Raw genomic sequence first — 49,730 nt, forward strand, 5'->3', positions numbered from 1 at the left:
CGTGATCTACTTTGGAGACAATCTTGTCTGCATCAGCGCGACGCGTCAACGCCTTATCAAGACGCTTTGCCAAGAACTCATGCAATTCATCGGCGCTGGCAAAATTAATCGTACGCGCATCCATATCTTCACGCGCCGTGTCATACATAAAGACAGGCTTCAGGCGATGTGCGCCTTGCTCGGTGACATACCAGATGGTGTCTATCTCATCAAACTTCTTTTGGTCATCAAGGGCTGCAATTTGCTCAAACATAGTGCCGTTAAGCAGATGATGGCCATAAATCAGGGTTTGATTGTCTACAAGACCTGGTTTGGTGTTTTCATAATCCATAAAGAGCTGCCCACCAACAGTCCAGGTACCTTCGGCATTATTGTGTAAGTAATATTCGTTATCAGAGTGCTGATAGATGGGATAATTGATAGTAGTACCAGGCACATAAAGCCAGCCGACAACCTCATCGTTAACCTTCTTGAGAGCGGCCCAGTCTACTGTCACGGGACATTTTTCTACCTCGGAACCTTGACGAGGCACATCATCAATCTTGACGTGCGCGGCAAGATCGCTATTCACTTTATCTTGTTGGTAGTAGCCCCATTGCTGCACAGCAAACATGCCAGCCGCTACCAGCAGCAAAACAATACCTATCGCAAGCAACAAGGTTGAAAAAATGCGCCGACCTTTAGATCTGCGGTTTGGCCTTTGCGAATGAACTCTATTTGCACCGCCCGCATGAGAAGGCAGGGGACTTACCGCATGGTTGCTCAATGGCTCTTCTATCGACGCAGCCATACGCATTGTTTTGTTGTTGGCAGAAGAAGAGCTGCCCATATGACGTGCCACGCTATACCTCTGCCATCGTCGTCTTGAATGTCACTATTTTTTCACGCCATTCAGGCATAGCAGCACCTAGGATTTGCGTTGCGTAGATAGCGGCATTTTTGGCACCACCGATTGCCACACAGGCCACAGGTACACCAGTTGGCATCTGTACCATAGATAGCAAGGAGTCCATACCGCCTAAATCAGACGTCTTCATGGGTACGCCAATCACAGGTAGCGGCGTATATGCTGCAACAACACCACCAAGATGAGCAGCTTTACCTGCTGCTGCGATGATGACACGAATGCCGCGATCAGCTGCAGTAGATGCCCATTCATGCACTTTTGCAGGGGTGCGGTGCGCCGAAGCAATAATGAGCTCATAAGGTACCCCGAGCTCCTCAAGCTGCTGGGTGCAGCCCTCCATTACAGCCATATCGGATTTCGAACCCATAATGATGCCCACCAGAGGCTTTTCTGCCTGAGTCATGTGAATTGGTCTCCTTCCATGGTCATTTGCGCCTTACAGTATACTCATGACACATACACGCGCCTCATTCAAATGCAGCTTAAACAAAGAAAGGACCGCGCGAACGTGCCTATTGCTGACACTCATACACATGTACGTTATCCAGCAGCTCAAAAAGCTGTCGAGCAAAACGATATGCCCGAGACCATGATCTTGCGCCGTTATCGCGTGATGGGCAGCTGTGGTACTGGTGGTTTTGGCACGGTGCTTGCCTGTTGGGATACTCGCCTGCAGCGCCGCGTGGCTATCAAGCGAATGCGCTTGGCACCACTCATCAATCAGACTGCTCAAATTCCTGGTGCCACAATTGCGCAGGCTGATGCCACCATAGAAGAAGCGCTTTCTGAAGCGCGTACTGCGAGCCGCCTCGAACATCCTGGCATCGTTGCGGTACATGATTTCGCAGTTGAGAATCAAGTTGCTTATCTCGTTATGGAATACGTTGATGGTATGACTTTATCCGAGCTGCTTTCCCGCGTTGAGGGCGGCACACTCACCCACGATGAGGTGGCTTACCTTGCACGAGAACTTGGTGCAGCGCTGGCGTTTGCGCACCACGCAGGGGTACTCCATCTAGACATAAAGCCATCCAATATCATGCTGACCCACGAGGGCAAAATAAAACTATGTGACTTTGGTATGGCTGCTCTTTCGTCTGCCGCGGGTTTCGCAGATGCGCGCGGTGGAACCGTAGGCTATATGCCACCCGAACAAATCGAGGGCGGTACGGTCGATGAACGAGCTGATATTTTTTCGATGGTAGTTGTCTTGGTGCAGGCGCTTACCGGCGCCAATCCTTTTACCGCAGATACTGCTGAGCAATCTGGTCTTGCCATTCGCCGCGGCATTCGTCCCCGTCTCTCCAAAAAAGACCCTACCCTTGCAGGAATTACTGAGCAGACCATTATGGCCTGCCTTGATGCAGACCCCGCCCTGCGTCCCACTAATGCTGATCAGGTAGCCGATGATATGGCTTTTGGCCTAGGTGATCCTGAGGAAGGTGCTGCATCTATCGCCTCTCTCACCTCTCAGGAAGAGGGATTAGATGATGACGAATGGGAAGGTGAACGCATTCCACTAGCAGTGCGCTTTCCTTGGCTCACATCGGCAGTCGTGCGTGGACTCACAGCAATTGCAGCAGCAATACTTACCGCTGAGCTTCTACCTCATATCCCCTTCACTCAAACTGTTCCTATAGTACCAGGGGCTTTGGCGGTAGCCGCTGCTGTAGCATGCTGGATGCCGCTTGCAGGACTACTGATTCCCCTGCTCTTTGCACTTGCTCTTTTACCTGCGGCCAACGGGCCGTCTATTTTATTAGCAGCTGCAATCATTGCCTGTTTTGGCACGCTGTGGTTCAAGCAGCTCCATACTCAGACAGCATCGCTTGCACTACTCGTCGCTCCTGCTTTAGGCCAAAACGCCGCTTCCGCTGCTGTTGCAGGTTGTAACTCAGATGTCCCTATGGCAGCTATAAGTGCTGGTTTTGCTTGGCTGCTCACTCAGTTCAAACTCCTACTAATACCGGCAAATTTTCAGCTTGCAAAAGCCGCCACAAAGCTACCATTGCTTATTTCTATCCCTTCACTTATTTGTTTTGGTGGCTGCATGCTTGCAGCCTGCCTCGCAAGCATCATCGGACGCCCCGAAGCCTCACGTGCGCGCTTTGTACTTGGCCAGATTAGCTGCTGTGGCATAGTGTGCTCCACCCAACTTGTAGCAGCTCGGATGGAGAATGGCGGCATATGGCCAGTCCCCACGTGGGAAACGGTGGGTGTTGCGGTACTCTTAACTATACTTGTGTCTCTTGTCAGTGCTTTGCAAGAGTCACGACATTTCGAGGACGAGGAGTCCAGATGAACGTCTTCAAGACATTCGAGCAGCGCATGAATACGGTATTTGGTGCTGCTCCTCAGGGCTTTACAGCTCCCATATCTCTTCGCAAGCTCGCCCGCCGCGCTACCCGCGAGATGGAAGCCGAAACTTTTGTGGTTGACGGGGTCAACACTGCTCCTGCTCTCTATACCATCCTTGTATCCTCTGCAGATGATGCAACAATGCGAGCACTGTATCCTCAGTTCACCGCTGAGCTATCTGATTTGGTCGAACAAGAGGGCAAGCGTCACAACTATGTATTTGTTGGCAAGCCACTGGCTCGGTTTATGGTTGATCCCTCACTGCGCAGCGGTAGGTTTGCCGTCTTTGCAGAAAATGTCGATGCACGCACACTCAATCGTTTACGCATTGAGGAAGAGGCTTTTCTTTCTGGTGCTTCTACCTTGGGTGGGGCCGCTTCTGCCGCTGCTTCAGCTGTCGAGATTCCTCGTAGCAAAAAGCGCCGAAAGCGCGCTGTCCTCAAGCAGCCCGTAGAGGCTCCGATGACTGTTCCTGAGCCTCGAAAGCAAGGGGATGATGTCATTACGCCAGCTCCTGCAGTTAAACCTGCTCCGACAGTAATACCCACTCCCGTTGCCGCTCCTGTACCTGTTGCGCTCTCTGAGCCTGAGCCTACAGCAGAACCTGCTTCTCCGCTCGTCTCTCGTGTACCTGGCATTGCCTCCGAGCATATGCGCGCTATTCCTGTGCCCGATCCTGTGGCGATCCCCATATCAGGCTCTCCTTTGACTGATGACTCTATTGGCTTAGGTGTTATCCCTACAGACTATGTCGATAGTCAGTACGCAGATGCGCTCGCTCCCAGCCCTGCACCTACAGCCCAGCCTCTGTCTATACCGGTGACCCAAAGGCGTCCTCAGGCACAACCTGCTCCCGCGGCAACACCCGCAGCTGCACCCGTTTCTCAACCTGAGCGTAACTACACCTGCACTCTGATTGATCATCAATCGGGACGTAGCTATATCGCCTCTGCTCCCAGCGCCATCATTGGCCGTGAGCGTAGTGAAGGTGCCGTGGTTTTGCGTGACCCCAATGTGTCTCGCCGCCATGCTCAGATTTCTTGGGATGGTCGCGGCTGGCGTATTAAAGATTTACACTCTACCAACGGCACGCTGGTAAATGATGTTGACATAACAGAATGTGCTCTACACGACGGTGACCTTATTACCGTCGGCTTGATGAATCTCGAGTTCCGGGAGAACTAAAGATGATTGATCTTGTCCTTTTCGTTGGTAGGCTTTTGCTTGTTGCCTTCCTTTATCTGTTCCTCTTTACCACGATGAAGACGGGTATTGGTCTTGTGCGCGGACAACGCAAGGATGCTGCGATTTGGACCGTAAGTGTTGAGAAGGGGCCTTCCAATCTACGTGGTCTTCGTGTGGATATCTTGGGACCAGTTGTAATGGGACGCTCCCCTTCATCCGATATCGTCATTGATGAGCCTTTTGTTTCAGCTACACATGCACGCTATACCCTTCAGGGTCCTGCCTTGGTGCTTGAGGATTTGCAATCAACCAATGGCACCCTTGTAAATGGACACCCCATCGACCAGCCCGTTACGCTAAGGGATGAAGATGAGGTACAGGTAGGCGATGCCATCATGCGTATTAGCCGACGCTAGTGAGATGTCCTTATGAATCTATCCATGCTAAAAAATTCGGTAAAGCGACCCTCACTCCACCGGAGAGCCCAAGAGAAAAAAGCTCCTGTGACGAGTCCAGGACACGATACGCTTTGCTTGGATTCGCGGGAAGATTCACAAACCGCCACTGGCTCGACCACGCGCCTGTCTTGGGGTGTCCGATCTGACGTGGGTTTGGTACGTGACCATAACGAGGATTCTTTTCTTATTCGTGCACCATTGTTTGCCGTTTGTGATGGTATGGGCGGACATGCTGCAGGTGAGGTGGCCAGTTCTATTGCCGCTCAGACCCTTGCCGAACAAGCTCCTCATGAAGCGGACGATGTGTACTTAGGTGCTACTGTTGAAGCGGCAAATCTTGCTATTATCAATGCTACCAAAGAGGGTAAGGGTAAACCTGGCATGGGTTCTACCTGCACTTCCGTCATTATTATTGGTGACAAAATGGCAATCGCGCATGTGGGAGACTCGCGCCTCTATCTTTTGCATGCAGGTACACTCGTACGTCTCACACACGATCACTCCTATGTAGAGGAGTTAGTTGATGCGGGTGAGATTACCGCTGATGAGGCGCGAGTTCACCCCTCGCGCTCGGTTATCACGCGTGCGTTGGGTTCTGATCCTGAGATGTATGCCGACCACTTCACCATCAATGTTTCTACGGGAGACCGCCTGATTTTGTGCTCTGATGGTCTTTCATCCATGATCGAAGATGCAAAGATTGAATCGGTGGCCGTATCCTGTGCTACCCCTCAGTCTGCTGCAGATAGCTTGGTTGCCGAAGCACTTTCTGCGGGCGGCCATGACAACGTTACTGTTTTGGTAGTAGATATCGAAGATGATGGTTTGGAAGAGGCGCGGTGGACAAAAAAGAAACGCCATGCCTTACGCGTAACTGCTTGTATTCTTGGCTTTGTACTGTTGATGCTGGCGTCAATGACTCTGATAATTCGTTCGTCTTACTTCCTCAAAGATCATAACGGGCGCATTGCAATTTATCGAGGTTGGAATGACTACGCTTTTGGCCTCCCCCTTAATGAATGGGTGGAAACATCAGATGTGCAAACCTCCGAAATTGCTGATGAGGCAACGCGCACTCGCTTAGAACATGAAGGCGTTGCAGCAGAAAGTTACAAAGATGCCTATGCCAAGATAAATGCTTATATGGAAAGCACTACAAAGACTCTCGACCAAACAGCGGAAACCAAGGAGAAAGTCGAACAAGAAGGTATTTCTCCCGACAATCCCGCAGTACCTCTGGGTGAGGACAGTAAGACAAGCAGCGCAAATACTTCTGAGGCAGGTGAATAAGGATGCGGGAACAAAAAATCAACAGCAGACGCAATACAGAATTGCTATTACTGCTCCTTGCTGCCGTACCGGTAGGCCTGCTTTATGCCATGTATTTGGTCTCTAACAAGGTCACTTTGAGTGTCTCAGCGTTTGCTGTACCCCTCGGTCTTCTTATTGCTTTTACCGGCGCGCATCTTGCTGTGCGCAGGCTTGCCCCTGCAGCAGACCCTGTGATTTTACCTTTGGTATTTGTGCTCTCCGGCATTGGTATCACCTTTGTATCACGTCTCACGGGAGGCCAAACAAACAGCCAAGTCATATGGCTCTTTGTCTCAGTTGCAGCAATGGTAGCCACACTCTATTTCGTACCCAGCCTCGACCAGCTGGCGGAATACAAATTTACCCTAGGTATTGCAGGTATTGTGCTGCTCCTTATCCCAATGATCTTTGGTACTGAAATCAACGGCTCACGCCTCTGGCTACGCTTGGGACCTTTCTCTTTCCAGCCCGGTGAGCTTGCAAAAATTCTTATCATCTTGTTCCTTGCAGCTTATCTCGCAGAAAATCGAGAGATGCTCTCTGCTTCCATGCGCCATATCGGACCACTTGCGCTCCCCCGCCCACGCATGCTGGCACCTATGTTGGTCATGTGGGGCATCTCGCTTTTGGTCGTGGTCTTTGAACGCGATCTAGGCAGCGCCTTGCTGTTCTTTAGTTTCTTTGTGCTCATGCTTTTTGTTTGCACCGGGCGTCCAAGCTATGTCATTTTCTTCTTTTTGTTGCTCGCTATTGGCGGCGTTTTTTGCTTTAGGTTTTTTGGACACGTACAAACTCGTGTATATATGTGGCTTGACCCTACCCAAGATCGCTGGGGTAGCGGCATGCAAATTTTGCAATCGCTCTACTCGTTGGCAGACGGTGGCATGACAGGCACAGGCATCGGTAAGGGTCTGGCGGCCCAGACTGTTACTTTTGTTCAATCTGACTTTATTTTTGCTGCTATCGGAGAAGAGATGGGGTTGCTGGGTGCCTCCGCTGTACTGATTTGTTATTTGCTGCTGGCGGTGCGTGGCCTTGCTACTGCGGCGCGCGCACGTTCTGATGTCTCCGCATTTACTGCGGCAGGACTTACCGCAGCTATTGCCGTTCAGGCTTTTGTTATTGTGGGTGGCGTCACCAAAATGTTGCCACTTACCGGCGTTACGCTGCCTTTTATGAGTCAGGGTGGCAGTTCTTTACTGGCTAGCTTTATCATCATTGGTCTTTTGCTACGCGCAGGAGATGAAGGTACCGGGCACGGCGTCCAGGTAGAAACTTCTGACTCAATTAAATTTAATACCAGCACAAATCCTGCTCTCAACGGTGCCCGCACCGCTTCTTCAGTAGTGCATGGCGCACATGCCCGTGGACGCTATGACATGCTCACACCCGAATCTGGCGTGCTTGGTCGTGTTGCTTTGGGCAAACGACTCACCGTGATTGTCTCCGTGTTTTCCCTCATGTTTGCTGCACTCATTGCCAACCTCACCTATGTGCAAGTCATTCATGCTGAAACCCTACAGCACGATCAATACAACACCCATACGGCACTCAAAGCTCGTCGTGTCCAACGTGGTTCTATTGTGACTTCCGATGAGGTTACACTTGCAGAATCGGTCTTGCAGGCTGATGGTAGCTATCAACGCAACCATCCCCAGGGTTCTCTTGCGGTACACACCGTTGGCTTTGTTTCCACCGGAGAGATTACTGGTGTCGAACTTGCGGCAAATGATGCGCTCAAGGGTGATGCGGACTTTTCCAACCTGCACAACGCTCTGCTTTCGCTGGCAGGAGTGCCCAATGCGGGCTCGTCTGTTGTGCTTACCCTTAATTCGCAAATGCAACGCGCTGCTGAACGTGCGCTCGAAGGATACGTGGGGGCTATTACTGTTCTCGACCCCTCAACGGGTGCTGTATTGGCCAAGGCCTCTTCGCCCACCTACTCTTTTGATCAAAGCGGTTATATCGTAGCTGACGATAAGAACTCACCTCTTGTCGACAGGACCACTTGTGCACTCTATGCACCAGGATCCACTTTCAAAACGCTCACCCTAGGAGCCGCTCTTGACCTTAAGCGCACTACACTTGAAACCTCCTACCCCGCCCCCGCCTCAATGGATTTTGGCGGAGCTGCGGTCACTAACTTTGCAAACGATTCATGGGAATCTCTCAGTGCTAAGGCTGCCTTTGCAAACTCTGCCAATACCGTCTTTGCACAGATAGGTAGCCAAATTGGGGCTCAAAATCTTATCTCTTATGCTCAGGCAGCTGGCTATGGCAGCTCTATTGGTCAGGACTTCTCAACTCTGCCCTCTACAATGCCCGCAGCTGACGATATGTCCGAATGGGAAACCGCTTGGGCGGCAGCAGGCCAGCCTGTGGGACAGCACAAGGGCAACAATGGCCCCTACACCACGGTGATGCAAAATGCAGTGCTCGCAGCAGCGGTTGCAAATGGTGGCGAAGCCATGAAACCCTATGTTATTGATCACATTGTTTCTAACGAGGGTACAACTACCTCTGAGACTCAGCCAGTTTCTCTAGGCAAGGTCTTTTCTGCTTCCACAGCAGACCAGCTCAAAGAAGCAATGCTAAGCGTAGTTGAGTCAGGTACGGGCGGCGGCGCTGCTATCCGTGGAGTCCAAGTGACCGGCAAAACAGGTACCGCTGAAACTAACAATGGAAAATGGTCTAACTCGCTGTTTATCGGTTTTGCTCCTTATAAAAATCCCACTGTTGCTATTTCGGTGGTCATTGAGCAGGTCGATGATAATTCTGTTCACGGCATTGCCACTACTGTGGCAGGAGAAGTGCTTGCTGCTTGTCTCAATGTACAGGCGGCGGGCGCCAGTTGATCTGTGTGAGTAGCGTAGCTTCGTGCTCAAAGAGCGAAGCTTGTGAGATTATGTAAGAACGCAGTAAGCGTACTGCGAGCAAGTTAGGAGCTGCAAATGCCAGGTAGGACACTCGGCGGACGATATGAAGTTCAAGACAAGGTTGGGGCAGGTGGGATGGCGGTCGTCTACCGCGGTCTCGACCGTGTGCTGGGCCGTACAGTCGCTATCAAGACAATGCTTCCGCAGTATGCCAACGACCCGTCTTTTGCTGCTCGCTTTAAGCAGGAAGCTCAAGCGGCGGCGGCTTTGCAGAGTCCCTACATCGTCTCGGTTTACGACTGGGGTAAAGATAACGATACCTATTACATTGTGATGGAGTATTTACGCGGCACTGACCTCAAAAGCGGCATCCGTAGACACGGCGCTCTTGATGGCAAGAAGGTTGCTCAGATTGGCTCACAGATTGCACAGGCTCTCTCTGTAGCCCATCGTCACGACATCATTCACCGCGATATCAAGCCGCAAAATATCATGGTGCAGCCTGACGGCAATATCAAGGTCATGGACTTTGGCATTGCACGTGCAAAAAACAGCCATCTTACAACCGATAATTCTGTTCTTGGTACAGCTCACTACGTATCACCCGAACAAACTCAGGGCAAGCCTTTGGGTCCCACCACAGATATCTACTCACTTGGCGTCGTTATGTACGAAGCTGCAACAGGTAGCGTGCCTTTTGATGGAGACGATGCAATTTCTGTTGCGCTCAAGCAGGTCAACGAAACTCCGCAACCGCCAAGCCAACGCAATCCTGCGATTGATCCTTCTCTTGAAGGCATTATTCTCAAGTGTATGCAAAAAAACCCTGATGCGCGTTTCCAGAGCGCAGACGAGTTAGTGCGTGTGTTGCACGACTATCTTGCAGGTAGGCTTCAGGAAGTCAACAATGCAACTGCCGTATTACCACTTGCTACAGCTACTGCACAGATTGGCGCTCCTTCGACTACGGCCACCCAACGTGTAACTCCTGTACGCACCACATCTGCGCGTGCACGCCAGACTTCGGCCACCGAGCTCGCACGCGAACGACAAGAAGCCGAAGAGCGCCGAAAGAATCGTCGCACTATCTTTGGTGTACTGGGTGCTATTGCACTTGTTATTGCCGTTATCGCGATTCTTTGGACCACCATCTTTGCTGGCGGTGGCACCAAGGCGGTACCCAATCTCTCAAACCTTTCACGCAAAGATGCCATTGAGACCATTGAGTCCACAAATTGGTTTAAAGTGGGTGAGGTTCGTGAGGGCTACAGCGACACGGTAGAGTCTGGTTGTGTCATGAGCCAAGATCCTGCCGCAAACAAACAGTTTGCCAAAAATACAGAAATTAATATCACTATCTCTAAGGGCGAAAAGCCAGCTGAAGATGTATCTGTTCCCGATCTTACCAATATGACTGCCAAAGAAGCTGAAGACGCACTGCTGAGTAGAGGTCTCGTTTCAAAGGCTGGAGACGGTGTCTACTCCCCCGATGTAGAAGCAGGCAAAGTTGTCTCTCAAGATCCCAAACCGGGCGCTGCGGCAAAAGCCGGCGATAGTGTTACCTACCAGCTTTCTTTGGGTGTTGAATCGGTCAAAGTGCCTGACGTAACTGGTATGGGTCAAGACGATGCAACTGCGACTTTAAGCAACGCTGGCTTTAAGGTGGATGTGCGCGAGGAAGCTTCTGATGAGGTTGCTAAAGGTGTGGTGTTCCGTCAGTCTGCCACGGGAAAGGCCGATAAAGGCTCTACGATTGTCATCACTGTTTCCTCTGGTCCTTCTTCTATTGATGTTCCGTCTGTCGTAGGCTTTACCCAAGAAGAAGCTCAGAGTGCTCTGGGCGATGTGGGTTTTGAGGTCAGTGTAGAGACCGCATCGAGCTCAACTGTAGAGAAGGGTAAGGTTATCTCCCAGAGTCCAGGAGGTGGTCGTAGCGCCTCTGTGGGCTCCACCATCACCATTACCGTCTCTACCGGACCAGCTCAAGGTGATGATCCTTCACACTAAATAAAAGACTCACAAACTCTGCGCTCATTTCTCGTATAATCAGCGCGTTTGTACGATATGCGGTACGTAAATGACGATGATTACGCTTGAGTATTAAGGAGATCTTCACATGGAATCGATGGATATGCGCCCTGACTCCCAAGGTAAAGTGCGCGACATCTATGATTGCGGTGATACGTTACTTATGGTCGCAAGCGACCGCATCAGCGCTTATGACTTTATCTTGCCTGACGAGATTCCCTACAAAGGTGAAATTCTTACCCGCATTTCGGCATTTTGGTTTAAGCGCTTCCAGGATTTGATTCCCAATCACATGGTTTCAATTGATCCTGCTGCCCTACCCGATGAATATGCAGGATATACGGATTATCTCGCTGGACGCTCTATGCTTGTTCGTAAAGCGCAGCCTTTGCCTATTGAGTGCATTGTGCGCGGCTATCTCACCGGTTCTGGTAAAAAGACCTACGATCAGGACTGCACGGTTTGCGGTATCAAGTTACCCGAAGGTCTTGTCGAAGCTTCTCAGCTACCCGAGCCCATCTTTACACCCTCGACCAAGGCAGCTATCGGCGACCATGATGAAAATATCTCATTTGAGCGCTGTGCAGAAATTGTCGGCGAAAAAATGGCTGCTCAGCTTCGCGATGCTTCGTTGGCGCTATATCGTGCTGCTGCCGAATATGCTTTAACGCGTGGCATTATTATTGCTGATACCAAGTTTGAGTTTGGTTTGGTTGATGGCGAGCTGACATTAATTGATGAGTGCCTTACCCCTGACTCCAGTCGCTTCTGGCCTGCTGAGGGTTATGCTGCTGGTAGTGTTCAGCCAAGTTATGACAAGCAGTACGTCCGTGATTGGCTGCGTGCCAACTGGGATATGACTGGTGAGCCTCCTCACCTCCCCGCCAAGGTGATTGAGGGTACCTCCAAGCGTTATCAAGAGGCATACCAGATTATTACTGGCGAAGGTTTTACCCCTATGAAGGAGACTCATGTCACTGCGTGATACGTTAGCCGGCGCGCGCGAAGAAGCCGCACTCAATGGCAATCCCTTCTCTAAGAGCGCAACCGACACAAAGACAGATCAACAAGAAGACAATCTTGCGGCAAAAAAAAGTAGCTTTGGTCAATACAAGAGTTCAGCTGCTCGTGCAAAGCCCAGTCGCGAGGCTGCTGCTGCCGTCCGCGTTGTATCTTCTGAGGATTACAAGCTCGGCAAGACGGGGAAAGCTCAGTCTGAGATGACCAAAGAAGAGCAAAAGGCTGAACGTCGCCGCCAGCGCAATATCGCTGATGCGCGCACGCGCGTTGCTCGATCCATCTTGAATGGTCACGCTTCTTATAAACGCAGCCAGCATATTTGGTGGGCCCTGCTTGGTGGCGGCATGGGCATGACAGTATTGTCTTTGGTCCTGAGCCGCTATTTCCCTGCTGAAAAAAGTAGCTTTGGTGCCACGCTAAGCGTGATTACGCTGGTATCTGCTTACGCACTGATTATTGCCGGTTTTATCTATGACTGGCGCTCTGTGCGCCCCATGCGCAATGCCGCTGATGCGGAAGTCGCACGTATGTCAGACAGGCGCATTTTACAGTATGCTGCGACATATCTTGATGAGGACGCTCCCGAGAAGTCTACGCGCAACAAGAAGGATAAAGACGCAAAGTAGTTCCCATTTGGGTCAAAGCCGCGACGGCATTGCGTGCCAACAGGTGATAAAATGACCCTTACGCACGGCCCCGTAGCTCAGGGGATAGAGCACAGGTTTCCTAAACCTGGTGTCGACGGTTCGAATCCGCCCGGGGTCACCAGCATATACGGCAGGTCAGGCAATACGTCTGACCTGCTTTTTTGTAATGCATCCTTGTTCTGCAAACAGCTCGCTGCGCAGCCTTTTTGCAGCCAGCGCAGCCCTTTTGCAGCTTTTCTATTTCTTAGTGGAACATTCCTATTCCTCGGTAGAATCCTGCTTGCGACCATGACGAGACTGATCGGTAGGAATACGCATGGTAAAGGTGGTGCCATGCCCCAATTCGGATTTTACAGAAATGGTGCCATTATGTAGGTCAATAATCCCTTTGGTAATAGCAAGTCCTACGCCGAGACCTCCCGAGGCGCGCTCGCGTCCTGCAGCTGAACGCCAAAAACGTGAGAAGATCTTGGGGATTTCTTCTTTTGCAATACCAATACCTGTATCACGCACAGAAATCAGCACGTCATCGCGGTCAGACTCCACCGTCACCAACACCCAACCACCCTCAGACGTATAGCGCATAGCGTTGGACATAAGGTTGGTGATCGCCTCACGAATACCATCAGGATCCACATCGGCATAAAGCTCGTGGTGTGGCGTCTTATCGTCAAAAGCAAGACGTAGGCCCTTACCAGCAAAGAGACGCTCCTGCATTGATATCAAACTGCGTACCAGATAAACAATGTCGGTATGTTCGGGATGGAATCGCGTTTTGCCGTTTTCAAGACGCGAAAGATGCAGCATTGCATCAACGAGACGAGACAGCCGGCATACCTCATCATCCACTGTCTGTAAATGTTCTTCATCGGCAGGCAGGACGCCATCTTGCATTGCCTCCACCGTAGCCTGAATTGCCATCAGGGGCGTACGCAGCTCGTGGGCAACATCTCCCGTAAGACGACGCTCGTGCTTGATGTCACGCTCGAGACCTGTTGCCATCTCGTCAAACGTTTCACCGAGACGACCAATCTCGTCATCCCCTGAAAGTCTCGTGCGCGCCGTAAGATCACCGTTGCGAATTTGGCGTGCCGTTGAGGTAATGCGGTTAATCGGTCGCACGAGCGAACGTGAGAAAAACACACCCATAACCAGGGCAATTGCCACAGCAATCAGCGCTGCCCATACAATTGCGTTATAGGAATCCGTACGAAATCGTGCATCTGTCTCGGTAAGCAAAGAGCTTGAGTCTCTTGCCCACATACGTACCGTACCCACCTCGCGACCGCTGCTAGCTTTCACTTTTGCGGTCACCGCACTCAAAGACTTGGTGACTTTTTCATGCTCTGCTTTGCTATTGCTTTTGTCAGCATTGTCATAAATTTTGCGGCCCGTAGAGTCTTGTACCAAAATACCAATTTGCCCATATTCACCAACGATGGTTTTGATGAAAGTCTCTGAATCGGCACTCCAACCGCCCACTTGATCGTAGTGGGCGCCAAGCGTATCTGCTGTAGAGCGTACAATGCGCTCCATATTACTACGTGCGTAGCCTTGGAACTGATCCTCCCATACATAGGCGAGTACCATCGAGAGCACAACTGCCGTCATGATGGCAGTGACAGCAAAAAGGACTGCGGTACGTAATTGAAATGAACCTGATGGACGCGATTGCGGTTCGGGACGCATAGTATTGTAGGTCCCACGACGTGAATCTTCGTGGGACCTGCTTTCATTACCTCTGCCTACGTCAAAGAGGTCTGACAAGACTTAGTTCGCCGCCTCGTCATCAGACTTGCTTGGCGCCTCAAACCTATAGCCAACACCATGAACGGTATAGAGCCAACGGGGATGACGGGGGTCGTCACCCAGCTTGGCACGAAGGTTCTTGACGTGAGAGTCGATGGTGCGCTCATAACCCTCAAAATCGTAGCCAAGGACTTTCTCAACGAGTTCCATGCGCGTATATACACGACCAGGGAAGCGGGCAAGCGTCGTGAGCAGCTTAAACTCAGAGGCCGTCAGATCCACCTCTTGGTTGTCGATAAGCACCTTGTGGCCCGTGATATCAATAACCAAATCTCCAAAGTCAAGCACCTCAAGTGCGGGTTCATTTTCGGTGTGCGCACGACGCAACAAGGCGCGCACGCGGGCAACGAGCTCGCGTGGTGAGAAGGGTTTGATCAGATAGTCATCCGCACCAAGCTCAAGGCCAATGATACGATCCTCTACCTCACCTTTTGCTGTCAGCATAATGATGGGCACGTTGGAGGTTTCACGGACGGTACGGCAAACACGCTCGCCTGAAAGTTTGGGCAACATCAAGTCAAGCACAATCAAATCAAACGAATGCTTCTCAAATTCTTCAAGAGCACTTTGACCATCGCCAACACCACGTACAGCATAGCCTTCGCGCTCAAGGTACGCCGCAACAGCATCGCGAATGGTCTTCTCGTCCTCAACGAGTAGAATCCTCTTTTCATCAGCTGCCATGTCGCTCCCCTCAGTTTCAATTTGTTAAGCCTCGGTTGATATAGACACGTCCGAGGCTCCAATCTTCGCAAAACACCCACAGAATTACCACATATCTTAGCACGCCTGCGCGTTCTTGGAAAGATATGCCTTGGTAATAATCCTACGAATTTTTCTAAGCGATAGCTTAAGCTAGCTGTATTTAAAGCTGAAAAGTACGTACTGCAACCGACGCGGGGTAGCCTGTTGTGGCATCTTTGACCGTCGCAAAGCTGACGAAGGTCTTGCACTCTCCATCGCGGGCGGGAAAATCACCATAGTCTACCGTACGATCTGCAGCCGATAGGACTGAGTAGCGCTCTTTCTCCGTATCAATAACAAAGTAAGACGAGCGACTCTTCACAATATAGAGGCCATCTTTTCCCGCAACCTCAGCAGCGGGCTCGCGCGGCAATACAACAAAAGATCCATCACTTGAACCAATATAAGTGCCCATTGATGCAAGAAGACCACCCGCAGCATAGCTGGCCTCAATAGAGAAAACAAATTTCTCGCCTATACGTACAGCAAACATAGGGCTTACGCTTTGGGGAAGCACTAGCTGGTCTACGATAGTTTTGAGATTATCGTCGAGGGAATATGCCGTAATGCCATAAAAGACTCCTTTGGATGCATGCACGCGCGGTGACATGGTAACAGTATTGCCCGAAACCTCAGGGCCTGTTGCAAAACGACCAGGAGACTCAACCACCACGCGAGCTTCAGATGAGCCGAGCTTCCATAGGTAGCAGCGAGAATTCTCCGTGGTTTTAGTGCTTGTCTTGGACGGCATAACTTGCCAAATAACCTTATCTCCAACGACCGCCATGCGCGGGGGATCCCAGTTTGAGTTGACCTTCCATAGGGTTGTGCTTGTACCAGTAAGCTCACCGTTAGAAAAAGGTGCAGCATAGAGCGCCCAAGACTTGGTAAGCAGATCCATCTCGACCCAAGCATATGTCGAATCAGAACAACGCACATCAAAAATTGCAATACTTGGCGTATCGTCTGTGACGGTAGAGGTAACCACGTTGGACACGGTACCCGCAGATACGCTGAGGGCTGCGCCTAAAATTGCAGGCTTTGAAGTGGTTCCCACTGAGGTCATTGCAAGCCAATCACCATCACCCGGACGCAGCACGCTACCGAGAGGAAGGTTATAGGTTTTGTCCTCGCTAATGGGCAGGTCAGTAACAGAGTAGACACTTTCGTTGGTTTCAGGATTGATGACATAGTGAGCCTTGTTTTTATCTACGATGACAGGGGCTTTAACATCCTCATCGCCGGAATGAGAGCAGCCAGCAAGAATGCTTATGGCTCCTGCAGTCACGCCTGTGGTTGCAGTTGCTTTGAACAGGCCGCGGCGTGTAATGCCAGGCCGTTTTTTGAAAGGCATGTCTCTCCCCTTTTACCAGCAAAAACTAAAAGCTCAAATCTTCCAGACGGTCAAATAGAATGTCTGAGCGCTTGAGAAATGCTCGTGGATCAAAGATCGCGTCAAGCTGCTCCGCGTTCAGCGTGCACTCGGGATCAGCTGCAAGACGTTCGCGGAAACTGGGACCTTGGCGCACTTGCTGCACATCATGCCAGGTATCCATAGCATTGCGCTGAACAATGGCATAGGCAGCTTCACGCGTGATGCCCGTCTCCACCAAAGCAAGTAGAACTTTGGAAGAATAGATGAGGCCGCGTGTTTTGTTGAGATTTGCCTTCATTTGCTCTGGATACAAAATCAAGCCATCGATGATGCGAATGAGGCATTGGAACATATGGTCAAGCGCAATAAAAGAGTCAGCCATTGCGACACGTTCGGCAGAACTATGCGAGATATCGCGCTCGTGCCAAAGCGCAACATTATCAAAAGCGACCTGGGCGTTTGCTTTGACCACGCGGCTAAGACCACACACCTTCTCAACCGTAATAGGATTGCGCTTGTGAGGCATAGCTGAACTGCCTTTTTGTCCCTTGCGGAAAGGCTCTTCTGCTTCAAGCGTATCGGTTTTTTGAAGATTTCGGACCTCAGTAGCAATACGCTCACAAGTAGCTGCGGTGGTTGCAAGAACACCCGCAAGATAGGCATGGTGATCGCGACTAACCACCTGGGTAGATAGAGGGTCTACGGTAAGACCAAGATGCTCACAGACATACTGCTCTACGAAAGGATCAATGGAAGAATACGTACCCACAGCCCCGCTAATTGCACCAAAGGCAACGTTGGCACGCGCATCTTGCAAGCGCTGTAAATCGCGATAAAGTTCCCACGCCCAGCTACCAAACTTCATACCAAACGTCATCGGTTCAGCATGGATACCGTGAGTACGCCCAGCGCAAAGAGTGTGTCGCTCTTCAAAAGCGCGGCGGCGACAAATCTCGCCCAGCTGACGCACATCTTCAATGAGCAGCTCAGTAGCTTGGGTTAGCTGATAACAAAGCGCAGTATCACCAAGATCGGAGCTTGTCATTCCAAAGTGAACCCAACGACTCGGCTTTGGCTCGCCGTTGGGAACATCTCTATCAATATAGGAGCCCATGTTAGTTAAAAACGCAATGACATCGTGGTTGGTAACTGCCTCAATTGCGTCTACTTCTTCGCGATTAAATTTTGCATGAGCACGAATATAGGCAGCTTCTTCGGATGTAATACCCGTCTCGCCCAGCTCTGCCTGAGCTTCGCAGGCTAACACTTCGATTTCTTGCCAGATGGCATACTTGTTCTCAAGCTCAAAGATGTCTCCCATCTCAGGGCGGGTATAGCGACCGATCATCTGCATCCTTTCACCGAGGTATCCTGCGTATCAATTCTAGCGCAGCAAATGAAAAGTCTAGACAGTGCAGCATATCCTATATGCAAAGCTCAGTTTGACTATGAGGGCAACACATATCTCGCGTATGCGGCGATGTTCCTGCTAAAAACCAAGCGCTCAGAGCGCGTTTAAGAGGCGCAAAGCTGCTTCTGCGACATTTAGTACCTATATACAGAAATACAAAAAATGCCCTGTCTCCACGGTAGGGAAATCTGATTCAAAAACACCCCTTTTTACCTGCAGGTTTATGAGTGTCTCTACTCATAAGGATAAAAACTCCTTTAATTCTTAGCGCTTTGACCTGCAAAAAGAGCGGCCTTGAAGAATTTGATTTTTGTTTTTTGGCCGCAAAAACATACACACTATTCGGTATATAGTTTACTGATTTATTTTATTAACTGGTAAAATGCTATTTATTGCAATAATAGTGTGTATGTTTACTCGACATTTTCTGGAGCAAAGGGTGGTGAGTTCAGATTTTTAGGAGAGGATGATAAACAGTGAACCTTTTGCGGACAGAAATGCAAAAAAGGACCGAAATCACTCTTGAGGAGTTGTCGCTCGCTCATCGTTGGCTAAACGCATGTATGTGCGTTGGACCACACATTTTCCCTCTCTACCGCTATGTGTCACTTTTTTGTCACCATATGTCACTTTGACAAGAGAAAAGGTCAGAGCCGAAGCCCTGACCTCGTGTTTTCTGGTGGGTCGTGTGGGAATCGAACCCACGACCTTGGGATTAAAAGTCCCCTGCTCTACCAACTGAGCTAACGACCCTTGCGTTTTGTTACGCGTGGCGATTTTACCACGCCTAAGGCTTTTATGATACGAACAACTAGCTTGATATGAATTTTTTTCGTGTAAACCTACTACAAGGTCTTGGGTTCCTTGGCAATTGCTTGAACCAAACGGACGAGTAGCTCGACAACAGAGTCCATCGATTGAACAACCGCAAACTCTTTGCGCCCATGGAAGTTGTGACCACCAACACCGAGATTGGGGCAAGGCAAGCCCTTAAAGGAGAGCGTTGCGCCATCAGTGCCGCCACGAATAGGGCTGGTATCTGCCTCAACACCCATATCCTTCAAAATCTGAATAGGCAGCTCTAAGAGACGGGAATGCTTGTTGATAATCTCAATCATATTTCTGTAGGATTCTTCAATATCGACCTCAACGGTGCCTTCACCATACTTGCTATTGAGGAACTCAGCGATTCTGTGCATGTGCTCAGCGCGTCTGTGTGCTAAAGCCAAGTCATGGTCACGGATGATGTAGTCCAAATCCATCCGCTCAACATCGCCCTTCATTTCGATCAGGTGATAGAAGCCTTCGTAGCCCTCGGTGTGCTCAGGAGTTTCACTATCAGGAATCAAACCATCAAACTCGCAGGCAATACGACAGGCATTCTTCATCATGTTTTTTGCTGAACCAGGATGGATGCTAAAGCCGTTGATGCGCACCGTCGCACTCAATGCGTTGAAGGTCTCACCCTGCACCTCACCAAACGCTTCACCATCAACGGTATAGGCCACATCAGCATTAAATCCCGCAACATCAAAGAAATCACTACCTCGACCAATTTCTTCATCGGGAGTAAAGCAGACTTCAATAGTGCCGTGCTTAAGGGTAGGATCAGCCTGTAAGCGTTCGGCTAGGGTCATAATCTCCGACACGCCTGCTTTATCATCGGCGCCGAGTAAGGTGGTGCCGTCAGAGGTTACAATATCCATCCCTTCATAGCGAGTCAAAAAGGGGTAGTCATCGCGACGCACCACATAAGCTTTCTGTGCATCTTGTACGAGGTCACCGCCTGTATAGTGAATCACCTGAGGCTTAATATCGGTATAAGCAGCTGCGTTCGATACATCGATATGAGCAATAAGACCAAGGACAGGACCATCGTAATTCTCAATATTTGCAGGGATAGTGCCACGTACATAACAGTGCTCATCGACATGAACATCCACAAAACCCAAGGTTTCCATCTCTGCAGCTAAATCGCGAGCAAAAATAAACTCATCCGGGTTACTTGGTACTTCATTCGCTTCGGGATTAGATCCAGTTGAGTAGCTTACGTATTTTAATAGCCTTTCATAGGCTCGCATGACATACCTCCGTGGTGTTGTGGTAACTCTAGCTTTCCCAAGACCATTGACCATAAACAAAGATAGGGGTTTCAGAGCCATCTTTACTCACGCCCCAAATATCCATGTCGTCAGAGCCAATCATAAAGTCTACGTGAGTGGCACTTTGATTGACACCTGCGGCAACAAGTTGATCTTTGTCCATTTCAAGGCCACCTTCGATACATTCGGGGAAGCCCATACCCAGCGCAAGGTGACAGCTAGCATTCTCATCGTAGAGCGTATCGTAGAAAAGTAAGCCTGACTGCCTAATGGGCGTGCTCTTAGAAATTAATGCGCACTCACCTAGGCGGCATGAATTTTCATCCGTTTTGATGATGTGCTCAAGCACCTCTCTACCTTCAGCGGCGTCAAACTCAACAACACGACCAGCCTCAAAACGCAACCAGAAATCACGCACGATTTGGCCAGCATGGACCAGTGGCAAGGCAGAGTACACGATACCATCAACACGCATACGGTCAGGTGTCGTAAAGACTTCCTCGGTGGGAATATTGGGGAAGAAAACTGTACCGTCCTTGGTACGACCTGCACCGCCCTCCCAAATCCCCTTTGGATTCAGACCTACAATTAAATTGGTTCCGTTAGAAGAACGATAGCGCAGCCGGTCGTATTTTGCGGCATTAAGCAGGCGCTTGTTCTTTTCAAAGGTAGCGTTATGTGTTTCCCAAGCACCCTGAGGGTCACTGCCATCTGAGCGAGCAACGGACAGAATTGCCACCCACAGATGATAGACCGCCTCCTCCGCAGAAACCTCGGGAAAGACCTTCTTTGCCCATGCCTCAACCGGTACGCCCGCGATACACCACACATTGCGACCAAAGTCCATACCATCGCGAAACGATTTACATTCAAGGTTGCGTGAACGGTGTGCAGCAGCTGGTTTTGCAGGATCTATACCTGCTAATATTGCAGGATCAGTGCCCTCAAGAAAAAGAAATGCTGCACCCGCTTCAGCAAGACTGTTAAGCTGCTCACGTTTCCAGCTGGGTGTGTGTTCAAACCAAGAGATATCGACGTTTTCATACTCCATGCGTGTAATCGCATCATCGGCCCAAATCACCGTAACGTGACCAGCGCCCGCCTCATAGCCCGCTTTAACTACACGGCGAGCAAAGTCAGCACACTCAACAGGAGTAGAAACCACAAACTCTTGACCTGGCTTAATCGAACAGCCCACATGAACCAACAGCTTTGCATAGTTTTCAATTTGCTGCGAAAGACCCTCGATTGCTCGCCTGCACTCTTGCGAGGTCATAGGGATTTCAGGCATCTCCTTCTCCCCTCTTGTACTATCTTTCCGATACTTCTTTTCCGTTACTAGTGTGCCCCAAAAATCTAGCTATCTTACCTAGGTACCGTAGACACAAAACAAGCCCCGAAGGGCCCGATAACATGTATGGAGCGGGCAACGGGATTCGAACCCGCGGATGATGGCTTGGGAAGCCATTGCCTTACCACTTGGCGATGCCCGCATTGCGTGGAAATTTTATCACAAGGAGAGAAACTCGCGCGAGCTTTCGGTCAAACGCACGTGATTGCCACGTCAGTTGCAGGGGCTAGATGCGGGATATTTGCAGACTGCCATCAGCAACCATCCAGTGTTTGTGCAGTTACGGGCAGCTATCATCCAAGCTAAATCCAAGTTGACAGGTGTAGAGTCATCTTTCCAACAAAAAGGAGAAGGCTATGTTTCTTGCTGTCGAGTGCGGAAGAAGAAAACTAAACCAACAAAAAACTAGGCGTAGTATGCCTTGCCTACCTTTTTGTAAATCAGGCCTGCGCGGTGGAGACCTGTGTAGGTCTGCCATACATCTAGGGGTGGGACACGCTGGTCGAGCTCGCAATTTATTGTTTAGCAGCAACAATAAACCTCCAAGCTCTCAAACAAAGGGCTTGGAGGTCAAAACGTGCTCACAGCTTAGGAACTAAACACTCATAGCTGCAAAGCCTTATGATCTACGGATAACTTCCGCGACAAGCTCGGCAACCAAATTGACTTGTGCAGGATCCACCTCATCAGGATCATCGTCGGGTACCTGAGAAAGTGCCAAAGTACCATCAGGAGTAAGACCACAAATTGTTGCGGCACGCATTCTCGCACGCATAGCAGGTGTGGCGTCAGTATCCTCCCAGTCGTGCTTGCTGCGACCAAGCTCAATGTGAAGATCATCGGCGATCTGACCTATGAGGCGAGAAAGACGGCGGTCGGCTTTACGAGAATTTGCCTGGCCCTCTTCAGTCAACAGCGTCAACTCTCCATCACCAACACAGGAGAGATTTATCACAAAGGACCCGCGCGCATTACGACGATTTTCTGCAAGGAAAGCTTTCATACCCGCATGGTCTGCATACGAGCCGCCTAGTGCTACAAACCAGATGTCATGGGCAAGCAGTTCGTCATCACCCATAGCCAAAATGCTATCGCGGAGCTCTTCTTGTACCCGCACATCATCTTCGTTGGCACGCTTGCCCTCGCGCCTTGTAGCGCCGCCCTTCCAACTATTGTTGGGGCGAGGCTTGCCACCTTCGTCATCATCAAAATGTTCCCAGCTACCAATGGCGCGGCCATCTTTTTTAGCATCGTAATCATCACCAACGCCTAGCCAGTCACCCAAAGATTCGGGCTCTTCTTCGACTTTGTTGGCACGGCGGAACAAGCCACGCCGACGCTTGTTTTTAGGCTTCTCCTCCTGAGAGGCTGGGGCGTGCAAAGTTGTTAATGATTGAGGCACGATATCCTGCTCCTGCGCATCTACTTGCGCGTTGTTTGTACGTTGAGCAGCAGCATCAATCGCTGCGCGAGCCTGCTGACCAGCCTCACTCATACGACGGCGAGATGTCTTTGCTGTTGACTCGAGCTCATCAGCTAAAGGATCAACTTCGTCCTCATCACCTAAAGGATCGGGCAAGTCAAAAAGCACAGCACGTCGAGCCACGTTGCTTACAGTTGGTCTGAAATTAGACTTACCCCAGTTGGGATCATCAAGGGCGGCTGGCTCGGATTGCGCATCAGACAGCCTGGAAGAAACAACTGTCTCGTCTGTGGCTAAGGTATCCAAACCTGACGGGTCTTTGGTATCAGCGTGCTCGTCAACTTCTTGGCCATCTGCCAGCTTACCTAAGGGAACAAACGGCAGAGTGCCATCGGCATCTTCTTGGATGCGTGGCGTCACGCGGGTCTCCATAGAAGCCTCTACAGCCTCTTCCCCATCATCAGCTTCATTGCCTGCCTCTTCAGCGGCTGCGTCACTGCCCTCGTCTGTGGCACCATCGGCTGACTCGTCTGTCACTTCATCACTTGCCTCATCTGTGGCTGCATCACTTGCCTCATCTGTGGTTGCATCACTGACCTCGTCAGTAGCTTCGTCATCTATTTCGTCGCTTGCGTCAACAAGATCATCGGAAGCCTCGTCAGCTTGTTCAGGTGCTGCTTCTTCAATAACATCTTCATCTTCAGGAATTTCTTCCTCGATAATGGCATCGAGATACTGGTACTCGTCGTATTCGTCCTCATCACGCTGGCTTGTCACAGGTTCGGAATTTTCGTCATCGGAGTATTCGCTGTCGCGAGAATCAAAATCTTCCTCTGATCCAAGGTCTTCATCAGGATGGCCATCTTCGGCGTACCCATCTTCAGCAGGCTCATTGTTGTCCTGAATATAGCCTTGCTCGTCTATAGAGGCGTCCTCATAGCCCAACTCCTCTTCATATTGCTCGGACTTAAGAGGTCTGTGAGCAGAAATACTATCTTTTATATGCGTAAAGAATCCCTGAATGCGAGCGCCCATACCTTGCGGCTGGACCTCATCGGGCATTAGATAACCATCGTCTTCTTCGTCGTAATACTCTTCGTCATATTCCTCAGCATCAAATTCTGGTTCTTCGTAGGACTCCTCTGCATCTTGATAGGACTGTGCGTCAGAAGTAATATCTTTCTCCTGCGTGTCCTCATCGTTGTTATTCTCAACTGTCTCGGAGAGCTTATAAATAATCTCGCAACTCGCCGGAAGAATGTGCAGCGCTTCAAGAGTCTCTTGCCCGTGCCGGACTCCAAGAATTTCCTCGGTCTTTGCCTCGCGTGTCACCACTCGAGCAGCCGAAATTGGTTCTTCATAGAGATGCTCAATGGGAGTCGCAGGTTTTACAGGTGCCGGCTCCTCTGAAGTCTTAATGGATGACTCTTCATCATCTTCAGCATTTTCCCTCTCAACATCCACAGGCTCTTCTTCAGATTCCTGCTCTTCAAGCTCATCGATATATGCTGGTTCGTCCTCGCGTTCCTCATCCTCTGCGGGTTCGGCATCAAGATACTCGTCTTCTTCGTAGTCGCCATCGTATTCAGCGTCTTCGTCGTAGTCGTCATATTCAGCGTCTTCGTCAGCGACACCAGCAGCGTCTGGGGCTGCTTCTTCTTGAGCAGCAGTTGCCTGTTCTTCATCGGCAGTCATAGCGTCAGCATCTGCAAGCTCAACCTCTGCTTGCAAGCGCTGCGCTTCTTCCTCGGCTGCCTTGCGGGCAGCTTCTTCTGCGGCAGCAGCCTCCTTCTCTGCAATTCGTGCACGCTCAGCAGCCGCGCGATCGCGCCGCTCGCGCTGCTCACCATAACCTGTTGCCTCATCATCTCCAGGGTGCACCATGGACATCACGCCAAGAAGGGCAGCTACACCGGATTTGTTATCATTGCTGCCTTCTGTACAAGGAGCAAAGCGCTGCTGCAAATCGGCAACGCCAATCATCAACAGGGGCAGCGCACAAATAATTGCAATGACCCACATAAGGTGACGCGCAGCAGAAGGAATAAAACCAAAGGACTGCACAATGCTAAAAAACACCGCAAGACAACTTGCTTGAGGAGCATACTTGCGCAGCAAAGGCTGCCAACGTGCAAAAGGCTCATTGCACAGCAGGTTCTCGCGAGGCGTATCGTAGTGGGCAACAATCACAATGGGACGATTGCCTTTGACCACCAGCGGACCTGTAGCACGGTGGATACCAATGACGTTCTGACTTTGAATCTTGCCGCCCAGGCCACCCAGCAAATCAACTATACCTGCATGATGTAAGGCAAGCAGAGCGAACGTAGCGAGTGTTAAAAGGATACCCACAACCATTGCTGGCGTACCCAACAAGCCTGATAAGAAGACACCAACAAACAGCAAAATACCCACGATGCGGTATGGCAGTTGTCCGAGACGGGGCGCCACAAAATCCTGCATACGTGTCTCAAGGCCGTGACTTTGCATCAAAGACTCAATGGTTCTCGCAGCCTGATATTCTTCTTCACTGTTTACTGGGGCGATATCGACCTTTTGGTTTAGATACTCCAGATAATCGCGCGAAGTTGACATACTGCTCATCCTTTTTGGGTGACGAATACACATTGATGCCTAAATTATACGTCTTACACAGGAAAAAACCTCCCCTTGCGTTTGACAAATGTGAACCACAGGAATAAATACCCTAAAGAAACAGCAAAAGAGCTTTTCTGTGGCTCTACCACATTTATTTTTTGGCTCATGGTAGGGTGCTTATATGAGCGGAGGTGCGCCTATGAAAAACGTTATGAACGAAGTTGATGACAGTCAGAAGCAGGACGAGCAAAACGCCTCGTATGAACTCAATGCAGATGAGGAGCTTGCACGGCGTCTACTCTCGCTTGTTCTTGCTTTTTCCAATGCAACTGCTCCCCTCAGCTCTGCTTATGTGCAAAAAGAGTATTACCCGACACTTTCTCCTGAAAGTTTTAGACGGCAGTTTCATAGAGATCGCGAGCGTCTGCTTGCGTGTGGGCTACTGCTCCACGAGGCTAAAAAGGGTTGGTGGGTTGCAGATGAAGCTTCATTTGCAACAGAAGTCAGCTTGTATCCCGATGAACTCTTGGCGCTTGATTTGACTTTGTCACAACTCGCTGATGATTCAGAGTTTCCTCAAAGTAATGATCTCCGATATGCCTTAGCAAAGATAGATGCGGATTATTCGAAAGTTTCTGCAGCTCGTTTTTCTCTTACTACTACCAAGCAAAACAGGCAGCTCAATATACTTTTGCATGCTGCAACTCAACACCATCCAGTTCAGGTGAGCTATGTATCAGCCCTGGGTGAAAGAACTGAACGACTTCTTGCTATTTATGGCGAATTTGGCTTACGGGGCCATATCTATTTTGTAGCCGCTGACCTCGATGAAGACCTAGCGCCAACAGCTGCAGAGCCACATATCTTCCGAGATGATCGATTTTTAAAGGTTCATGAGTTACGTAATAAAACGTATGATATCCCTCATAACTTTAATGTAGCTAAGTGGCGTAAACTCCCCTTCCAAATTGGCAACAAGAGTTTTGAGATCCAGTTGCTCTTTGGGTCTGCTGCAGGAGAAGAGGCACTACGTACTGCTCAAAACTATGGAACCTACACCTCAACTGAACGGGGTCTTGTGTGGACGGTAGAAGCAGCTGATCTTGAGGCTGCAGCGCGCTGGAGTATAGCCGAAGGTCTTATTCCTCAGCAGCCCTCCGAACTTGTGTCCTGCTGGAAAACACTGCTTAAGGAGGCGCTCGCATAATGGCTGCTGTGCAACACCAAGCTGCTTTGGAACAAGCTCGCTCGCTGGTAGCGCTTGCGGGAGCACTCACAAAACATGGTGATTGTCTCAATGTCCAGGTAGTCGCTTCACGCTTAGGGCTATCAATTGCGCAAACCCAAACGCTCCTTAAACTGCTCATGTTAGCTGGCGGAGAGAACTCTCAAACAATACTTCCCCTTCTCAGCACTAAAACAGGAGAGATTGAGCTTTTTAGTCCCCTTTCTGGCGCGGTCCATGGCCGTCCCTTACGTCTCACCCATCAAGAAGCTCAGGCATTAGATGCTGCTTTTGAACTTATTGGGCTTAGTGGCCAAGATTTTATACGCAAGGAAATTACCAAGGCGTACTACCCTAAAGGGAGTGCCCAAACAAGCAGCGCTCCTACAACAGTCCCTCTGAAAGAAGATTTTTCCGAGCGTCTTGACGCTATCTCTGAAGCCATTGTTGCCCAGGTCGCCCTGGAATTTGACTACCAAGCAATAAGTGGCTCTGCTGCCACGCATAGTACTCGCCACGTTGGTCCGCTTGCTTTACGTTATAAGCAACAACGTTGGTACCTTGATGCTTTTGACTTAGATAAAGCGGCTGAACGCTCGTTTAGAGTTGACCGAATGAGCATGCCGGTCACTACTGAAGGAAGCTGGGACAAAAATATTATTCCGAAGACTGCACCACAACAGGTTGAACTGGTTTTTAACGACCAAAACTGTCTTGATCTGTTCAGTTGGCCAGGGCTCAAGATTAAGTCTCGTCGCGGATCGCGAATAAGAGCGAGTATTCCTTGGTATAAAAATTCAAACTGGCTTCCTCGAAGGCTTCTTGCCTGCAAAAATCAGGTTAAGACAGATAATGCCCAGCTCAGTGCTGCTATGAGGCGCTGTGCTAAAGAACTGCTTTCGCAAGCAAAATCTCAGTAGTCCTCATGAGTTTTACGCCATGTTTCAATAAAGCGTCCCACATTGTCAGTCGAAAGGTGTTGCACATTATGGGAAGGCAGGGAGTTTATAAACTGCTTGCCATAACGCTTACTCACAAGACGCGAATCCGCTAATACCACTACCCCTGTATCGCTCTTTGTACGTATAAGTCGCCCCGCTGCTTGTTTAACGGTTAACACGGCTTCGGGTAGAGAATATCGCCACCAGCTACGCTCTTCTCGAAGATCGCGCTCTTGCACTAAGGGGTCTCGAGGATTAGCAAAAGGTAGTTTAGGAATAACAACACAGCGCAAGGTGTCTCCAGCCGCATCAAAACCCTCCCAAAATGACCTGAGGGCAAGCAATGATTGCTGCTTATTGCTAAGGAAATTATCTCGTAAATACTTGGTTGAGCTTCCTCGTTCTTGGCAACGCAAATCCAAACCTTCAGTCGCCAAACGGGGTTTGAGCTTATCAAAAACCGCTTCCATATCACGACGATTGGTAAAAAGGGTAAGTGTCGAACCACGCATAGCTAGATGAACATCAAAAAGCAAATCACAGAGTTGCTCAATATAGCCCAGCTCGTTTGGTGCAGGCAAATCTTGCGCTACCACAACAGCCATATTGCAATCAAAATCAAAGCTTGAGTGCATTTGAACATCGCGATGGGCAGCGTTGGGAATACGATTGAACCCTACTGAACGATTAAAATGCTCAAAAGAAGAACCCACGGTCATTGTTGCAGAAGTAAAGCTCACTGAGTTCATCTCGGGAAGCCATCTTGTTGCTAAATCTGCACCAATATCAAGTTTTTCTGCACGTAGACGCTCGGTTCCTGCATCGCGCCTGCGACTGGGTAGATCGACTGAATAGACATAGTTGGTGTCTGCTCCTGCCAAAATAAGCTTGAGCGTTTCAAACAACTCGGGAATAAAACGCACTGCTTCTGCAAGCTCAGCTCCCGCCTTGGCATCGGATGCTGTGAGCACATCTACAGCTGCTTTTGCTGCTCGTGCACATTCATCAAGCGCGTCGATGGCTATGGTGCCTGTCGCATCAATCTCTTTCCAAAGCTTAGCTGCACGTAGTTTTTCATCAATCCAAATGTTCGTACGCTCATACATACTTTCAGTAGAATTTCCCGAACGACTCAGCGTAGCAAGCGCCTCAAAAAGTGCAGATATCGTTACTGCAGAACGAGCTGCGATGGCTGACAGTTTTGTAAGCAGACGAATAGACAAAGCAGGGTCTTCGCATTGTCCTGCCTTAGCTAATAAAGCTTTGATAACTCCTGTACGTGAGTTGCCTAACAATTCAAACGACGTACGTATTTCCTCATAAGAAGCCTCTTTTGCCCACTGCTTACGAGCTTCCTCTTCAAAACCATGTGCCTCATCAATAACCCAATGGCGAATAGGCGGCAAAATATGCCCTTCTGCCTCTACGTCACGCAGCAACAGTGAATGATTGGTTACTACAATATCTGCCGCTGCAGCACGACGGCGAGCACCAAAAACAAAGCACTCATGAGGATAGTAGGGACAGCGATTACGTAAACAACGCGATGAGCTCGTTGTGAGCATTTGTCTTGGGACAAAACGCCAACGTATACCGAGAGAGTCCAAATCCCCTTCAGGAGATTGACAAGAGTAGCTATAGGTCACTGCAAGCGCTGTCAGCATCTCTGAAGCGCTTGTCTGCGTAGATTTGTTAGCTTGAGTCATGGCGTCTACAGGCAAATTACCCCTTGTGGCTCGATCAAGGCATAACAAACAGGGATAGTGTTCATAGCCTTTGAGACTTGTATAGCTCAAGCCGTTGGGAAGAGCCTTTGCAAGCGCTGGTAGTTCGTGAGAAATCAGCTGGTCAGTAAGAGCATTTGTTTTGGTAGCAACACCCATGCTGATATTGTTACGCTGTGCAAAAAGCGCTTCGGGCAAGAGATAGGCAATGGACTTACCCACTCCTGTGCCAGCTTCAATAGCACGATGAGTAGAGTTTGACAGGGCTTCTGCCAGCTCTTTTGCCATAACTATTTGCTCGGGCCGCTGCTCATAACTGTCATACATCCGTGGCACAATTCCACCTTTGGCAAAGACAGCCTCTATCTCTTTCCCCTCAAGTGAGTGCAGCTCAAGCAGCTTTGCAGCATCTTCATGTGGCTGCACATACTCGCTATCAAGCAAATCCATACGTGCAGCTTTAAGATGAAAAAAGGATTGCTCCTGCTCAAGAGATAGGTGTTTTATTATTGGTCTGTATTGCCAATCAACCTCTTCATGCATGTCTGCCAAAAAAGCTAAGAGACCTTTTGGTAAATCACAAAGTGCCAAAAGTAAAATACGCCAAAGCCCGCAGAGGGCATCAACGTCATCAGTTGCCCTATGCGTCACTGCATCACAACCAAACGCTTTTGCCATTTCTTGTAAACGATGCGACTTGAGACGTGGTAGTGCAATTCTTGATAATGCAAGCGTATCAATCCAGTTATTACTTACCTGATAGCCGCCTTGAACCTTCTCGATAAAGGTTCGGTCAAACACGGCATTGTGTGCTAAAACAGGCTGTCCTGCAACAAAGCGCGCGAGCTCGGCGACTGCTTGTTTTGCCTGAGGTGCGTCAGCGACATCAGCAGCTGTGATATGCGTAAGTTTTACAATCTCAGGTGGAATAGGTTTTTTGGGATGCACAAAGGTATCAAAACGCTCTACTATCTCACGCCCCGAGATACGTGCCGCAGAAATCTGGATCAGCTCGCAATCGCGAAAAGAAAGCCCTGTTGTCTCGGTATCAAGTACAACCATATCCTCTTCGAGCAGACCAAAGCTTGCCTTTTTGGCACGCGTTTCAAGGCTAAGGTATTTCTGTGCGATACGCTCGGGGGTACCTGAGATTAACAGGTTTCGCACAAGCTCTTCGTGGGATTGTGACACACTAGGCTCCAGCTCTATTACAAGTTTTTATATCTTGCTTACGCTTGCTTACTGCTTGTCATATCAGCATGTGCCTCAAAGGCTAACTCAACAAAATAGCGGCACAAATCAGGGAATTCAATTCCGCCATGACGCGCAGAATCAGGCAGCAGGCTCGTCTGTGTCATACCAGGAATAGTATTGGTCTCAAGGATGATGGGGGTACCGTCTGCACGCACAATAAAGTCACTGCGCGACGCACCTAGACAACCAAGTGCTTTATGAGCAGCAACAGCCAACTCTTGAGCACGTGCATAGACGGCCGCCTCAAGACGAGCAGGAATCACATGGTGCATTGAGGATGGCTCATATTTGACTTTGAGATCGTAAAATTCAGCACCAGTGACAATTTCGACTACGGGCAGTGCGCGAGCTTGTGCATTGCCAATGACCGGTACGGTAATCTCTATACCCTCAATGCATTGCTCGACCAATACACGATCGCCTTGTTTGCCGGCAAGCTCAATAGCTGCAGCAAGCTGATTTGCGGCCATGACGCGAGTTATGCCGTAGCTTGAACCATTTGCGGCTGGTTTGACAAAAAGTGGCAAGCCTAGTTTTTCTACCAGCTGATTCAGTTGTTCTTCTGTAGGAATGAGCTTATGTGCAAGAGCGACACCTTCAGGACAAGGAATATGGGCCGAACGATATACGTCTTTTGCCATGTCTTTCTCGGTACCTACTGCAGATGCAAGAACAGCTGAGAAGGTATACGGCATATGAAGAATCTCTAGCAATCCCTGAATACATCCATCCTCACCAAAACGACCATGCATAGCAATGAACGCAACGTCAAAACCGCCACGTGATAGGCGCTCTACAAATCCATCTTCGGCGACATCCAACAATTCAACCCGGGCAAAGCCTGCTTGTTGTAAAGCGTGTGCACAGGCACGACCCGAATCCAGAGAAATCTCTCGTTCGTCTGACCAGCCACCAGCAAGAACTGCTACTCGACTATCCAAAACATCTCTCTTATCCATGAAGATAGCTCCTCATATACCCTCACGCTGCCCCGCTTGCATTAGACTGCCATCGTACGCAAGCGCTGCGGACAGGCAGTTTGTCTAAGAGCATACTCCTGTTAAGCCAGCGACCGGCGCCAAGCGAAGCTGTGAGGCAAGAAAACATGCAAGACCCCATAACCAAAACGAATATTCGTTCCCTAAGCCATAGTGAGTTACAGGAATTGCTTACAAACCTAGGCCAAGCTTCTTTTCGAGTAAAACAAATTGAGGAGTGGCTTTGGGAGAAAAACGCCCATGATTTTGATGAAATGACCAATTTACCAAAGACTTTACGTGAGGCACTGAAAGAGCGTTGCACTCTTGGTGGTGTTTCTGTAATAGCGCGCCAACTTTCGAGTGATGGGAGCCGTAAGTATCTACTGCGTTTTTCTGACGGGGTCTCCGTCGAGTGTGTGGGTATGCCTTCTCGCGGCCGTCTTACTGTTTGTGTTTCTACACAGGCAGACTGTGGCATGGGCTGTGCTTTTTGTGCAACAGGAGCAGCAGGCCTTACACGCTCCTTACACTCAGCTGAGATTTATGAACAGGTTATGCATGTTCGCGACGATTTTGGTAGCCGCGTCACCAGTGTAGTCATGATGGGTCAAGGTGAACCCTTTGCAAACTACGATGCAACCCTCGCTGCTTTGCGCAAGCTTAACTCCCCTGATGGTGCTGGTATAGGAGCACGTCATTTAACGGTATCTACCTGCGGAATTATCCCTAATATTATCAGGTTCTCAAAAGAACCCGAACAGTTTACCTTGGCTGTTTCTCTACACTCTGCAGTCCAAAGTACTCGCAATATGTTGATGCCTCAGGTAAAACGTTACTCACTTTTGCGTCTTTATGATGCTATGGGTGAATATGTTGATCGCACTGGTCGCCGTCCTAGCTATGAGTACGCTCTTATTAAGGGCATTAACGATAGTGATGCTGAATTGGGAGCACTTTGCGATTTTTGTCGTGACAACCTAGCACATGTCAATATTATTCAGCTCAACGCAGTTAAGGGCTCTCGTTTTTCTCCTGTGTCTGAAGCTCGTGCTCAAGAGTTTGTTCGTGCTCTCAACAAAGTTGGCGTTGAAGCAACTATCCGTAATTCTCGGGGTGCCGATATTGATGCGGCGTGTGGACAGCTACGCCAAAAATACGATAAATAACGGCCTATAGAGAACGCTCCATAGGCCGATTATACAAACATATGTTCTGTTATTTAGAACCCAAGCTTTTCCCATTGAGCTTGGGTTCTTTTTATATTTTCAGGACACGACTCCTCGACGACAATTCCTTGTCGCGCTTCTATCAAATTTTTTATTTGCACAAAACTCTCAGCTATTGTTTTCACCGTTTTCTTTGCTTGTTCTTTTGCTTCAGCTGTTAATAGCAATTGATAAGCGGCAAAGCCAGAGATGCTAAAAATACCTAAGGTCAAGATTCTTAGTTTAACTTTCTTCATGATTTTCACCCGCCATAGCACTGTGACTCAGCTGCTCAACGATACGCGCTAGATCATCCTCGGAAGCAAACTCTATCTCAATTTTATTTTTATTTCGGACACGCTTTACTTTAACGTTCGTATCAAGTGCCAATCGTAGCTGCCGTGCAGCACGTTTAAAAGATTGAGGTGTCGGTTGGCGATGCACAACATTTATCTCTGTAGTGCCAGAAAAGAGCGGGGCAAGTCTTTCTGTCTGACGGACCGTCAAATTATCTTTTACGACTTTTTCAGCAAGTCTAATCCTGCCGTCTTCATTAGGTACCGCAAGGATCGCACGCGCATGACCTGCGGTTAACGATCCTTCTGCCATCATATCCTGTACTTCTTTTGGTAAATCAAGAAGCCGTAAAGTATTCGCAATGGCAGAACGTGACTTAGACAGGATGTTTCCTAATTCCTCTTGTGTTAATCCATCTCTATCTATAAGTTTCCGATATCCCTGCGCTTCCTCCATAGGATTTAAATCAGAACGTTGCAAATTCTCAATGAGGGCTAGCTTAAAAACTTCATCATCACTAATCTCACGGATAACTACAGGTAGATTTTTAAGACCTATGCGTTTTGCAGCCTGATAGCGACGTTCACCAGCAACAATCTCATAGTAAGTTCCCTTTTTACGTACAAGAAGTGGCTGCAAAATGCCATTTTGTTTAATTGAATCTGCAAGTTCCTGTAATGCAGACTCATCGAAATTCTTTCTTGGTTGATTCTTATTAGGTTTTATATCCTTCAAGGGAAGTTCCGTTGTTGGAATAGTACCAACCTCTGCATTTGCTTCTCCCATAAGAGATTCTAAACCTCTACCGAGTCCTGACTTTCTAGCCACGGCGCACCACCTCTCGTGCCAATTTTGAATATGCAAGGGATCCAGTGCTCAGGTGAGCATACATGGATACAGGAAGTCCATGACTAGGGGCTTCGGAAAGTTTAACATTTCGTGGAATAATCGTTTTAAATACTTTATTCCCAAAATATTTCCGTACTTCATCAACTACCTGGTTTGAAAGAGTTGTTCGACGGTCATACATAGTCATTACAACACCAAAAACATCGAGATTTGGATTAAGCCGACTTTTTACCATCTTCATAGACTCAAGAAGCTTCGTAACACCCTCAAGTGCGTAAAACTCACACTGAATAGGTATGAGTAATGAATCACATGCAACTAGTGCATTAATGGTTAACAAGCCAAGCGAAGGAGGACAATCAATAAACACGTAATCAAAGTCATCTTTTATCTCTGAAAGAATCATTTTAAGAATAGATTCACGTGCAATAGCTGAAACTAGTTCGATTTCAGCGCCAGCGAGTTGAATTGTTGAGGGAATGAGAAATACTTTTGGTTCAACGGTGTCATGTACAAGCTTTTCAATAGGAAAATCTTGTAGAAGTGCATCATAGATATCTTCTGTAAGGTCATCTTTTTCAATACCGTAGCCGCTCGTGGTATTTCCTTGAGGATCTAAGTCAACAAGTAATACCTTTTTTCCTTGTTCCCCAAGAGATGCTGCTAAATTAACAGCAGTGGTAGATTTTCCCACACCACCTTTTTGGTTGATGATTGCTAGAACCTTGGCGGCTCTATCAGGAAAAGCTCTTTTTACATCTTTAAAAGGCACTATTCCTCCTTTAATCTGTATTTAGCGCTCGTTTAAAGTGCTACTGTTTCATGTGAAACATATTTTTCACTCACTATAGTAATGGATATCTGAGCTTTTTTGTTTAATTGTTTCACGTGAAACGCTTACTTTTTATTCTTTTGGACATAAAGGATGATGTTGAGCAATTCCCACATTTCTTGGTAGTTTTAGTTTTGCTTTTCCTGTTTTTTGATAGATAAAAACATTACGAGTTCCTGCACTATGAGGCAATGCAAATGTTTCACGTGAAACATACGTCATTCCACATATATCTGCTGCATAGAATGACGCTTTACATTCCTTGTCAGAGGGTACCGCTTTCATAACAACAAGATAACTGGATTCAGAAAGTAGAGGTGATGCATACTCTATAAGGGTACTTAGCTGAGACACTGCGCGAGCTAAAATAAAATCAAAGTTGACTGACTGATTCTTAACCAGTTCTTCAGCTCGTACTGCCTGAGCAGAACAATTATCAAGTTCAAGTTTGTTAATAAAGTATTGTACTTCTTTGATTTTCTTTGTAGTGGAATCAATAAGAGTAAATTGAGCTTCAGAACAGATTGAGAGCGGGATACCAGGAAAACCAGCTCCCGTACCAATATCTAAACAGTGAGACTTCTTTGTTAGGCCAAGCTTTTGGAGAACAGTAAGAGAAGTTAAAGAATCCAGGATGTGCTTATCAATACCCTCCTGCCAATCCACAATACGGGTGAGATTTACAAACTCATTTCTCTCAATAACAAATTCAAGATGCTTTAGGAGCTTTTTAGCTTCTTCATCACTCAGCTGCACATTATATTGTCGTGCCTCTCGTATAAGCATTTGAATATCTTGTTCTGTCATCTCAAGCCTCATATCTTATGACAAAAATCTCTGCAACAAGGATTATTGTCACAACCTCAAGTTTCATCGTAATCAAAAACATTGTGCCATAAAAAAAGACCCTTCCTGAAGAAGGGTCTTACTAGCTTTATATACGTAGTGATTTTATTTTCCGTTCTTTACATAGGTAACAACTACATGGCGATCAAAGTCATCACCCTCAGAGTGAGTAGCAACCTCAGGATCTGCAACAAGTGCGAGATGTATGATACGACGCTCATACGCAGACATAGGGGGTAGAGAAGCTCGTCCATGCTGACGCTTAGCACGAGCCGCAGCATTATGAGCAAGAGATTGTAGCTTTGCACGACGGCGAGACTTATAACCCTCAATATCAACAACTACAGGGTAATGAAAGTGCAAAACATTACTGAGATACGCGGTAAGCAAAGACTGTAAAGCCTCGAGTGTCCTACCGTGACGTCCAATCAATACTGCCAAGTCTCCACCACTGACATCTAAGATCAGTTCGCCTTCATTACCTTCATATTCGTCAATAGTGACATGGTCTTCACCAAAGAAAGAAAGAAGACTGCGTACATAGGCAACTGCAATGTCAGCGATAGTATCTAGCTCGGACTCAGTGAGAGCACTACCACTCTCATAATGCTCTTTGATACTTGCATACTGATCCATAGTATCTAAGCTCTGCACAAGTTCTTCTTCCATTGAATCCTCCTGCAATTATCCAGAATAAAATACCTGGATTAACAGCAATCTATACCTAGAAACAAAACGGCTATACCGCAAACTACTTAGATTTTTTATGTTGACGTGGTTTATATTCACGCCTCACAACCGAAATATTATTTTGAATGCCTTGAGCTTCAAGTTTAGCTTGGGTATCTGCTTTGACCTGATCCATTACTCGCTGCATCACGAGTTTCTGCTGGACAACTTGCCAAATAGCAGAGGTGTCATAGTACAAAATAACTGCTGCAGGCAGACCCCAACCAACCCAAACCATCATGAGCGCCATACCAACTCCCATGATGATCATCTGGTTGCGTTGTTCTTCGGGAGTATTACCCGCATTCATCAACATGGGTACAAGCGTTAGTACACCAAAGAGAATCACAAGGAAAATATAGATAGCTGCAGCTGAAGAACCATCCGATGCCAAGGTAGATGCTGCAGACGCAGAAAGCGACGGCAAAATACTTAAGAAGTGAGCTGTCTTAGGTACCTGTTTTGCCACAGTAAATAAAGCAAAAAATACGGGCATCTGCAGAAGAATAGGTAGACAACCTCCAAGCGGATTAAACTTGTTGTCGGCATAAAACTTCTGCATTTCCTTTGCCTGACGCTCAGGGTCATCCGCATAACGCTCCTGAATGTCCTTCATGAGCGGCTGGAGAGCTTGCATTTTTGCAGAAGATGCCGTCGATTTGGTCATCAATGGTACCAAAATAATACGGATGATGACCGTTAATATGATTACTGCAATACCCCAGTCACCAGTAAGTCCGGCAAGTGAGTCCAAGATTTGGTACAAAAATCTAACGAACCAATCCCACATATTTCCTCCGAGCATCGCTTAGGGCACAGGATCAAATCCACCTTTATAAAAGGGGTTACAACGAAGAATACGCCGCAGTGCAAGCCATCCACCTTTGAGAACTCCATAACGCTCGATAGCAACCATCGCATACTCAGAACAGGTTGGTCTATATATGCATGCGTCTGGGAGAAGGGGAGAGATAAAACGCCTATAAAAACCAATGATAAAAAGAACTGCTCTTTTCATTATGGATATCCCTTATATTCCAGACTTGCGAAGTAGACCTGAAAGCTCGTGAGATATATCTGCAGGATGAGAATCTGCAGTAGCGTCAGTAGCAAATAAAATTACTTTAGCTCCTGCTCGAGGCAAACCACAAAGCCTTGCTGCTTCTCGTAATACACGTTTGCATCTATTGCGATGAACAGCATTTCCTAGTCGTTTTGCTGCAACAAAGGCGACCTTAGATGGGTCGCCTTCATCTCCCTTTAGGACGGTAATTCTTACAAGTCTGCCCTTATAACGACGACCTGAAGAAAACACCGTACTAAATTCCTGCTTGGATTTGATGGTATCCATCAGTAATTAGACAGTGAGCTTCTTGCGTCCCTTGAGACGACGACGAGCGAGTACGGCACGACCACCCTTGGTAGCCATACGAGCACGAAAACCATGAGTCTTGGCGCGCTTGCGCTTGTTGGGCTGATACGTACGCTTCATGATGTTCCTTCCAAGGCCAGGCGGCCAAATCGACAAAACTAAATGAGCTTTCAAATTGTAGGGTCTACCTGCACCTGTGTCAAACAAACCACAAGTATTCCTTGCATTGCGCACTTCTTTTCAGGAAAAATTTTTTTAAATATTGAAAGAAAAATTCCAAAAACGTGCTAAAAGGTGAAAAACTATCTGCAAAATGCTATGATTTTTCAGCAATTATTTCTTTTATTACAAGAGGTTATCAACAGTGTTTCTTAATTGATGAAAACTTTCTTTCATATCTTTTTCTTGAATGAAAATTTTCAACCATGGAAGAAAGAATGTTGATTGTTGCCCTATAAGGATTGGAGAGCATATGTCACACGCGTTCTACCCATTCGTGGAGAACGTGGAGTCTTCTGCGAATCCATCCCAACAAAACCCTAAAGAAAAAGGGTTTTTTTCTGTCTCTGAAGTGCATTTTCCTGCACGGATAGCAGTATATGACGATGCGGCCGCGGCCCCACGCGTAGTGATTGTTGATCCCGCAGATGTACGTGCTTATCTTGAAGAAATAACAAAAGAGGTAACACAACTTTCCCATCAACAGGGTGGCAGTATTCCGTTTATGGTTATTCGCGAGGTTGTTGAAAACCTTATTCATGCCTACTTCATTGAACCTGCAATCTCTATTTTGCCTGGTGGTAATACTATTCGCTTTTCTGATCAGGGGCCTGGCATTAAAGAAAAAGAGCGGGCTATGGAGTACGGCACAACATCGGCTACTGATGAGATGAAAAAATATATTCGTGGCGTTGGTTCTGGCTTGCCTTATGTTCAACAATATCTCTTGGATAAGGGTGGATCTCTTCTTATAGAAGATAATATGGCGCGTGGCACTATAATTACTATTTCTATGGGTACCGCTATCAGTAAAGAAGATCTTTCTCGCCCTAAAATTCGTCAAGCACCGATAAATCCTGGTTATACACAAGCATATGTCCAGGATGGCAGGCCAGACATTACATCCCCTCATCCCCGTATCTCGGATAGAAGACAACTCATCTTGGCATATCTAAAAACTCATGAAAGCGTAGGCCCTACCGATTTGGTAAATGCCTATGGTCGCTCAGTCTCTACCTGGTCACGTGAATTACAAACCCTTGACGAAAGTGGTCTGACTTATAAACAGCGAGGTGGCCAAAAACGGCTCTTAACTGAAGCAGCTCACCGACTTCTCAACAATTTTGAGGGTTAATCGTCTTTTTTAGCCTATACTAGCGGTACTTTTCAACAATTTTTTTAGACAGGGGACTCATGACTGAGGAAAAAATGACTGATGCTGAGGCATTATGGGCTGATGTCATTACGCTCCTTAAAGAGCGTGATATGAATGCAGCCACTCTTGCTATGTTACGCAGTTGCATCCCAGCAGATCTCACTGAAGACTCTCTTATCATCGAAACTGAGCTTTCTTTTGCCCGCCGTAAAATCGAGCGCGAACAAGCTTTGATTGAAGAATGTTTAAGTGCTGCTGCTTTTCAACCCATGACGCTCGACGTACATTTAGGTCGTAATAACTCACGCCAAAATTCAGCTCTTAATCTTTCCCAAGCTCAGCCAGAACCTACTTTGATTCCTATCACCCCAAGTCAGTCAGAATATGTTTCGGATGTGACAAAGAAAAAATCGCGTCCAAGTAATTTTTTGGCGGAGGATATCCCTGAAACCGATTCAAAACTCACCTTTGATCGCTTTGTCGCTGGTGAAGAAAATATTTTGGCCTTTGAAGCGGCAAAGCAGGTCGCAAATGGCATTAATAAGAGCTACAACCCGCTTTTTATTTATGGAAAAAGTGGCTTAGGAAAAACTCACTTACTCCGCGCAATCCAAAATTATATTGCTGCTAACGATTCCACGCGACTTTGTGTTTATCGCTCAGCATCGCAGTTTGTTGAAGATTACCGCACCTCAATGAACGATCCTTCTGCACCTCCTCGCTCTGCTTTGGCCCGTAGTTATCAGGATGTCGATGTACTTATCATTGACGATATTCAAAATATGCAAACCGCTGCAGGTACTATCAGATTCTTCTTTGAAACCTTTAATGCGTTAGTAAGTCACGGTAAGCAAATTGTATTAGCAGCTGATCGCAGTCCCTCACAACTTGGTATGGGTGAAAGTAAGTTTGATGAGCGTGATACGAGCCGTATGGATTCAGGTGTCACCGTATCTATCCAGGTACCTGACTATGAGCTCAAACTCAACCTCGTTAACGCCTTTTATGAGAGTATGCGCTCTGATGCGTCGGAAGAACATATTCAGGGTATGGATGGAACAATTTCTGAAGACCTCCGTCGTTTAATGGCTGACCGTGCCGGCACTTCTATTCGACTGATCAAAGGTTTCGTACAGTCACTTCTCATGCTTGCTCATCAAAAAGAGAGTCGCGGGGGAGCACTCAGCCGTGAAGATGTTATTCGTGCTTCTCAACAAAAATGGCCTACAGGGCAAAAGATTGTCACGGTGAGTCACATTCAAAAAGCTGTGGAAAACTATTACGATATTTCTCATGAGGATTTAGTTGGTTCAAAGCGAAATAAAGAATTGATGGAACCACGTCACGTAGCTATTTGGCTCACAAGGGAGATGACAGACAACACGCTTGCAGATATTGGCAAAAAATTCGGAAATCGTACTCATGCAACGGTCAAACACTCCATAGCGTGGGTTGAAGATATAAAAACAAAAGATCGCCTTTTTCATGACCGCGTTGACTCGCTCCAAAATGATATTAGTGACAAAGCATAAAAAAAGGTTGTAAAAAACTACGTTAAAGAAAGGTTTGAAGAAGTCAAAAAAATGCCTCATGTTGGTTTCAAAGTATTTTTCTGTTGATGATGTTGAAAAATTGTTATGATCCACAACTAGAAAAAATGAGCTTTATGCTGCCAACTTATGAGGTTTTCGACTTTTCTACAAGCATTACTAATGCTATTAGTTTTTATTTTATATAGATATATAAGTACTCAGCTGTGGGAGGTTTGAGATGAGGTTTTCGGTTAGTCAGTCTGCATTAGATACAGCTCTCTCAGTAGTCTCAAAAGGTTTAGCGACAAATTCAACTCTCCCTGTGCTTGTGGGAATATATCTCAAAGCTGAAGAAGGTACCTTAACTCTTCAGGCAACGGATCTCACGATTTCAATTCGTCATAAGATTCCAGCTAATGTTGAGGAGCCAGGAGAAACAGTTGTTTCAGGTAAGATGCTCACAAACATTGTGAAGAATCTTCCAGATGCCGCAGTTAATTTTGATGCAGCCCCGCATGGTTTGACTATCAGCTGTAACCGCTCGAATTTTAATCTTCATGCGCTTGAACCTGCCGATTTTCCTGAATTTCCCGAATTTGAGTTACAAAAATCTCTTGAGTTACCCAGTGATACCTTAGGTCAGATGGTCAACAAGGTATATCGCGTGGCGTCAAGAGATACGTCCCGTGCAATCTTGCAAGGCATTCAATTAACAGTTGATAACAACACTATTCGTTTGGTAGCTACTGACTCATATCGTTTAGCGGTTTGTGATACTCACATCAAAACAGAAGAGGAAAAATTTTCAGTTATCGTTCCTGGAGCTACCTTTCATGAGGTATTAAGTTTACCCACAATGACTGACAAGTTGATGATTGGTACTACTGAAAATCAAGTAGTTTTTGTCTTTGGTACCACTACCTTTATTTCCCGCAGAATTGAAGGGAATTTCCCCAACTATAAACAGCTGCTCTCATCGTCTTGTACCACCAAACTTAAACTTTCAACCCAGAGCCTCAACGCAGCCCTTCGAAGGGTATCAGTGGTGGCGACTACTAATCCTTCTGTTCGCTTTGATGTAGATGTTGCCGCTGGTATACTGCAGCTGACTGCATCTGCACCTGATCAAGGTGAGGCTCACGAGACGCTCAGTGTTGAAGCAGAAGGCGAAAATGTTGCTATCGCCTTGAATCATCGCTTTATTTCTGATTGTGTGAGTGCTGTAGGCGATGATGATGCATTGTCTTTAGAACTTGAAGGTTCTATGCGTCCGGGTGTCTTTAAGAGTTATGGCACTATTAATTATCTCTATCTCTTGATGCCTGTCAGACTTTAAGGGATATACGTGGGACTCAAAGTACATAGGTTAAAACTGCAAGATTGGCGTAGTTTTAAAGAAAAAGAACTTATTTTTTCTCCTGGGGTAACGGTTCTTGTGGGACCGAATGCTGTAGGAAAGACCAATACTATTGAGGCCTTACAGTTGCTTACAGCGGGTTGTTCTTTTCGTAAACCTATGCCTGTACAATTAATTAAACAAGATATGGATAGTGCACAGATTGCTGCAGAGCTTACAGGTGATGGACGTCTTATCGATGTAATGTGTCAGGTCAAAAGAAATAGGCGAAGTTTTTTTACGAACAATAAAGCATGTAAAGCGGGGGATATGCCTCGCTCTCTTATGTCTATTCTTTTTAATCCTGATGATTTGTCTTTGATAAAAGGCTCTGCTCGCCTACGCCGCGATGAATTGGATGATTTTGGTAAGCAAGCAGCAGTAGGATATGCCAATTTATTAAGTGCCTACCAACGTACAGTTGAGCAGAGAAATAGTCTCCTCAAAGATATACATCCTAATGTTTCGCTCTTAGATGCTTGGGACGCTTCACTTGCTCTTGGTGGAGCATCTCTTCTTGATGCACGGCTCCGTATGTTTCAACGTCTTAGCAATAAAATGATTCCCATCTATAAAAAAATCTCTGATGGGGAAAAACTGTCTTGTCACTATATTTCTTCACTTTTTCAAAAAGAAGATAATGATTTAAAAGTGGAAAGACTGACAAGAAATGAATTAGTGGAGAAACTCACGCTTGCGCTTCAACAATCACGAGCAGATGATCTCCGGCGTCAACAGACTCTTATTGGTCCTCATCGTGATGATGTGTTGTTTGAGATAAATGGACGTTCCGCACGTAGCTTTGGATCACAAGGTCAACAACGTTCGGTCGTGCTTGCTTGGAAAATGGCTGAAGTAGAAGTGGCAAAGGAGATTGTAGGATCGACCCCTCTTTTACTTCTTGATGATGTGATGAGTGAACTTGATGAAAAGCGCCGTCTAGCGGTAGTGAACTTTGTCCAAAATGATATTCAAACGGTCGTTACGACGACAAATCTGGGATATTTTAGCGATGAATTACTCGAGCGAGCGGAGGTTATTCATTTTGAATCCTAACTATGAAGAATATGCTCGTCTTGAAGATCCACGGTTTCAGCCTACTGAGGTTAGTCATCTGCTTGAGCAAGTATTGGGAGCGAATGTATTTTCTCGTGCAAGTCAGTTGAAGAGAGCAATCCAGGCTTGGAATGAAGCAAACGGTGACCGTGAACGTGCTCACACAAAAGCAGTATTTTTAGCCCCACCCCGCACTCATGGGTGTGCACCACGACTCGTTGTGTATGTCGACTCAAATGTTTTGCTCGTAGATTTTAAGACTAATACTGAACTCTATCTTGCACGTCTTGCCAATTGGGGTTTTGAGGTCTCTCAGATAGATTTTCGTCTTTCAAGAGTGGCAGGAACAAGCTCGACAGAAACTCATTTCTCTCGAGAAAATAAAAGTGTATATAGTGCTAAATCAGCTCTTCAACCGAGTCCATCTGAACTTGCATATGTAGATGAAGTGACAGCTGAAGTTTCTCTAGAATTAAAAGAAAAAGTACAGCAAGCAATGCTTGCATTTCTGATAAAAAATAGGGCATGAGGATATAGCTGCTGAACAGATTTAGGGCAGATACTGCCCCTTTATGACCTTTTACCCTTACAAGATAATAACAAGGCAGCACTGAGCATCTGAGTGCCTAAAAGAACTATGTAAAAGTAGAAATAAGTAGATTTTCTTTCCAGCCTGAGAGAAACCATACATAAATGGAGTAATATAAAAGGGATGTCTCGACCCTGGAAGGGGGACTTGTGCCCACGAACAAAAAAAACGATACCACCAACAACTACGAAGCAACAGACATAAAAATTCTTGAAGGTCTTGAAGCTGTTCGTAAGCGTCCTGGTATGTATATTGGTACGACAAGTACAGCTGGTCTTCATCATCTTGTTTGGGAGATTGTTGATAACGCTGTAGACGAGGCGATGGCTGGTTTTTGTAACAAAATTAAAGTTACCATTCATCCCGACAACTCTATTTCGGTTGAGGATAATGGTCGTGGTATTCCTGTTGCCAATCATCCCAAAAAACGAATGCCAACCCTTGAGGTTGTTCTAACTATTTTGCATGCAGGCGGCAAATTTGATAACAATGCCTATAAAGTTTCTGGTGGCTTGCATGGTGTAGGTATTTCTGTGGTAAATGCCCTTTCCAAGCGCCTTGTTGCACAGGTTAAGCGCGATGGTGGCATCTTTGAGATGGAATTTTCTCGTGGTAAGACTACCAAAAAGATGGAAAAAATAGCTAAGTCCAAAGCCACAGGTACCATTATTACCTTTTGGCCTGATGACATGATTTTTGAGACCACAACATTTAACTTTGATACTCTGCGTGATCGTCTCCAAGAAACGGCATTTTTAAATAAAAATCTCAAGATTGTTTTGATAGATGAGCGTGAATTAATGCCGCGTACTGTGGAATTCTGCTATGCCGGCGGTATTGTAGACTTTGTTAAGTATCTCAACAACGAGCAAAAAGTGCTTGAGAGATGTTCAACTCCCATATATATCGAGGGTCAATCTGACCCAGATGCTCCTTTTAGTCAAAAAGGTGAGGTAGAAGTTGCAATTCAGTGGAATCAAGGCTATTCCGAGCACGTGATGAGTTTTGCAAATGATATTTTTACTGAAGAGGGCGGTATGCACCTTGAAGGCTTTAGAACTGCTCTCACAAAGGTAGTAAATGACTATGCACGCTCTCATAAATTACTCAAAGACAAAGAACCCAATCTCCAAGGTAATGACCTTCGTGAAGGTTTAACGGCTATTATTTCGGTCAAGCTTCCCGACCCACAGTTTGAAGGTCAAACCAAGTCAAAGCTTGGCAGTTCTTACATGCGTACTTTGACTAATAGGGTAGTTTCTCAAGGTATGGCCGACTATCTTGAAGAACACCCAAACCAAGCAAAAGAGATCTTTAAAAAAGCCAATTCAGCTGCTAAAGGTCGTATGGCTGCTCAGAAAGCACGTCAAGCAACACGACGTAAGGGTCTGCTGGAAAGTGCAAGTCTGCCTGGTAAACTTGCCGATTGTTCTGTGCGCGATGCTGAGATGACAGAACTTTTTATTGTTGAGGGCGATTCTGCAGGAGGATCTGCCAAATCGGCTCGTGATCGCTCCATTCAAGCAGTTCTTCCTTTACGCGGAAAAATTTTGAATGTTGAACGTGTACAAGAGCATCGTGCACTGAGTTCCGAGACAATTCAGTCTTTGATTACTGCAATTGGTACAGGCGTACCCCCTGAGTTTGACATTTCAAAGGCACGCTATCACAAGATTGTCATCATGACCGATGCTGATGTTGACGGTGCACATATTCGTATTTTGTTGCTTACCTTCTTCTACCGCTTTATGCGACCTATGATTGATGCAGGTTATATCTATGTTGCTCAACCGCCGCTCTACCAGCTGAAGCCCAAGGGCAAAAAGCGCGGAAAGTATATTTATACTGATGAAGAATTAGCACTTGAAGCAAGTAATTTTGAGGATGCCAGCAGATATACCGTTCAGCGTTACAAGGGCTTAGGTGAGATGGATCCCGAGCAGCTCTGGACAACCACTATGGATCCCAAAAATCGCATTTTACTTAAGGTAACTATCGAAGATGGTATGGCAGCTGAGCGTGCAGTTGCCGATCTGATGGGTACTCAAGTAGAAAAGCGTAAGGATTTTATCCAGACGCATGCAAAGGATGTAAGGTTCCTCGACATCTAATACACGACTCGTTGAGAGAACCACACCCAAACACGCCTGATAGAAAGGCCTAGGTTTTATGGCAGATAATCACAACACTCCTCCTGAGGACGACTTTGTTGATTTGACCAACGATGATTCTTATGAGGATGAAAATATTGAAGAAATAGAAGACAACGATGAGGACGTTGATCTCGTAGAAGATTATGACGAAGACAATCCATCGGTCACCCCAACGCTTGGTGGAGGAGCAGGTCTTGATCCCACCATCTCTGATGAGGCGGGTACACGCCTTTCTTTGGTAGATATTCATGGTGGCACACTCAAACCCGCTGATATGGCCACCGAGATGAAAACATCGTTTCTCGAGTATTCGATGTCAGTTATCGTTGCCCGTGCTCTTCCTGATGTTCGAGACGGCCTTAAGCCCGTTCAGCGTCGTATTCTTTATGCTATGAACGAGGCACATATTGTGCCTTCCCGTCCTCACAAAAAGTCCGCCTGGACTGTTGGTGAAGTTATGGGTAAATACCATCCTCATGGAGACTCTTCAATTTATGACGCGATGGTGCGTCTTGCCCAGGACTTCTCTATGCGTCTGCAGCTGGTAGATGGTCACGGTAACTTTGGTTCTATCGACGGTGATCCTCCCGCAGCAATGCGTTATACCGAGAGCCGCCTTACCTATGCCGCGATGGAAATGCTGCGCGACATGGATAAAGAAACAGTTAACTCTCAGCCGAACTATGATGAGTCACTGCAAGAGCCTGCAGTTTTGCCTGCTCGTTTTCCTAACCTTTTGGTAAACGGTAGTCAAGGTATCGCTGTTGGTATGGCGACCAACATTCCTCCTCATAATCTTGCAGAGGTTACCAATGCTGTCTGCATGATGATTGACAATCCTGACGTAAGTATTGACGAACTTATGACGGTACTGCCAGGTCCTGACTTTCCTACAGGTGGCACCATCATGGGTACTGATGGTATTCATGATGCGTATGAAACTGGCCGAGGAACAATTACGGTGCGCGCAAAGGTTCATGTTGAGCAACGTAAAAACGGCCGACAGCGCCTTGTAGTAACTGAGATTCCCTATCAGGTAAACAAAGGTACACTTCAAGAACGTATTGCCCAGCAGGTTAACGAAAAGCGTATTGAGGGTATTTCCGATATGCGCGATGAGTCCAACCGCAAGGGTATGCGTATCGTTCTTGATCTCAAAAACGGCGCGGTGCCTCAGGTTGTTCTCAATAACCTTTACAAACGTACCCAGCTGCAATCAAACTTTAATGTCATCAATATTGCGCTGGTAGATGGTGTACCTCGTACTCTGACCCTGCGCCAGATTATCGGACACTATATTAACCATCAAGTTGATGTAGTGACGCGCAGAACTGAGTATGACCTTGCAAAAGCGCGCAAAGATTTGCACATTCGTGAGGGTCTGCTTATTGCGGTCGATAATATTGATGAGATTGTCCATATTATCCGCAGCTCTCATGACGATGCTGAAGCAAAGTCTCGCATGCACGAGCGTTTTGGCATTGATGAGATCCAAGCAGAAGCAATTCTTCAAATGCGTCTACGCCGCTTGACCGGTCTTGCACGCGAGGAACTTGTGGCCCAGATTGAGGAACTTCGTGGTCGTATTGCTTACTTTGAAGATTTGCTTGCTCACCATGACAAGATTTTGAGCGTTATCAAAGACGAACTACGTCAGATTTCCGATCGTTTCTCTGATAAGCGGCGTACTCAGATTTCTCAGATAGGCGCTCAAGATCTTGACGTTGAGGACCTTATTGCCGAAGAAGATATGGTTGTTACCGTTACTCACGGTAGCTACATCAAGCGTTTGCCTGTAGCAACCTATCGTAGTCAAAAGCGTGGCGGTAAGGGTATTCAGGGTTTGTCGCTTAAAGAAAGTGACTTCGTTGAGGATTTGTTTGTTGCCTCAACCCACGATTATGTGATGTTCTTTACCAACAAAGGTAAGGTGTATCGCTTTAAGGTGCATGAACTTCCTCTTGGCTCGCGTCAGTCGCGCGGTTCTGCTTTGGCAAATGTTATTAAGACGTTGTCTGAGGGTGAACGCCTGTCAGCTGTTATGGTCTGTCGTGCATTTCCCTCTGATGAGTATCTGATGTTTGCAACGCAGTCAGGCATGGTTAAAAAGACTGCTATGAGTGCTTACGACAACAGTCGACGTGACGGGCTGATTGCTATTAACCTAAAGAATGGCGACGAACTTGTGAGTGTTCGTCGTGTTCGTAAGGGTGAGTTGGTCATTCTTACCTCTGACCTTGGTAAAACTATTGTCTTTGATGAGAATGTTGTTCGTCCTACTGGTCGTGCGAGCGCTGGCGTAAAAGGTATTACTCTGCGTGGAGAAGCCAAGGTATTGGGTATGGAAATCTCCAACGGCCAAGGAGATCTCTTTGTTATCACCGAGAAGGGGTATGGTAAACGCACGCCAATCAAGGAATACCCGCTGCACAATCGCGGTGGCCAAGGCGTCTTTACCATCTCAATGAATGCGAAAAAGGGTGCCCTGGTGGGTTGCCGTGTAGTAGGTCCTCAACACGAACTCATGATTGTGACAGAGGCTGGCGTGATGATTCGCGTCAAGGTAACCGATGTTTCGCGACTGGGCCGTGCAACTACTGGTGTTAAGGTGATGAACCTTGCTGAAGGTGATCGTATTTCTGCGGTAGCCCGTATGGTTGCTCATAAGAAAAAAGCAGCTCGCGCGGCGGTAGCAGGGCAGGCAACACTCGATTTAGCGGCGGCTGGTGCACGTGATGCTGACGATGAAGAACCAGTTGACATTGGTGGCGAAGAGCAGCTGAACGAAGATCTTCTTGACGACGAAGAATAAGCTTTAAGGGTGTCTATTTGGCACCCTTTTTTATTGTGCTTATAGTTTGTACTATATAGGGTAGAACCCGCCTTTCGGGCACGAGCGACGTCAGGCGGGTTCTTTGAAAAATTGAAGCTTAAGATATCCAACGTATAAATGCGCAGCCACAAAGGGATAAAAGTGCCTTTTGCTCCTTTTTTACTCAGCAAAGAAGCTTTTACTCGTTGAAATCGTCAGCGGAGAGACTTTCAACAAAGTCATGGAATTCCTCAAGCTCACGAGTTTTTTCTTCTTTTTCTACGGCGTCAAAATCAGGCATTGTTGCTGTAGCAAGTACCGAATCATCCGCATAGATAGGTACCCCAGCGCGCACAGCCAAAGCGATTGCATCAGAAGGCCGACTGTCCACATCAAAAGTTTGGCCGTTATGGTCACGCAACATGAGGTTTGCAAAAAAAGTAGTTCCATGCACAGCAACGATAGCGACCCCTACCAGTTCTGCTTCTAGGCGATCAAGTACCGAAAGCATAAGATCGTGGGTCTTAGGGCGTATTTCGTGAGCTGCAATACCCATAGAAATAGAGGTAGCTTCAACTACACCAATACGTATTGGCAGCTCGGTAGCAAGACCCTCAGAGGGTTTGCGTGGTGCGAGAGTTACCAACGAAGCGATGGGGCCACCGCCGACAACAATTGCCTTTATGTCCATACGAATCAACACGCGAATTCCCTTCTATTGACCGGTTATAGTACCCCATGAGACGAAGTTCAAAAATAGTTCATATTCAAAATTAATCTAAGGTGAAATGTAATTTCTTGTTGACAGGGGCTTGTGGCTGTAATAGGATACATTCTTGCGTTGGGCCCGTAGCTCAGTTGGTCAGAGCGTCCGGCTGATAACCGGGAGGTCACAAGTTCGAACCTTGTCGGGCCCACCACTCTTTCGTCAATAATCGCCCCAATGATAGCCGAGTCGGC

At 47.5% G+C, this 49,730-nt stretch carries 39 protein-coding genes and 4 tRNA genes; 20 read left to right on the top strand and 23 right to left on the bottom strand.

The annotated features are described in order from the left end of the window. On the bottom strand, positions 1-841 hold an 841-nt coding region (locus Q0X25_RS01145; protein WP_298578531.1), incomplete at its 3' end, for a class B sortase. A gap of 1 nt (position 842) precedes the next feature. Then, positions 843-1,310, bottom strand: coding sequence for a 5-(carboxyamino)imidazole ribonucleotide mutase (gene purE / locus Q0X25_RS01150; RefSeq protein WP_298578532.1), 468 nt, complete (start codon positions 1,308-1,310; stop codon positions 843-845). Positions 1,311-1,415: 105 nt separating this feature from the next. Between purE and Q0X25_RS01155 the strand changes: the two genes are divergently transcribed. From Q0X25_RS01155 to Q0X25_RS01195, 9 genes are all read left to right on the top strand, one after another. Continuing rightward, the gene (locus tag Q0X25_RS01155) at positions 1,416-3,209 is read left to right on the top strand and encodes a serine/threonine-protein kinase (RefSeq protein ID WP_298578533.1); all 1,794 of its coding nucleotides are present in this window, start codon (positions 1,416-1,418) and stop codon (positions 3,207-3,209) included. Next, positions 3,206-4,450 carry an FhaA domain-containing protein gene (locus tag Q0X25_RS01160; protein WP_298578535.1) on the top strand — a complete coding sequence of 415 codons (1,245 nt, stop codon included), beginning with the start codon at positions 3,206-3,208 and terminating at the stop codon, positions 4,448-4,450. The genes Q0X25_RS01155 and Q0X25_RS01160 overlap by 4 nt, the downstream gene beginning before the upstream one ends. A 2-nt stretch (positions 4,451-4,452) precedes the next feature. Further along, positions 4,453-4,866, top strand: a complete 414-nt coding sequence (locus tag Q0X25_RS01165) for an FHA domain-containing protein (RefSeq protein WP_021734568.1) — start codon at positions 4,453-4,455, stop codon at positions 4,864-4,866. 87 nt (positions 4,867-4,953) lie between these two features. Next, the gene (locus Q0X25_RS01170) at positions 4,954-6,198 is read left to right on the top strand and encodes a Stp1/IreP family PP2C-type Ser/Thr phosphatase (RefSeq protein WP_298578536.1); all 1,245 of its coding nucleotides are present in this window, start codon (positions 4,954-4,956) and stop codon (positions 6,196-6,198) included. Positions 6,199-6,200: 2 nt separating this feature from the next. Next, positions 6,201-9,074: an FtsW/RodA/SpoVE family cell cycle protein gene (locus tag Q0X25_RS01175; protein ID WP_298578537.1), complete on the top strand. Its 2,874-nt coding sequence runs from the start codon at positions 6,201-6,203 to the stop codon at positions 9,072-9,074. A 96-nt stretch (positions 9,075-9,170) separates the two neighbouring features. Beyond that, complete coding sequence (gene pknB / locus Q0X25_RS01180; protein WP_298578538.1) at positions 9,171-11,102, top strand: Stk1 family PASTA domain-containing Ser/Thr kinase; 1,932 nt, start codon at positions 9,171-9,173, stop codon at positions 11,100-11,102. A 109-nt stretch (positions 11,103-11,211) separates the two neighbouring features. After that, positions 11,212-12,108, top strand: coding sequence for a phosphoribosylaminoimidazolesuccinocarboxamide synthase (locus Q0X25_RS01185; RefSeq protein WP_298578540.1), 897 nt, complete (start codon positions 11,212-11,214; stop codon positions 12,106-12,108). Next, positions 12,095-12,769: a hypothetical protein gene (locus Q0X25_RS01190; RefSeq protein ID WP_298578542.1), complete on the top strand. Its 675-nt coding sequence runs from the start codon at positions 12,095-12,097 to the stop codon at positions 12,767-12,769. The genes Q0X25_RS01185 and Q0X25_RS01190 overlap by 14 nt, the downstream gene beginning before the upstream one ends. A 66-nt stretch (positions 12,770-12,835) precedes the next feature. Next, positions 12,836-12,911 (top strand) — tRNA-Arg (locus Q0X25_RS01195). 137 nt (positions 12,912-13,048) lie between these two features. Here the strand turns inward: Q0X25_RS01195 and Q0X25_RS01200 are convergent. From Q0X25_RS01200 to Q0X25_RS01240, 9 genes are all read right to left on the bottom strand, one after another. Beyond that, the gene (locus Q0X25_RS01200; RefSeq protein WP_298578543.1) at positions 13,049-14,557 is read right to left on the bottom strand and encodes a HAMP domain-containing sensor histidine kinase; all 1,509 of its coding nucleotides are present in this window, start codon (positions 14,555-14,557) and stop codon (positions 13,049-13,051) included. A gap of 3 nt (positions 14,558-14,560) precedes the next feature. Beyond that, on the bottom strand, positions 14,561-15,283 hold the full coding sequence (locus Q0X25_RS01205; protein WP_298578544.1) for a response regulator transcription factor: 723 nt from the start codon (positions 15,281-15,283) through the stop codon (positions 14,561-14,563). 181 nt (positions 15,284-15,464) lie between these two features. Next, a complete protein-coding gene (locus Q0X25_RS01210) occupies positions 15,465-16,697 on the bottom strand; it encodes a Tat pathway signal protein (protein WP_298578545.1) in 1,233 nt (410 codons plus the stop codon). A 25-nt stretch (positions 16,698-16,722) separates the two neighbouring features. Further along, the gene (gene purB / locus Q0X25_RS01215; RefSeq protein WP_298578547.1) at positions 16,723-18,066 is read right to left on the bottom strand and encodes an adenylosuccinate lyase; all 1,344 of its coding nucleotides are present in this window, start codon (positions 18,064-18,066) and stop codon (positions 16,723-16,725) included. Positions 18,067-18,806: 740 nt separating this feature from the next. Further along, a tRNA-Lys gene (locus Q0X25_RS01220) sits at positions 18,807-18,882 on the bottom strand. Positions 18,883-18,974: 92 nt separating this feature from the next. Continuing rightward, the gene (gene pepT / locus Q0X25_RS01225) at positions 18,975-20,210 is read right to left on the bottom strand and encodes a peptidase T (RefSeq protein WP_298578549.1); all 1,236 of its coding nucleotides are present in this window, start codon (positions 20,208-20,210) and stop codon (positions 18,975-18,977) included. Positions 20,211-20,238: 28 nt separating this feature from the next. Beyond that, positions 20,239-21,522 carry an aminopeptidase gene (locus tag Q0X25_RS01230; RefSeq protein ID WP_298578550.1) on the bottom strand — a complete coding sequence of 428 codons (1,284 nt, stop codon included), beginning with the start codon at positions 21,520-21,522 and terminating at the stop codon, positions 20,239-20,241. Positions 21,523-21,649: 127 nt separating this feature from the next. After that, positions 21,650-21,724 (bottom strand) — tRNA-Gly (locus tag Q0X25_RS01235). A 477-nt stretch (positions 21,725-22,201) separates the two neighbouring features. Continuing rightward, positions 22,202-25,600 (bottom strand): hypothetical protein, encoded by a 3,399-nt coding sequence (locus Q0X25_RS01240; protein ID WP_298578551.1) that lies wholly within the window; start codon positions 25,598-25,600, stop codon positions 22,202-22,204. Positions 25,601-25,802: 202 nt separating this feature from the next. On the opposite strand from Q0X25_RS01240, the gene Q0X25_RS01245 reads away from it, so the two are divergent. Beyond that, positions 25,803-26,810, top strand: coding sequence for a YafY family protein (locus Q0X25_RS01245; RefSeq protein ID WP_298578552.1), 1,008 nt, complete (start codon positions 25,803-25,805; stop codon positions 26,808-26,810). Continuing rightward, a complete protein-coding gene (locus tag Q0X25_RS01250) occupies positions 26,810-27,748 on the top strand; it encodes a YafY family protein (protein ID WP_298578553.1) in 939 nt (312 codons plus the stop codon). Before Q0X25_RS01245 ends, Q0X25_RS01250 begins: the two co-directional genes overlap by 1 nt. On the opposite strand, the gene Q0X25_RS01255 is transcribed toward Q0X25_RS01250, so the two are convergent. Next, positions 27,742-30,684, bottom strand: coding sequence for a helicase C-terminal domain-containing protein (locus Q0X25_RS01255; RefSeq protein WP_298578555.1), 2,943 nt, complete (start codon positions 30,682-30,684; stop codon positions 27,742-27,744). The genes Q0X25_RS01250 and Q0X25_RS01255 overlap by 7 nt on opposite strands. A gap of 38 nt (positions 30,685-30,722) precedes the next feature. Next, entirely contained in the window at positions 30,723-31,706 is a 984-nt protein-coding gene (locus Q0X25_RS01260) for a D-alanine--D-alanine ligase (RefSeq protein ID WP_298578557.1), read from the bottom strand. Positions 31,707-31,852: 146 nt separating this feature from the next. On the opposite strand from Q0X25_RS01260, the gene rlmN reads away from it, so the two are divergent. After that, a complete protein-coding gene (rlmN, locus tag Q0X25_RS01265) occupies positions 31,853-32,893 on the top strand; it encodes a 23S rRNA (adenine(2503)-C(2))-methyltransferase RlmN (protein ID WP_298578559.1) in 1,041 nt (346 codons plus the stop codon). A gap of 53 nt (positions 32,894-32,946) precedes the next feature. Here the strand turns inward: rlmN and Q0X25_RS01270 are convergent, their stop codons facing one another. The 9 genes from Q0X25_RS01270 to rpmH form a co-directional block, all read right to left on the bottom strand. Further along, positions 32,947-33,189, bottom strand: a complete 243-nt coding sequence (locus Q0X25_RS01270) for a hypothetical protein (protein WP_298578560.1) — start codon at positions 33,187-33,189, stop codon at positions 32,947-32,949. Beyond that, positions 33,176-34,057 carry a ParB/RepB/Spo0J family partition protein gene (locus Q0X25_RS01275; protein ID WP_367270365.1) on the bottom strand — a complete coding sequence of 294 codons (882 nt, stop codon included), beginning with the start codon at positions 34,055-34,057 and terminating at the stop codon, positions 33,176-33,178. Before Q0X25_RS01275 ends, Q0X25_RS01270 begins: the two co-directional genes overlap by 14 nt. Next, on the bottom strand, positions 34,050-34,850 hold the full coding sequence (locus tag Q0X25_RS01280) for a ParA family protein (protein WP_298578561.1): 801 nt from the start codon (positions 34,848-34,850) through the stop codon (positions 34,050-34,052). The genes Q0X25_RS01275 and Q0X25_RS01280 overlap by 8 nt, the downstream gene beginning before the upstream one ends. Positions 34,851-34,982: 132 nt before the next feature. After that, positions 34,983-35,717: a 16S rRNA (guanine(527)-N(7))-methyltransferase RsmG gene (rsmG, locus tag Q0X25_RS01285; protein WP_298578562.1), complete on the bottom strand. Its 735-nt coding sequence runs from the start codon at positions 35,715-35,717 to the stop codon at positions 34,983-34,985. A 144-nt stretch (positions 35,718-35,861) separates the two neighbouring features. Continuing rightward, positions 35,862-36,425, bottom strand: coding sequence for a R3H domain-containing nucleic acid-binding protein (locus tag Q0X25_RS01290; protein ID WP_298578563.1), 564 nt, complete (start codon positions 36,423-36,425; stop codon positions 35,862-35,864). 82 nt (positions 36,426-36,507) lie between these two features. Beyond that, on the bottom strand, positions 36,508-37,275 hold the full coding sequence (locus Q0X25_RS01295) for a YidC/Oxa1 family membrane protein insertase (protein ID WP_298578564.1): 768 nt from the start codon (positions 37,273-37,275) through the stop codon (positions 36,508-36,510). Between the two features lie 18 nt (positions 37,276-37,293). Then, on the bottom strand, positions 37,294-37,503 hold the full coding sequence (gene yidD, locus Q0X25_RS01300; protein ID WP_367270366.1) for a membrane protein insertion efficiency factor YidD: 210 nt from the start codon (positions 37,501-37,503) through the stop codon (positions 37,294-37,296). Positions 37,504-37,515: 12 nt separating this feature from the next. Further along, positions 37,516-37,836: a ribonuclease P protein component gene (gene rnpA / locus Q0X25_RS01305; protein ID WP_298578566.1), complete on the bottom strand. Its 321-nt coding sequence runs from the start codon at positions 37,834-37,836 to the stop codon at positions 37,516-37,518. Between the two features lie 6 nt (positions 37,837-37,842). Continuing rightward, a complete protein-coding gene (gene rpmH, locus Q0X25_RS01310; protein WP_021625248.1) occupies positions 37,843-37,977 on the bottom strand; it encodes a 50S ribosomal protein L34 in 135 nt (44 codons plus the stop codon). Positions 37,978-38,362: 385 nt separating this feature from the next. Here rpmH and Q0X25_RS01315 point away from each other — a divergent pair, with 385 nt between their 5' ends. The 7 genes from Q0X25_RS01315 (at position 38,363) to gyrA (ending at position 48,770) form a co-directional block, all read left to right on the top strand. After that, positions 38,363-39,211, top strand: a complete 849-nt coding sequence (locus Q0X25_RS01315; RefSeq protein WP_298578567.1) for an ATP-binding protein — start codon at positions 38,363-38,365, stop codon at positions 39,209-39,211. A gap of 59 nt (positions 39,212-39,270) precedes the next feature. Next, positions 39,271-40,764, top strand: coding sequence for a DnaA ATPase domain-containing protein (locus tag Q0X25_RS01320; RefSeq protein WP_298578568.1), 1,494 nt, complete (start codon positions 39,271-39,273; stop codon positions 40,762-40,764). A 238-nt stretch (positions 40,765-41,002) separates the two neighbouring features. After that, the gene (gene dnaN / locus Q0X25_RS01325) at positions 41,003-42,100 is read left to right on the top strand and encodes a DNA polymerase III subunit beta (RefSeq protein WP_298578569.1); all 1,098 of its coding nucleotides are present in this window, start codon (positions 41,003-41,005) and stop codon (positions 42,098-42,100) included. A 9-nt stretch (positions 42,101-42,109) separates the two neighbouring features. Further along, the gene (locus Q0X25_RS01330) at positions 42,110-43,216 is read left to right on the top strand and encodes a DNA replication/repair protein RecF (protein ID WP_298578570.1); all 1,107 of its coding nucleotides are present in this window, start codon (positions 42,110-42,112) and stop codon (positions 43,214-43,216) included. After that, on the top strand, positions 43,206-43,745 hold the full coding sequence (locus tag Q0X25_RS01335; RefSeq protein WP_298578572.1) for a hypothetical protein: 540 nt from the start codon (positions 43,206-43,208) through the stop codon (positions 43,743-43,745). Before Q0X25_RS01330 ends, Q0X25_RS01335 begins: the two co-directional genes overlap by 11 nt. 209 nt (positions 43,746-43,954) lie before the next feature. Further along, a complete protein-coding gene (gyrB, locus tag Q0X25_RS01340; RefSeq protein WP_298578573.1) occupies positions 43,955-45,916 on the top strand; it encodes a DNA topoisomerase (ATP-hydrolyzing) subunit B in 1,962 nt (653 codons plus the stop codon). Positions 45,917-45,974: 58 nt separating this feature from the next. After that, positions 45,975-48,770 (top strand): DNA gyrase subunit A, encoded by a 2,796-nt coding sequence (gene gyrA, locus Q0X25_RS01345; RefSeq protein WP_298578574.1) that lies wholly within the window; start codon positions 45,975-45,977, stop codon positions 48,768-48,770. Positions 48,771-48,969: 199 nt separating this feature from the next. Here the strand turns inward: gyrA and Q0X25_RS01350 are convergent, their stop codons facing one another. Continuing rightward, a complete protein-coding gene (locus tag Q0X25_RS01350; protein ID WP_367270367.1) occupies positions 48,970-49,473 on the bottom strand; it encodes a bifunctional nuclease family protein in 504 nt (167 codons plus the stop codon). A 140-nt stretch (positions 49,474-49,613) separates the two neighbouring features. On the opposite strand from Q0X25_RS01350, the gene Q0X25_RS01355 reads away from it, so the two are divergent. Then, positions 49,614-49,690: transfer RNA gene (locus tag Q0X25_RS01355), tRNA-Ile, on the top strand. Positions 49,691-49,730 lie beyond the last annotated feature (40 nt).

Origin of the sequence: uncultured Olegusella sp. (assembly GCF_947253395.1) — a bacterium.
GTDB lineage: Bacteria > Actinomycetota > Coriobacteriia > Coriobacteriales > Atopobiaceae > Olegusella.

Excerpts from the sequence above, each read along its gene's own strand:
- purE (WP_298578532.1), bottom strand. The coding sequence starts at position 1,310 with ATGACTCAGGCAGAAAAGCCTCTGGTGGGCATCATTATGGGTTCGAAA.
- Q0X25_RS01160 (WP_298578535.1), top strand. The coding sequence starts at position 3,206 with ATGAACGTCTTCAAGACATTCGAGCAGCGCATGAATACGGTATTTGGT.
- Q0X25_RS01165 (WP_021734568.1), top strand. The coding sequence starts at position 4,453 with ATGATTGATCTTGTCCTTTTCGTTGGTAGGCTTTTGCTTGTTGCCTTC.
- Q0X25_RS01175 (WP_298578537.1), top strand. The coding sequence starts at position 6,201 with ATGCGGGAACAAAAAATCAACAGCAGACGCAATACAGAATTGCTATTA.
- pknB (WP_298578538.1), top strand. The coding sequence starts at position 9,171 with ATGCCAGGTAGGACACTCGGCGGACGATATGAAGTTCAAGACAAGGTT.
- Q0X25_RS01185 (WP_298578540.1), top strand. The coding sequence starts at position 11,212 with ATGGAATCGATGGATATGCGCCCTGACTCCCAAGGTAAAGTGCGCGAC.
- Q0X25_RS01190 (WP_298578542.1), top strand. The coding sequence starts at position 12,095 with ATGTCACTGCGTGATACGTTAGCCGGCGCGCGCGAAGAAGCCGCACTC.
- Q0X25_RS01205 (WP_298578544.1), bottom strand. The coding sequence starts at position 15,283 with ATGGCAGCTGATGAAAAGAGGATTCTACTCGTTGAGGACGAGAAGACC.
- Q0X25_RS01210 (WP_298578545.1), bottom strand. The coding sequence starts at position 16,697 with ATGCCTTTCAAAAAACGGCCTGGCATTACACGCCGCGGCCTGTTCAAA.
- purB (WP_298578547.1), bottom strand. The coding sequence starts at position 18,066 with ATGATCGGTCGCTATACCCGCCCTGAGATGGGAGACATCTTTGAGCTT.
- pepT (WP_298578549.1), bottom strand. The coding sequence starts at position 20,210 with ATGCGAGCCTATGAAAGGCTATTAAAATACGTAAGCTACTCAACTGGA.
- Q0X25_RS01230 (WP_298578550.1), bottom strand. The coding sequence starts at position 21,522 with ATGCCTGAAATCCCTATGACCTCGCAAGAGTGCAGGCGAGCAATCGAG.
- Q0X25_RS01240 (WP_298578551.1), bottom strand. The coding sequence starts at position 25,600 with ATGTCAACTTCGCGCGATTATCTGGAGTATCTAAACCAAAAGGTCGAT.
- Q0X25_RS01245 (WP_298578552.1), top strand. The coding sequence starts at position 25,803 with ATGAAAAACGTTATGAACGAAGTTGATGACAGTCAGAAGCAGGACGAG.
- Q0X25_RS01250 (WP_298578553.1), top strand. The coding sequence starts at position 26,810 with ATGGCTGCTGTGCAACACCAAGCTGCTTTGGAACAAGCTCGCTCGCTG.
- Q0X25_RS01260 (WP_298578557.1), bottom strand. The coding sequence starts at position 31,706 with ATGGATAAGAGAGATGTTTTGGATAGTCGAGTAGCAGTTCTTGCTGGT.
- rlmN (WP_298578559.1), top strand. The coding sequence starts at position 31,853 with ATGCAAGACCCCATAACCAAAACGAATATTCGTTCCCTAAGCCATAGT.
- Q0X25_RS01270 (WP_298578560.1), bottom strand. The coding sequence starts at position 33,189 with ATGAAGAAAGTTAAACTAAGAATCTTGACCTTAGGTATTTTTAGCATC.
- rsmG (WP_298578562.1), bottom strand. The coding sequence starts at position 35,717 with ATGACAGAACAAGATATTCAAATGCTTATACGAGAGGCACGACAATAT.
- Q0X25_RS01290 (WP_298578563.1), bottom strand. The coding sequence starts at position 36,425 with ATGGAAGAAGAACTTGTGCAGAGCTTAGATACTATGGATCAGTATGCA.
- Q0X25_RS01295 (WP_298578564.1), bottom strand. The coding sequence starts at position 37,275 with ATGTGGGATTGGTTCGTTAGATTTTTGTACCAAATCTTGGACTCACTT.
- yidD (WP_367270366.1), bottom strand. The coding sequence starts at position 37,503 with ATGAAAAGAGCAGTTCTTTTTATCATTGGTTTTTATAGGCGTTTTATC.
- rnpA (WP_298578566.1), bottom strand. The coding sequence starts at position 37,836 with ATGGATACCATCAAATCCAAGCAGGAATTTAGTACGGTGTTTTCTTCA.
- rpmH (WP_021625248.1), bottom strand. The coding sequence starts at position 37,977 with ATGAAGCGTACGTATCAGCCCAACAAGCGCAAGCGCGCCAAGACTCAT.
- Q0X25_RS01320 (WP_298578568.1), top strand. The coding sequence starts at position 39,271 with ATGACTGAGGAAAAAATGACTGATGCTGAGGCATTATGGGCTGATGTC.
- dnaN (WP_298578569.1), top strand. The coding sequence starts at position 41,003 with ATGAGGTTTTCGGTTAGTCAGTCTGCATTAGATACAGCTCTCTCAGTA.
- gyrA (WP_298578574.1), top strand. The coding sequence starts at position 45,975 with ATGGCAGATAATCACAACACTCCTCCTGAGGACGACTTTGTTGATTTG.